Source organism: Vibrio hyugaensis, from assembly GCF_002906655.1.
Lineage (GTDB): Bacteria > Pseudomonadota > Gammaproteobacteria > Enterobacterales > Vibrionaceae > Vibrio > Vibrio hyugaensis.
The window spans coordinates 2,591,572-2,649,242 of sequence record NZ_CP025794.1; the positions used below are offsets into that span (position 1 = coordinate 2,591,572).

Below are 57,671 nucleotides of genomic sequence, written 5' to 3' on the forward strand. Positions count from 1 at the left end.
AGGTGCTGGATCATAATTTCTTTATTTACCCAAGGTACGACGATGGCTTCCCCTATTCCTCTTCTTGGACAGACAGAACCGAATAAGTAAGCATACTCAAATTGCTGTTGCTTCACCGCTCGGGGTCTTGTGCCACGCTCCGCCCATAAGCGAGTCGTGGTATTTTGTTGCCCAAATCTCGCTTCGTCTTGAAACCAGACATCGACCGCCTCAAGGCTTATGTGATCGTTTCAGTTTTGAATTTTTTTAAAATCGTCTTGGAGCTGTTGAGATTGAGAAGGGTGTTTGGAGCGTGATGTTATCCAAGAAAAGCCCATACGATTGAGCAAGTAATAGATAGAATCTGGGTGGTAATGCTTGCCAAACTCTTTGATGATGTAGGCGTGAATGTCACTACCAGTTAATCTTCCTCCAGAAGGTTCGGAAGCTCGCCTCTTAATATATTGGCTTAACTGTTCACGTTGTTTTGGGGTAAGAAACGTAGGTCTTCCTGTTCTTGGTTTTTCTTGTAAGCCTTCAAGTCCTTCCTCCAGAAAGGTCTGAACCCATTTATTTACGCTAGTGCGACTTACCTTTAAGTACTTGGCAATCTGTGTTCGAGATTGTCCTTCTTTAAAGTGTGCTAGAGCGAGTAGACGCATCTTCATCTGAATAGACTTTTGCTGGCTAGCGAGCTTTTTAAAGTTGATGTTACTGAAGCTATCCCTAGTATTCTCGAACAAGAAGTTATAAAGCTAATTAGATCATATTCTTACTTAGATTGGTATAAGTCTGTCTGGGTTGGTTCGGGGAATAAAAAAGGCAGCCAATCGGCTGCCTAGTTTTATCGATTATAAGAGAGTTTATTCTTGAGGAACTTTAGTTTCTGACTGTTCAACAAAGGCTTCGGCTTCTATCTTTTTTTTGCTTGCTTCGCTTTCTCAATCATTGGCGTTATCGTTGAGCCTTGAATAAGGATAGAGAAAACTACAACAGAGTAGGTCATCACCATGATGATCTCTTTCACATCAATCAGTTTTTCTGGGATGACTAAAATGCCTGATGGGATTGATAGTGCCATTGCTAAGGCTAGGCCCCCACGCAATCCACCCCAAGTTAGAATCTTTACTGACCATGGGTTGTACTTTCTGTAGCGTTTAAATCCAATATAAGAGATAAAGACACTTAGGTAGCGGGCAGCTAGTACTAACGGCACAGATACCGCCATCATAATCCAGTCTTCTTTATGGAATTCGAATAGCAACATCGACATACCAATCAGAAGGAATAGTACACCATTCAAGAACTCGTCGACCAACTCCCAGAAATGGTCTAGGTGATCTTCACTTTCTTTTGAGAACCCGATAAAGCGTGTCCAGTTACCAATCATGATGCCAGATACCACCATTGCAAGTGGTCCCGAAACATGGAGGTATTCTGCTAGTGCATAACCTGCTGTAGGAACGCCAATCGTTAATAACAGTTCCATGGAGTGGTCGTCTGTCGCACTAATCAGATAGTGGAACACTAATCCTAATACGAAGCCGTAAACAATACCGCCAATAGCCTCTTGAATGAATAGAAGGGTTACGCTACCAACTGTTGGTGCTTCTGTACCGAATGCGATTGTGAATAGAGTAACGAAGATAACTAGACCAAAACCATCGTTAAACAGAGACTCGCCTTCAATTTGTGTCGAAATGCGTCTTGGAGCATCCAGTTTCTTTACGATAGCCAGTACGGCAATAGGGTCGGTTGGGGAAATCAGTGCGCCAAACAGTAAGCAGTAAACAAGATCAAATTGAATACCAATAACTTGGCAGAAGCCGTAAAGAACAAAACCAATGAAGAATGTGGAGAAGAGCGTTGCACCTAAAGCGAGTACCGTGATTTCCCACTTTTGATCTTTAAGGTTAGGAAGTTTGATACCCAAACCACCGGCAAAAAGCAGGAAGCCGAGTATGCCCTTCAGAAGAAAATCTTCGAAATTTATGCTGGTGACGGTTTCTGTGGCAATCTCAGTAAGATGAAACCAATCGTTTTGACCTGCGATTAGAATGAGAAGTGAAAGGATCATCGAACCAGCGGTAATGGCGATGGTCGTTTGCATCTTTCCTATCTTGCTGTTTACAAAGGCGATAACCATTGCTGCCGCGGATAGAAAACATAAAGTATGATAGACCGACATAGAGCTCTCTATTTGTAACATTTTATGAATGGAATTCTCGGCCGATGTTGTCTAAATAGCAAACATTTTTTCGTGATTATTTTGTAACTCGAGACAATACAAAATAATTACAATTCCTATTTTAGACGTCTAGACTCCTGTTGCTTGTGTGATAGGATGGAGAAATAACAAAAGGAATGAGGCTGTACTGTGGGAAGTAATGTAAGACAACAGATTGAAGCTCAGTTAAAGCAACGTATTCTTCTGATCGATGGTGGTATGGGCACCATGATTCAGGGCTACAAACTGGAAGAGCAAGATTATCGAGGAGAACGCTTTGCCGATTGGCATTGCGATCTAAAAGGCAACAACGATTTGTTGGTGCTTAGTCAGCCTCAATTGATAAAAGAGATACACACTGCTTATTTAGAAGCAGGTGCTGATATTTTAGAGACCAATACCTTCAACGCCACGACCATCGCGATGGCGGATTATGATATGGAAGGTCTCAGTGAAGAGATTAACTTCGCGGCTGCTAAGCTTGCCCGTGAAGCCGCTGATGAATGGACGGCAAAGACTCCTGACCGTCCGCGTTATGTTGCCGGTGTACTTGGCCCAACCAACCGTACTTGTTCTATCTCTCCTGACGTAAATGACCCGGGTTATCGTAATGTTTCGTTTGATGAACTAGTTGAAGCTTATTCCGAGTCAACTCACGCCTTAATTAAAGGTGGTTCTGACCTTATTCTGATCGAGACGATCTTTGATACGTTGAATGCCAAAGCTTGTGCCTTTGCAGTTGATTCCGTCTTTGAAGAGCTGGGATTTAAACTTCCAGTTATGATTTCAGGCACGATTACGGACGCGTCTGGACGAACACTATCTGGGCAAACAACCGAAGCTTTCTATAATTCGTTACGCCATGTTAACCCTATTTCGTTTGGTTTGAACTGTGCACTTGGGCCCGACGAATTGCGCCCGTATGTAGAAGAATTATCGCGTATATCTGAATCCTTTCTCTCTACTCATCCAAATGCGGGTTTGCCGAACGCATTTGGTGAATATGACCTTTCACCTGAAGATATGGCTGAACATGTTAAAGAGTGGGCAGAGAGTGGTTTCTTAAATTTAATTGGTGGTTGTTGTGGTACGACACCAGAACACATCCGTCACATGGCAATGGCAGTTGAGGGTGTGAAGCCTCGAGAGTTGCCTGATCTTACGGTTGCTTGCCGCTTGTCAGGTCTTGAGCCACTAACGATCGAAAAAGAAACCTTGTTTATCAACGTGGGTGAGCGCACGAACGTAACTGGCTCTGCTCGTTTTAAACGCTTGATTAAAGAAGAGCTCTACGATGAGGCTCTTGAGGTAGCTCGTCAACAAGTAGAGAACGGCGCTCAGATCATCGATATCAACATGGATGAAGGTATGTTGGATGCTGAAGCCTGTATGGTTCGCTTCCTTAATCTATGTGCATCTGAGCCAGATATATCAAAAGTACCAATCATGGTTGACTCGTCTAAATGGGAGGTTATCGAAGCTGGCTTGAAGTGTATTCAAGGCAAAGGCATTGTTAACTCTATCTCTTTGAAAGAAGGGAAGGAGAAGTTTGTTGAACAAGCGAAGTTGATCCGTCGTTATGGTGCTGCCGTTATTGTGATGGCATTTGATGAACTTGGTCAGGCGGAAACACGAGAGCGTAAACTTGAAATTTGTACCAATGCGTATCGAATCCTTGTTGATGAAGTTGGCTTCCCGCCAGAAGACATTATCTTTGATCCAAACATTTTTGCTGTCGCGACAGGTATTGAAGAACACAACAATTACGCTGTGGATTTCATCGAAGCGGTGGCTGATATCAAACGCGACTTACCTCATGCGATGATCTCTGGTGGTGTCTCTAACGTTTCCTTCTCATTCCGCGGTAATAACTACGTTCGTGAAGCGATTCATGCGGTATTCCTGTACCACTGTTTTAAAAATGGCATGGACATGGGCATCGTTAACGCGGGTCAGCTAGAAATCTACGATAACGTTCCTGACAAGTTGCGTGAAGCGGTAGAAGATGTGGTTCTCAACCGTCGTGATGATTCAACTGAGCGACTACTTGATATCGCCGCCGAATACGCAGGAAAGGGTGTTGGCAAAGAAGAAGATGCTTCTGCTCTAGAGTGGCGTACTTGGCCAGTAGAAAAACGTTTAGAGCATGCGCTGGTAAAGGGCATCACTGAGTTTATTGTCGAAGATACAGAAGAGGCCCGTTTAAATGCCTCCAAGCCATTAGAAGTGATTGAAGGCCCTCTCATGGATGGCATGAACGTGGTTGGTGACTTGTTTGGGGAAGGTAAGATGTTCCTTCCGCAGGTGGTTAAGTCTGCTCGTGTAATGAAACAAGCGGTTGCCCACCTTGAGCCTTTCATTAACAAAGAAAAGCAAGCGGGCTCATCGAATGGCAAAATCTTGCTCGCGACGGTGAAAGGTGACGTTCACGATATCGGTAAGAATATCGTTGGTGTAGTTTTGCAGTGTAACAACTACGAAATCATTGACCTTGGTGTCATGGTGCCGTGCGAAAAGATCCTCAAAGTCGCGAAAGAAGAGAATGTCGATATTATTGGTTTATCAGGCCTTATCACCCCTTCTCTTGATGAAATGGTTCACGTAGCAAAAGAGATGGAGCGTCTTGATTTTGATTTGCCACTCTTGATTGGCGGTGCAACGACGTCAAAAGCGCATACTGCGGTTAAGATTGAACAAAACTACAAGAACCCAGTGGTGTATGTGAATAATGCTTCGCGAGCGGTTGGAGTATGTACATCATTGTTGTCTGATGAACTTCGTCCTGCGTTTGTGGAGAAGCTAGATGAGGATTACGTTCGTGTCCGTGATCAACACAACCGTAAAAAGCCAAGAACCAAGCCTGTCACTCTAGAAGAAGCTCGTGCCAATAAGGTTGCTATTGATTGGGACGTTTACACACCGCCAGCACCCGTTAAGCCAGGCATCCATGTTTTTGACGATTTCGATATTGCGACACTGCGTCAGTACATCGATTGGACGCCTTTCTTTATGACATGGTCTCTCGTTGGCAAGTACCCGACCATTTTTAAACACTCAGAGGTTGGCGAAGAGGCGAAGCGTTTGTTCAAAGATGCAAATGATTTGCTGGATCGCGTTGAGCGTGAAGGATTGCTTAAGGCTCGTGGTATGTGTGGTTTGTTCCCCGCGGCGAGTGTTGGCGATGATATCGAAGTCTACACAGATGAATCACGCACCGAAGTAGCGAAAGTTTTGCTCAATTTACGTCAGCAGACCGAGAAACCAAAAGGTTTCAACTACTGCCTTTCTGATTATGTTGCTCCGAAAGAGTCGGGTAAAAAAGATTGGATTGGCGCGTTTGCAGTGACTGGTGGAATCGGTGAGCGTGAACTCGCAGATGAATACAAAGCACAAGGTGATGATTACAACGCTATTATGATTCAAGCGGTTGCGGATCGTCTGGCAGAAGCATTTGCTGAGTGTCTGCATGAACGAGTACGTAAAGAAATTTGGGGCTATGCGGCAGAAGAAGCTCTCTCTAATGAAGATCTGATTCGTGAAAAGTACCAAGGTATTCGACCTGCTCCGGGTTATCCAGCATGCCCTGAACATACCGAGAAAGGACCTCTTTGGGAATTGATGAATGTTGAAGAGAATATTGGTATGTCTTTGACCTCGAGCTATGCGATGTATCCAGGTGCCTCTGTTTCTGGCTGGTACTTCTCCCACCCAGACTCACGTTATTTTGCGATCGCTCAGATCCAAGAGGATCAGATGCTAAGTTACGCTGATCGCAAGGGCTGGGATAGGATCGAGGCTGAAAAGTGGCTCGGTCCAAACATTAACGGTTAAATCGATCCACACACAAAGGAAAAGGGCTGCTACGTGCAGCCCTTTGCTTTATTCGTCCAGAGTATTTAGTCGCGATTATTGCTCGAATAACTCTGTATGCAGTTTCTGAATAGCTTGTCGTGATACAGACTCATGAACAAGAAAACATAAGTTATGTGGGCTTGCACCGTAACAAATCATACGTAAGTTGAAGTCCTCTAGTGTTCCGAAGACTTGCTTAGCGTAGCCTTTGCTCTCGCTCATGTTGTTACCAATCAGAGCGACTAAACACAGGTCGTGCTCAACTTCTACTGTACACAATTCTTCGAGCTCTTCGCGTACTGCCTGTGGTAGCTGTGGTGTACCGCCTGATGTGTCTGTTTGATCGAGAGTGAGTGACACACTGATTTCAGATGTGGTGATCAAGTCCACTGAGATTTTGTGTTTAGCTAGGATCTCGAATACTTTCGCTAAGAATCCGTAAGCATGGAACATGTTCACGCTGCGCAGAGTGACCATAGTTTGATTGCAACGAAGAGCAAGTGCTCGGAATAGCGGTGAGCTCTCTACTTGGTGTCGAATCCACGTACCACCTTTTTCTGGCTCTTTAGAAGAGCCAACGAAGACCGGAATATCGTGACGGAGTGCTGGTACCAGAGTGGAAGGGTGAAGGATCTTCGCGCCGAAGTTTGCCATCTCTGATGCTTCGCTAAAGCTGATCTCAGGAATTGGTGACGCTTTGGGTGCAATACGTGGGTCGGTAGTGTAAATGCCCGGAACGTCAGTCCAGATCTCTAGGCCTGCCGCTTTAACACCTTCAGCAATCAAAGCTGCGCTGTAGTCACTACCACCGCGACCTAATGTCGTGGTGTTGCCTTCTTCATCTGAGCCAATAAAGCCCTGTGTAATGACGACATGTTTTTGGCAAAGAGGAACCAGCTGTTCTTGCGCTAGCATTGAAATACTTTCTAGTTGTGGTTCTGCGCGGCCAAAGTTGCCATCTGTTTTTAAAATATCTCGAATATCAAAACGAGCGGCGTTGATACCTCTTTCACGCATTAACTGAGCAAGAATATGAGTCGACATCAGTTCGCCACATGCCACTAAATGATCTGTCAGTTTAGTACTTGCTTGAATAGAGGCTGCTTCCGCAAGGCTGGTAACAGTATCAAGAATTTCGTAAACCTCAGCCGCCGCTTTAGTCGCATCTTCTAACTGAGATAAGATAGATTCATGAATATCGGCTAATTTTTGTAGCACTTCTGCGCGTTGCTCTTGGTCCTGAACACCGTTTGCCAATTCGACCAAAATGTTGGTAACACCAGAACAAGCACTGCTCACGACAAGACGGGTATTTGGATTGTTTTCTATAATGGTGGCACAACGACTCATTGCCTCAAAGTTGGCAACACTGGTTCCACCGAATTTCGCTACGTTAAATGCGCTCACTGCGTTCTCCCACGACTTCCTAAAAAATTACAACGTAAATTGGTTGCCAATACATCCAATGTTTTGGTGAGGAAAGGAACAGAGCAAATAGAGAGGTATTTAGAATGTAATTTGAAAATTTACCCTCAGAAGCCCTTCATCAGACTGCGCTGATGACAGTTGATGGGACTCAACCCAAGTCAACCGATAAGCCAAATCCTGCAACTTTGACTTACCTCGGCACTACTCCCCCTGAGTGATTGGTATTGGAATTGCGGCTCCACAAATCACCTGCCTGGGCAGTGCTCCTCTTCTGCATAAAGCTCAAACATTGAACGGTTTTGTTGTCACAATGTCAACCAATATCTCCAACCAGAATGAAAGTTTTTATTAACGAATTTGTGACAGTGGTTTGACCTCTATACTTAGGGCTAATTGCCGATAGAGAAAAAATCTATTAGGGTGAAAAGTTCGATACCTGAGACAACCTTTTAAATAGAATTTTTACAACGCTCAGGATGAATGACTGCAATCAAGGAGCTGACATGCCGATCCAAAGCTTTATTCCCCCACATCGTATTTTGATGGGACCTGGCCCATCTGATATTTCACCTCAGGTTTTACAGGCGCTCAGCCGTCCAACGGTTGGCCATCTAGATCCACTTTTTATCGCGATGATGGATGAGCTAAAACAACTACTCAAATACGCCTTCCAAACTGAGAACGAATTCACTATCGCTGTTTCTGCGCCAGGCAGTGCGGGGATGGAAACGTGCTTCGTTAATCTGATTGAAAAGGGTGACAAAGTTATCGTCTGTCGCAATGGTGTTTTCGGTGAGCGCATGCGTGAAAATGTGGTTCGTGCTGGTGGTGAGGCGATTGTCGTCGATGATGAATGGGGTACACCTGTATCGATAGATAAAGTTGAAGAGGTGTTGAAAGATCATCCTGACGCCAAGATTCTTGCCTTCGTACATGCGGAAACATCGACGGGTGCGGTAAGTGATGCTCAAACGTTAGGTCAGCTAGCCAAACAATTCGGTTTGTTGTCGATTGTAGATGCGGTGACATCACTCGGTGGCGTGCCGCTTAAGGTTGATGAGTGGCAGTTGGATGCTGTTTACTCAGGAAGTCAGAAATGCTTGTCGTGTGTACCGGGGTTATCACCTGTGACGCTTTCTCCTGCTGCCATAGAGAAGATTCATGCCAGAACGACACCGGTTCAAAGCTGGTTCTTGGATCAAAGTTTAGTATTAGGTTACTGGAGTGGAGAGGGCAAACGCAGCTATCACCACACAGCACCAGTGAACAGTTTATATGCATTTCATGAGGCACTACTTATCCTGAAGAACGAAGGCTTAGAAAATGCGTGGGCACGCCATCAATTGATGCATGAGAAGCTAAAAGCAGGATTACAGAAGTTGGGTTTTGAATTTGTGGTAGAAGAAGAGTACCGCTTACCGCAACTTAACGCGATTTACGTTCCAGAGGGCGTTGATGAAGCTAAAGTGCGTCATCATCTGCTTGAAACCTACAACCTTGAGATTGGTGCGGGCTTGGGAGCGCTTGCCGGTAAAGCATGGCGAATTGGTTTGATGGGCTATGGTGCTCGACCTGAAAATGTTGCTTTGTGTTTGCGTGCTTTAGAAGAATCGCTGACTGAGTAAAATGATTCGACAACGAGATAAAGAAAAGCGAAGGTCATCCCTTCGCTTTTTTATGTTTATTGATCAGCACCAGAAGTTGGCGTTGGTGAAGCTGATACGGCTTGAGAAGGAGGTTGATAATTGACGCCACTGAAATCAACCTTAGGAAACAAGAATTGTGCCTCTGCACGGATTTGTTCTGCCTTGCTCGTATCATCCAGTCCTTGATATGCAAGGATTAGGTTGTTGTAGAACGCTGGACGAGGCTTATCTTTAATGATCTCTAACGACCAATCAATGTATGGCTGAATTAACGTTGGATCTTGTTTGTATAATCCAATGTTCAAGAAGGTGCTGTAGACATCCCAGTCAAAACGATCTTTCCAAACCACAGGGTTCGTCACCTGATTCAAGATATCTGGGTTGGTTGGACGCGTGGTCTCAAACTTGGTTAACACGTAGTTGGTATGCAAAGCACTCATCATATAAAAGCTGAATACGACTGGAATCACTAAGCTGCAAACGCGCAGTAAGCTTTTAGTTACTCGGCTAAAAGGTGCTTGGCGGTAACGGGAGACTCGTTGGTCAACCCAGTACAGCAGGATTATGAAGATTATCCAATGCACCAGTGAGTGGTAAAACGGATACTCTAGCTGTGAATGGAGAATGATAGGGATGAACAGAGCGAGCAAGGCTAGGCGAGTGCCTCGTTTTGCCTGATAGATTCTATGCAGCACTAACGCCATCGCGAGGAAGATCCCCAAGATTGGTAATAACCCGCCTTCTACTGACCAATACAAGAGTTCGTTATGTGGGTGGTCCATCGACGGTAAACCCGCAGGGTAATTCTCATTTAGAGCATGTTGGCGAGCCGTGTATAGCATGTATTCTGATTCAAACTTACCGTAACCATAACCAGTAAATGGCTTTTCAATCACCATATCGAGCGTTTGCGGGAAGGTATAAGCTCGGGGTGATTCCATGTTCACTTTTTCGCTGGCTAATCCGCTACCATCAGGAAAAGCGATCTGCATGATCACAATAGATAAGACTAAGCCAGTTGCCATTGCGACTGCCCAACGTACGAACCTTGCTTTGGTTGCGAAGCGATACATGTACGGAATGACTAATAGGATCGCGATGATTGAAGCAAGCCACCCCGTTCGAGATGCCAATGCAACAATAAGTGGTAGAGTTAGTACTGGCACGGCATAGAGCAGATAAATATCACTGAGTTTACGCGAGTATTTATAAGGCTGACGAACAAGCAGATAACTTGCGATCACTAAGCCTGTCGCGAGAAAACTCGCCATGACATTGGGTTGTTGGAAAATACCATATGGGCGGTTGGCTACCGTGTCATATCCAAATACGTTTCCCGGCTTAAGGTAAAGGTATTGGGTTAAGCCGAAAATCGCCTCTATAACAACCGCAAGCACAATAAGCCACAACAAACGTTGGCGGTGCTTGTTGCTAAAATGGAACTGCTGCAGTACCACAAAGAAAAACATGCCGCACCAAAGGCCAATCAGTTTATTGGCTGCAAGCGTACTATCTGCGTTGGGGTAGAAGATTGGCAATGTCATGATGATACAGCTAATCAACAGGCCAATCGTTAATTTGGAATAGCGTAATACACGGTTGGTCGCAAGTTGGTAGCAGCCGATCCCGAGTGCAAAGCTGAACGCCATCCAAGTGGTTGCGTTGAAAGACAATGCGAGTCCAGAGCCGCCTGGATTTGGCATAAAGAAGTGCATCGCCAGCAGAAAAAGTGCCGCTAGCGCGATGAGAAACTTGCGATTAAGAGGAACTTGAATTTTCCCTGGAGAAAGCTTAGTTCCACTGACGTGTATAGTAGCCATAGTTATTGTGTTGTTCTGAATGAAAAAAGACCAGCAGTGGCTGGTCTTTGTACTTTACCTGTTTTTTCTACTTCAACATAGGCTTAAGGAAGCGAGCTGTGTGCGAACCTTCGATCTGAGACACATCTTCCGGTGTTCCTTGCGCGATGATCTCACCGCCACCTTGGCCGCCTTCTGGTCCTAAGTCGATAATCCAGTCCGCTGTCTTGATTACGTCTAGGTTATGTTCAATCACCACTACTGTGTTTCCGTGATCGCGTAGACGATGCAGAACGGTCAGTAACTGTTGAATATCATGAAAGTGAAGGCCCGTTGTTGGCTCATCAAGAATGTACAAGGTTTTACCTGTATCACGCTTAGAGAGTTCACGTGCTAGTTTCACACGTTGTGCTTCACCACCTGATAATGTGGTTGCTGCTTGGCCTAGGCGAATGTACGACAAACCCACATCCATCAGCGTTTGCAGTTTACGAGCAATGGCAGGCACTGGATCAAAGAAGGTTCGAGCATCTTCTACTGTCATTTCCAATACTTCATCAATGGTCTTGCCTTTGTAACGCACTTCAAGTGTTTCACGGTTGTAGCGCTTACCTTTACATACATCACAAGGAACATATACGTCAGGTAGGAAATGCATTTCTACTTTGATTACGCCATCACCCTGACACGCTTCACAACGACCTCCGCGCACGTTAAAGCTAAAGCGTCCCGGCTTGTAGCCACGAGAACGCGACTCTTGTGTACCTGCAAACAGCTCACGAATCGGAGTAAAGATACCCGTATAAGTCGCAGGGTTTGAACGTGGTGTTCGACCGATTGGGCTCTGGTCGATATCGATAACTTTATCGAAGTGCTCCAGACCTTTGACCGATTTGTAGGGTGAAGGGTGCGCCGTTGTTGCACCGTTCAATTGAGTATGAGCAATCTTAAAGAAGGTATCGTTGATCAGAGTTGATTTACCTGAGCCTGATACGCCCGTAATACAACTAAACAAACCAACAGGAATCGAAAGGTCGACATTCTTAAGGTTATTACCTGTAGCGCCCTGCAACTCAACCGTTTTCTTTGGATCTCGCGGAGTACGTTCTTTTGGTATCGCAATCTCTTTTGCGCCACTTAAGTACTGACCTGTCAGAGAGTTCGGGTTAGCGATGATATCTTCCATCGTACCTTCTGCGACCACGTTACCGCCGTGCACTCCAGCGCCGGGACCAATATCAATCACGTGGTCTGCACAACGAATGGCATCTTCATCGTGTTCAACGACTAATACCGTATTGCCTAAATCTCGTAGATGGGTCAAGGTCTTCAATAGGCGTTCATTATCGCGCTGGTGGAGGCCTATTGATGGCTCATCCAGAACGTACATTACCCCCACTAAACCAGCACCAATTTGGCTCGCTAGACGAATACGTTGCGCCTCACCGCCTGAGAGGGTTTCTGCACTGCGTGACAAGTTTAGATAGTTCAAACCAACGTTAACCAAGAACTGTAGACGGTCATTGATTTCTTTCATCACTTTTTCAGCGATTTGAGCACGTTGACCTTGTAGCTTCAGTGTGTGGAAGAAATCCAACGCATCCGCAATGCTGAGTTCAACGATCTCTGGCAATGTTGTATCGGCAATAAAAACATTGCGCGCTTCAAGGCGTAAACGAGTGCCGCCACAGCTTGAGCAAGATTTGGTTGAGATGTATTTTGCGAGCTCTTCGCGTACTGAGTTTGATTCGGTATCGCGGTAACGACGCTCAAGGGTGTTTAGGATCCCTTCGAATGGATGGCGTTTAACGCGAATATCACCACGATCGTTAATGTATTTGAACTCAACTTCGGTACGCCCAGAACCTTTAAGAATGATGTCTTGGGTCTTCTTCGGTAAGGAGTTAAACGGAACGTGAAGATCAAAGCCGTAATGATCCGCCAAGGCTGTTAGCATTTGGAAGTAGTAGTAATTTTTCTGATCCCAACCTCGAATTGCCCCTTGCGCTAAGCTGAGTGAGTCATCTTGAATCACTCGACTAGGATCGAAATATTGCTGCACACCTAAACCATCACAAGTGCCACAAGCCCCCGCTGGGTTGTTGAACGAGAACAAACGAGGCTCAAGCTCTTGCATGCTGTAACCACAAAGTGGGCAGGCAAAGTTTGCTGAGAAAATTACTTCCTCACCGTCGCCATCCATTGGCGCAACAACCGCGATACCACCAGAAAGCTCTAATGTGGTTTCGAATGATTCTGCCAAACGTTGCTGCAAATCTGGACGCACTTTAAAGCGATCCACAACCACTTCAATCGTGTGTTTTTTATGTAGCTCTAGTGTCGGTGGATCGGAAAGATCACAGGTTTCACCGTCGATGCGTGCACGAATAAAACCTTGTGCTGCGAGGTTCTCTAACGTTTTAACGTGCTCACCTTTTCGCTCTTTTACGATCGGAGCAAGGAGCATCATTTTACTGCCTTCTGGTAACTCTAAAACCTTGTCGACCATTTGGCTGACGGTTTGAGCGGCAAGCGGCGTATGATGAGTCGGACAGCGAGGTTCACCAACACGAGCGTAAAGCAGGCGCAGATAGTCGTAGACTTCCGTGATGGTACCGACAGTTGAACGAGGGTTATGTGACGTCGATTTTTGCTCGATTGAGATTGCTGGAGACAAGCCTTCGATATGATCGACATCTGGCTTTTCCATAAGAGATAAAAACTGACGAGCGTAAGCGGATAATGACTCAACGTAACGTCTCTGGCCTTCCGCATACAATGTATCGAAAGCGAGAGAAGATTTACCAGAACCACTTAAACCAGTGATAACAGTCAGTTTATCGCGGGGGATCGTAAGGCTGATGTCTTTGAGGTTATGGGTGCGGGCACCGCGAACTTCTATTTTATCCATCGTTTTTGCTCTATGTATAACCAAGTGACGCAAGTATTACATAGTGTGAGAAATGTGCAAAGAGAATACTGGACAAAAAAACAGTAAGAAAAAGCCCGACATCTAGCCGAGCTTTCTAATCAATAAGTTGGGTTTGATTACGCTTCTTTCTTAGTCGCGTGTTTACCTAGCTCTGATTTTTTCTCATCTTTTAGGTAAAGGTTCTCAAAGCAGTAGTTAGTGGCTTCGATGTAGCCTTCTACGCTACCACAGTCAAAACGTTGGCCTTTGAATTTGTATGCCAGTACACAGCCCGCTTTTGCTTGTTTAAGCAGTGCGTCGGTAATTTGGATTTCACCGCCTTTACCTGGCTCTGTGTTTTCGATTAATTCGAAAATGTCTGGCGTCAGGATGTAACGACCAATGATAGCTAGGTTGCTTGGCGCAGTACCTTGTTCTGGTTTCTCAACCATGTCATCAACGCGGTAGATATCGTCTTTGATCATCTCACCAGAGATAACGCCGTATTTGTGCGTCTCTTCTGCTGGAACTTCTTGAACCGCAACAATTGAACAACGGAATTGTTTGAACAGCGCTACCATTTGAGCTAGTACGCCTTCGTCTTCGTTAACACAAAGGTCATCCGCAAGTACAACGGCAAACGGTTCATCACCAATAAGTTCACGACCAGTTAGGATAGCGTGACCAAGGCCTTTCATTTCACGTTGGCGGATGTAAGTGAAGTTAGCAGAGTCAATGATTTCACGAATGTCGACTAACAGTTCTTCTTTGTTAGTGCCGCTGATTTGGTGCTCAAGCTCATAGTTTTTATCGAAGTGATCCATGATCGAGTGTTTGCCACGACCTGTAACGATACACATGCCGTTCATACCTGCTTGAATTGCTTCTTCAACGCCATACTCAATGAGCGGCTTGTTCACTACTGGCATCATTTCTTTTGGCATGGACTTTGTTGCTGGAAGGAAGCGCGTACCATAGCCCGCTGCAGGGAACAGACATTTTTTAATCATTGGGGGAATATCCTTTCTCAATTTTTTTAATAAAGAATCTGAGCGACACTTTAACACGAGAGGTGCATATGAATCATGAATTAAGTAGGAAAAAATGTGAGACAGGAAGAGCAAAGAAGCATGAGCAACACAACAATTATTATTTATGTGTTGCTCTAATGGTTAAGACATCAGGTTTTGATCAGCCCAAGCGATGGCTTGTACGCGATTTTTAACCGACAGCTTTTTGAATATCTGATACAAGTGTGACTTGATGGTGAACTCACTGACAAACAGCTCTTCCGCCATTTGATTATTAGATGCGCCAGCTTGGAGGCAGCGTAATACTTGTAGTTCACGAATGGTCAAATCGACAGTGGCAGGCGCAGTATGTGTGTTAATGACGTTGCGATAGTAATGCAATAATTGGCTTGTTACGTTCCTTGGCAACCAATTTTGTCCGTTTACAATACCTTTTAAGCCTTCTCCAATTTGTTCAAGCGAACTGTCTTGATAGAACACTCCTTTCAACTGGCCAAATGCTAGCAATTCATCAGTCGTTAAACGCTTGGGGACATTAAACACCACGGTCTCAAAATTTTTCCATATCAGCGGGAGGTTTTTGATCGATTGAACCAGCGATTTATGTTCACTGAAATCGATCATTAAGATCTTATTGCGATGTTTGGGGTTGGCTTCCATGAGCGCGTCGGTAGAGATCACTGGAATGTCGATATCGGTGTAGTTGACCAAGTCTTCAACTTTTTTCTCCGCATGGTCTTCCATACTGATCAGAAACAGTTTTCTCGCATAAGCCGATTTTTTCACGCGCTCTTTTCTCCTTGAATTCATAACGCTGAATACGTTGGCATCAAACATAAATCAGAGCTATAGGGTTCAATAAGAAATGCGTTGAGATTCAAAGGTTCACGAAACGATGTCTGCAAAACGAATCAAAAATGCTACGCCTTGGAGTTGAAGTGAGATTTCGATTCCACAACTTTCAATGACAACCCACAATGGGATTGGGCTTTAATCAAAACATCAAAGCGTGTATTCTTATGCGCTAAAATTTTACATATATATCCAGAGTGAAACGGAGCACATCATGGCCAGCCGTGGAATTAACAAAGTTATTTTGGTGGGGAATCTAGGTAACGACCCTGAAATTCGTTACATGCCTAATGGCGGTGCAGTTGCAAACATTACGATTGCGACTTCTGAGTCATGGCGTGATAAAGCGACTGGCGAACAGCGCGAAAAAACAGAGTGGCACCGTGTTGCACTATTCGGCAAGCTGGCTGAAGTAGCAGGTGAGTACCTACGTAAAGGTTCTCAAGTTTACGTTGAAGGCCAACTTCAAACTCGTAAATGGCAAGATCAAAGTGGTCAAGACCGTTACACAACTGAAGTGGTTGTTCAGGGCTTCAACGGTGTAATGCAAATGCTAGGCGGTCGTGCTCAAGGTGGCGCTCCTATGGGTGGTCAACAGCAGCAACAGCAAGGCGGTTGGGGTCAGCCTCAACAACCAGCTCAGCAGCAGTACAACGCTCCACAGCAACAGCAGCAACCTCAACAACAGGCTCCGCAGCAACCACAGCAGCAATACAACGAGCCACCAATGGACTTCGACGACGACATTCCGTTTTGAGTAGAGTCTTCAAGATTGCATTTAAAAGGCCGCGAATTTCGCGGCTTTTTTATTTTCATTGTTTGTCTGAAGGGGCTGTAATCATTTCGAATTGTAATTCGAAGACCTTCACTCTCAAATATCGAATGATGGTTTGTTTCTTTCCGCCTCAGTCTCTCACATTCACACGAATACGATTGTTTACTGAACGCTTATCAAGTATAAATATTTCAATAAGGTATATGATGAATAGAAAAGGAATTTGGTATTCATGAGGTATACCCCAACTCTTAAGCTAAGCACGCGGCTGGTGGCTTTTGTCACTATGATCGTTATATGCGCAATGTTTATCTTGTTTGTCGGCGGCACCCTCTCTTTTAAACGACTAGGGCAAGAGTATCTCACCCATTATTTGGAAGGGATCGTTGAGGTTGTTGATAAAGAGATGGAAGATCCTGATGCCGCTTACTCGATGCAGCGCTGGATGCCGAAAATGCTTCAAGCCAGCAACATTGTCGAGATGACCCTCTCGGCGAATGATGCCGTGGTTTACCGCTTCAAAGACACCACCCATAAGATAGACAGCTCAGTGTTGTTTGAGCAAGAGTACCCACTAACTCACAACCAAGATTATGTTATCTACTTTAAAGTTATTCCTCCCTATCTAGGTTACAGCTACTCAATGCAAGCGCTTTGGTCTATCACGCTTGCTGTGATTCTGATCATCTTCTGTTTAATGCGTGGTGTTGCTTGGCTAAAAGAACAACTTGCGGGCTCTGAAATGCTTGAAGAGCGTGGTCGAATGATTTTGGCTGGTCGAGTTGAGCAATATGCGAAAGGGGATGAGCGAGAATGGCCTTACACCGCGAGTGAAGCACTCGATGTGTTGATTGAAGAGTTGCAAGATGCGCGTCAAGAGCGTAGTCGATTTGATACCTTTATTCGTACTCAGACTTTCCTCGATAAACTCACCGGAACGGCCAACCGAGTGCTGTTTGACAGTAAGTTGGAGTCAGCTTTGCTAGAAAGTGGTGCACGTGGTGCTGTGCTGCTTATTCGAATCCAAGATTGGAAACTTGTCGAAGAGGAGCAGGACAAGCAAACCTGTGATGAGTTTATTGTTGAAGTGGGGAGCTTACTTTCTAATCTAGTTCAGCGTTATCCGGACGTCGTGTTTTCACGTTACTACAATGCCGATTTTGCTCTTTTCTTACCCCATCAATCCGCAAAAGATGTGGCTAACTTAGCTTCTCAATGCATCCGCCAATTGGAAAAGCTTCATCCTCCATATCCATTAGAATTGGATAACTGGTGCCACATCGGTATTACGACTTATAAAGAAGGTGAACGTCACAGCCAAATCATTGATGAAGCGGAGACCGCTTTGCGTAGTGCCCAGTTACAGAACAATAACAACTGGAGCCGTTTCAAGAAATGGAATCATGATGAAGATGCTCGAGGAAGTGTGAGGTGGCGTACGTTATTTGATTCAGCCCTCACATCTGAAAATGTGATACTCTACGCACAATCTGCCTATCTAATAAGTGATGTGGCGCATAAAAAACCTTTGCACGACGAGTTAACATGTCGGATTCGCGATCCAGAAAACGGAATTGTGAAAGCATCTCGTTTTATTTCAGCGGTGCGACAGGTTGGTTATGAAGCACAAATGGATCGCGCAGTTGTTAATAAATTCTTAAAAGACTTTAAACACAACTTCGATAGTACTCAGTGTTATGTTCTCAACCTTAATGTGATTCCTTTCGGACATCGAGAATATTTCAAATGGTTCCGTGATGAGCTCTTACAGTTGTCACGAGAGCAAAGAAAGTGTCTCATTTTTGAGTTTGTGGAAGCACAATTTGTAAGACACTTAGACTTTATGCGACCAGTCGCTAAAATGCTGGCCGGTTTAGAATGTCACCTTATGATTGGGCAAGCAGGGCGTACTATCGTCAGCACGCATTACTTAAAAGAAGTGGACATTCGTTATCTCAAGCTACATCGCAGCTTGGTAACTAAAATCGACCAGAGACATGAGAACCAGTTGTTTGTTCGCAGTATGTTGGGTGCGGCCGCAAACAGTAAAACAAAAATAATAGCAGTGGGAATTGAGAATAAGCACGAGCTGAACACCTTAATTGAATTAGGGGTTCACGGTGGGCAAGGACGTTATTTCTCTCCAGAAGAGCAATATCTTCCTCGCTCTGAATCAATGCAACTTTCTCAATCTGAATCTCAAGTTAAGTTGGGACGACGGAATCGCTGGCGAAAAAAATAAAGATAATAATCATGGATTTTAAAGCAGTACTCGACAAGCTCAAGCGATCATCGGTCGGTGGTCGCACTTGCTTTTTGGTTGTTCAGCCAGACGCAGTTTATTTATCATCACCTCTTAAAAGCAGTCGACCATCCAAATTTGAGATCACAGAATCGAATTGGGAGCGCGCATGTGAGCAAGCGTTAAGCGTAGCTGCGAGCTCTTACGATTCTTTGGCGGTTGTACTTTCTCACAACTACTATCAGATGTATCAAATCGATAAGCCTGCTATGCCGCGAAATGAGTGGCCGGCGGCTTTACCGTTTTTGCTAAAAGAGCTGATCTCTGAACGCGCGATCGACATTATTGCCGATGCGGCTGAGCTGCCTAACTCAAATAAAGTTCAAGCTTACGTTCTGTCACGAAAGATCCTTGATAAATTGGTACTGCTAGCAAGTCGAGTTCAATTACCGCTTGAAGCGATCATTCCTGAAGATGATGTTTGGGGAGACACTTCTGGTGAACTTGGCAACTTTTTATTGCTTCAACGCAGTGCTCGTGGACACTTTCGTATCAGTGCGTTTGTCGAGCATACCATTGCATTCCACCGCTCAATTCGCAGTGTCACTCCGCCATTAACAGGCGTGCCGTCGAGCGAGTTGCAGATGGACAGTTTATCTCTTGAGCTGCAACGCTCGATTGATTATCTCTCTTCCCAGCTTCGTCACGTGCAATTGCATCAGCTGAAAGTGTGTTGTGATGATGAAGATGAAAACGAATTGGTTGAGTCGCTTAACTACCGTCTAAGCACGAAGGTTTCTGCGTTATTGCCTGAAGATCATGAACCATCTGGTCATGTATTAGCAGATACAGCTGCAACTGCAACGTCTAACACTCGCCGTGTTAACCTTTATCCAGATTTCTTAAAGCCGAAAAAGAATTTGCTGACGTTAAAAAACGTAGCGATTTCTTGGGGTGTGGCAGCCGCGGTTATTTTCCTTTCTTATGGTTATGTGACTTGGCAAAGTGATGGTGTCGAAGATGAAATTGCCATTGTAAAAAGCAAAGGCAACATCATGAAGTCTGAGCTGGATCGTTACCAAGCACAATTACGTAAGCATCAACCTGATACCAATAAACTCGCTGCCAAAGCGCGTTTGGAGCGTGAAGTAAAAGCCAAGCGTGATTCACTGAAAGCCGTTGGTAAATATGATGATTCCCAACGCACAGGTTACTCGGGCGTGATGCAATCACTCGCTAAGCTTGGCAGTAATAATATTTCTTTGTCTGAAATTCGCATCGACAACAACACGTTAGATCTAAAAGGTCTGGCAAGAACGCCAAGTTCTGTTCCCAATTGGGTCAGCCAGTTCAAGAATGAGATCAGTTTAATTGGTCGTACCTTTGATGATGTGAAGATTGGTCGTAATGACGACAATATCGTGACTTTTGAATTGAAGACGCGTGGAGGCAAAGAAGAAAAATGAACGAATTCTGGCTTTCTTTAGAAGAGCGCTTTGATGAAATGAGCGCACGCGAAAAAGTTCTGATCGCACTATGTGGATTGGTCACTGTCGTGATGCTGCTGTTTACTTTGGTATTGGAACCAAAGCTCAATGAGGTGGTGAGTAACGACAAACTCTTGGGTAACTTGAAGCAGACTAATCAAAAAACCGAAATTGACATTTTGCGTATTCAGGCCCAATTAAAAAAGGATCCTAACGCAGAGATTGATCAAGCAATTTCCCAATTACTGACGGAGAGTCAACATCTGTCGATGCAGCTTTCAGAGATCATTGAACACCTTATTACACCTTCACAGATGGCAGCTTTGCTCGAAAGTGTATTAGAGCAGCAAAGCGGAATTCATTTACTGTCGCTTCAGACATTGCCTGCGGAGCCGATAACGGAAGATAAAGAAGCGTCTCAATACTCCGGATACTACGTGCACCCAGTGCGTATGGAGTTAACAGGTGACTACTTTGCTATCGCTAACTACTTGACCAAATTAGAAAGCTTGCCAGCAAGTTACTACTGGCGCAGCTTCAGTTATAAAGTTGAAGCGTATCCAAAAGCGAAGTTGGTGTTGGAAGTGTACACATTGGGTTCTAGAGAGGAGTTTATTGGTGGTTAAGAAACTCATTACCTCACTTGTTCTTGTGGTTGCTGCAGGTTCTAGTTGGGCCAACCAAGATCCAACAGCGCCTCTTGGCTGGCAAAAACCAGCGACAGAATCGCAAGCCAAGCCGAAAGCAAAACAGTACCGCTTACCAACGCTCAACAGCATCGTATGTAAGCCGAATACTGAATGTGTCGCTATTTTGAATAACCGTATTGTCGAGCCTGGCGTGAAACTTAACGGATATCGAGTAGCCAGTATCAATAGTGAATTTGTAACTTTAAAGCGTGGTGACCGTCAGTGGAAACTAGAGCTTTTTGGTTTGAACGTAAAAAAATAATAACCAGAGCCTGATCAGATATGCGCAAATTAGTTGTAGGAATAGTGATTGCTTCCTTAATGGGGTGTTCTATGGGTCATCGTGATCCAGTAGAAGTGAAGCAAGCGCTCAACGAATCTATCAATGAAGCAAACAGTCGTGCACTTGAAGAAATCCCTTCTTCAGTGGAAGCCGACCTTATGCCAAACCTAGACAGCAGTACTTCTTCTCAACAAGGTACGTTGAAGCGTTTTCGTATCCAAGCCAATGCGGTTGAGGCGCGTAGTTTCTTCGCATCCTTGGTTAAAGGCACGGAATACAGTGTGGCGATTCATCCTGCGGTACAAGGCAATATTACCGTAAACCTTTCTGATGTTACGCTGGATGAAGTGCTTAATGTTGTTCAGAACATGTATGGCTACGATGTCGTGAAGTCTGGCAAAGTGATTCAAATTTACCCAGCAGGCATGCGCACAGTTACGATTCCTGTCGATTACCTACAGTTCAAGCGTTCTGGCCGTTCACTAACGAGCATTGTGACTGGATCGGTCACGTCGGCGGGTACATCAAATTCAGGTGGTAGCTCTGATGATTCTGACTCGTCAGATTCAAACAGCGATAACGGTGACAGCTCTACAACATCGACAGGTGGTACTCGCATTGAAACCATCACAGAAAGTGATTTTTGGCCGATGCTGCAACAAGCTGTGGCGAACCTTATCGGCTCTGGTAAAGGCCAAAGTGTTGTCGTCACCCCTCAAGCTGGTGTGATTACCGTTCGTGCCTTCCCTGACGAAATTCGTGAAGTTCGTGAATTCTTGGGTATTTCTCAAGAGCGCATGCAGCGTCAGGTGATTCTGGAAGCAAAAATCTTAGAAGTGACATTGAGTGACGGTTACCAACAGGGTATCAATTGGTCAAATATGTCAGCCTCTATTGGTAACTCGGGTAGTGTTGTCGTTGACCGAAACCCAGTGACTCTACCTTTAGATGCAATTGGTTCGCTACTCGGTGGACAAACTAACGTTACTTTCTCTGATGGTAACTTTGAAGCTGTAATGAGCTTCATGGCCACTCAAGGTGATTTGAACGTGCTTTCTAGCCCGCGCATCACTGCAGCAAACAACCAAAAGTCCGTCATTAAAGTGGGTACCGACGAGTACTTCGTTACCGAGCTGTCAAGTAATGCAGGTAATGGCGAGAACTCCAACGCGGTGCCTGAAGTTGAGCTTACACCTTTCTTCTCTGGTATCTCTCTAGATGTGACTCCGCAAATCGATAATAAAGGCAATGTGTTCCTGCACGTTCATCCGGCAGTTATTGAAGTGGAAGAAGAGATTAAGAACCTCAACCTTGGTGGCGACTTCCAAAACATCCAACTTCCACTCGCGAAAAGCTCGATTCGTGAATCTGATTCTGTGATTCGTGCAAAAGATGGTGATGTGGTTGTGATTGGTGGTTTGATGAAACAACAAAACCTAGAGCAAGTATCGAAAGTGCCTTTCCTAGGCGATGTGCCAGCACTTGGTAACTTATTCCGTAATATCAACAATGTGACGCAAAAAACAGAGTTGGTTATTTTGCTGAAGCCAACGGTTGTTGGCGTGAACACGTGGCAGAAAGAGCTAGAGCGTTCACGTGATTTACTGCAAGAGTGGTTCCCTGACGCTGAGTAATCAGCGTTAGGAAGTGTCGTTTAAACGTGGTTTTTTGATTCGACTATGTACTTGTCGCATTTTGGATTTCGAGTTCAGCCTTTTTCACTCACCCCAAATACAGAAATGTTTCTGGGGTTAGTTCCTCACTATGAGGCCATTCAAACCATTTTGGCTGCGGTCAAGATGGGGGAAGGCGTTATCAAAGTGACGGGGGAAGTCGGCACAGGTAAAACGATGGTTTGCCGTAAGCTGATAGAACAAATCGAATCTCAAGTGGAACTGGTTTATTTGCCTAATCCTGTTTTGAGTGGCGAGCAACTTCAGTTTGCTGTAGCAAGAGAACTTGGCATCGAAGATACCGATCCACTAAAAATCGTTTCACTGATTCAAGAGCATCTGATTGAGGTACACGCATCGGGCAAGAAAACCGTTTTAATTGTCGACGAGGCTCAAGCTCTTTCAACCGAGGCGTTAGAGACGTTACGTTTATTCGGCAACTTGGAAACCGAGCAAGACAAATTGATTCAATTAGTCTTATTTGGTCAGCCTGAATTGGATGAGCGTTTAGAAACGCATGAACTCAGACAGTTTCGTCAACGCATCACATTCAGCTGTCAACTTCGCCCTCTCTCTGTTGAAGAAGGGGTTGCGTACATCAATAACCGTCTAGATAAAGCCGGTAATGGTGCGCATATATTCTCAATAGAGCAGAAGAAGGCGATTTGGCGATCGTCGATGGGAATTCCTCGTTTGATTAACCAAATCAGCCATAAAGCCTTGCTTTCTGCGTTTAATGACCGTTGTACGCTTTTGAAAAATCAACACGTTTACGTTGCGATGCACGATACCTTCGATGCACGTAAACCTAAGTTTAAAACTCCCAGATTTTGGGGATGGAGCTAACCTTGAGTGCCATCAATAAAGCATTATCAGAACTTGCTGAAAAAGAATCGCCTTCAGAACTAACCAAGGCAGACATTCCGAGTATCTCGCGAAGCAAACCATGGCTTTGGCTGGTTGGCGGCTTCTCATTGAGCTTAGCCGTTGGCGGATGGGCAGTGTCTCAAGGCCCGGCGCCCGTTGAAAACATGGCGACGACTACCGTGATGTCTGTTAGTCAGGCTAATCGTCCCTCCGCTCAAGTGGTTGAAGTGAGCCATTCGCCAACAAGCAAGGTGACGCCTGAATTAGACAATGTGGTGTATGCGCAAAGAATTGAAAGACCTAAAGTAACGGTACAAGTTCCTGTGATGAAAGCGGCTCCACAAGTCGACGACTTCGAGCCCCGTAAGCAAGTCGTCAGCGCACAAGAGCAGCCTATTTTATTGGCGAGTTTGAGTGGCAATACGCAACAAACATCAACGGTGGCACAAGACAGTTCAATGCGTATTGAGCAAGTGGAATTGACGCATCAACAGTTGGCGGAGAAAGCGCTAGGCCGTGCAGATAAAGCCATGGATGCCAATGATATGAAGACGGCATTAGCAGCTTTTTCCGAAGCACTTCGTTATCAGCCAAGCAACGTGGAAGCTCGCCAAAAGTTGTCTGCTCTTTATTTTGGCAAAGGTGATACACGCAAAGCTTATGAGATCTTACAAGCTGGCATCCAGCTTGACACTGATAACCAAGGCCTGCGTCTTGCGCTCTCAAAGTTGTTAGTCAAAGCAGACCAAACAGAGGCCGCGCTCAGCCCATTAGCATACCTACCGGCTTCGCCGACTCGTGATTACCTTGCAATGCGTGCTGCATTAGCTCAAAAGCAAAAGCAAAATGAAATTGCACTAGAGAGTTATCAATTACTGACGCAACGTGAACCAGAAAATGCGCGCTGGTGGCTAGGTCTCGCAATTCAACAAGAGCGTGCTTTGGCTTTTACTCCAGCGATTGCTTCTTATCAGCAAGCATTAGGCAAAGTTGGTATTTCAAATCAATCTCAGGCATTTATTCGTGATCGTCTGAACATTTTAAAACAACTGGAGAATGCGCAATGAGAATTCAGTTGAGAAAGCGCCTTGGCGATCTATTGGTTGAAGAAGGTATTGTTTCAGAAGAACAAGTTCAGCAAGCGTTGGCGGCTCAGCACAGCACTGGGCAGAAGCTTGGTGATGTTCTGATTGATCTTGGGTTCATCAGTGAAAAGCAGATGCTCGAATTCTTATCTCAGCAACTGGGCTTGCCGTTGATCGATTTAAGCCGTGCGCCTGTTGATGCTGATGTGGTTCCGATTCTTCCTGAGGTTCACGCTCGACGACTGCGAGCCATGGTTGTTGCTCGCAATGGGGATACGTTGCGTGTTGCGATGAGTGACCCTGCGGATTTGTTTACTCAAGAGTCACTAATGAACTTGTTGGGTGAATACGATCTGGAGTTCATCATTGCTCCAGAGCGCCAACTGGTAAAAAGTTTTGACCGTTATTACCGCCGAACAAAAGAAATCGCCTCTTTTGCCGAACAGTTGCAAGCCGAGCACCAAGATGTTGAAGCTTTTGATTACGGCATTGATGAGTCGGACAGTGAAGAGGTCACCGTCGTTAAACTGGTTAACTCAATGTTTGAAGATGCTGTCCAAGTGGGTGCTTCGGATATTCACATTGAGCCAGACGACAAAGTGCTGCGTTTGCGCCAACGTGTCGATGGTGTGTTGCATGAAACGCTTCTAAACGAAGTGAACATTGCTTCAGCGTTGGTACTGCGTCTTAAATTAATGGCCCATTTGGACATCTCCGAAAAGCGTTTGCCGCAAGATGGTCGCTTTAATATCAAGGTTCGTGGTCAGTCGATCGACATTCGTATGTCGACGCTACCAACGCAATATGGCGAATCGGTGGTAATGCGTCTACTCAACCAATCTTCTGGTTTACGACAGTTAGAAGATTCCGGTTTGCCTCCTGAGTTATTGGCGCGTTTGCGTCGTCAGTTGTCTCGTCCGCACGGCATGATCCTCGTAACGGGCCCTACAGGTTCTGGTAAAACCACCACGCTTTATGGTGCATTGAGTGAATTGAACGAACCGGGTAAGAAGATCATTACCGCAGAAGACCCGGTGGAATACAGATTGCCTCGTATTACTCAGGTTCAAATCAACAGCAAAATTGACCTGACTTTCTCTCGCGTGCTGCGAACTTTCCTTCGTCAGGACCCGGATATCATTCTTATTGGTGAGATGCGTGACCAAGAGACGGTCGAAATTGGTTTGCGTGCCGCACTGACTGGTCACTTGGTATTAAGTACCTTGCACACTAACGATGCTGTTGATAGCGCTCTTCGTATGATCGACATGGGGGCGCCTGGTTACTTGGTGGCAAGCGCCGTGCGTGCGGTGGTTGCTCAGCGCCTAGTGCGCCGCGTTTGTCCGGATTGTAAAACGACAGAACAGCTTGATGGCGCTCGTCAACAATGGCTAGCGGGTCGATTCCCGAATCAAGTTGGTGCGACTTTCCATAAAGGTGTCGGTTGCCAAAACTGTAACTTAACGGGCTACCGAGGCCGAATCGGTGTGTTTGAAATGCTCGAGCTTGAACATGAAATGATGGATAAGTTACGTGCAAACGACGCAGTGGGTTTTGCTCAAGTGGCTCGACGTTCAGACAACTACAAGCCGCTGCTTGCTTCTGCAATGGAGCTCGCATTGCAAGGCTCAGTCAGCTTGGATGAAGTGATGGCTCTGGGGGAAGGCGATGCTTCCGGTAAAATCGATCCAATTCTAATGTAGGTAAGTGAATGCCAACTTTTCGTTATCAAGGCCGCACCTTAGACGGCTCATCAACCAGTGGTAAAGTCGAGGCTGTAAATTCAGAATCGGCGGCGGAAGCGTTGATGAACAAGGGTATTATTCCCTTAAACCTGCGTTTAGAAAAAGAAGGGGTAAAGAGCAAAGTTAGTTTATCCAAACTGTTTGTGCCTGCGATTCCACTTGAAGTCATTATCCTGTTTTCTCGTCAGCTCTTTAGTCTGACCAAAGCGGGCGTACCTTTGCTCCGTTCGATGCGTGGCTTGCTACAAAACTGCGAAAACAAGCAACTGAAAGAAGCGCTTGAAGATGTGGTTGCCGAGTTGAGCAATGGTCGTGGATTGTCTTCTGCGATGCAGCCGCACACCAAAGTGTTCAGTCCGTTGTTTGTGTCGATGATCAACGTGGGTGAAAACACGGGTCGCCTTGATGAAGCATTACTGCAATTAGCCAATTATTACGAGCAAGAGTTGGAAACGCGTAAGCGCATCAAAGCAGCAATGCGTTACCCAACGTTTGTGATTGTCTTTATCACCATCGCGATGTTTATTTTGAACATTCTGGTTATCCCTGAATTTGCCTCCATGTTCACTCGTTTTGGTGTGGAACTACCATTGCCTACCCGAGTGTTGATTGCGACCTCTAACTTCTTCGTTAATTACTGGGGCTTGTTGATTGCTGCCATCGTTGGTGCCTTCTTAATCTTCCGATCTTGGGTTGCAACCGCAGATGGGCGAGAGAAGTTCGATAAACTGCGTTTGAGATTACCCATTGTCGGTGACATCGTAAACCGTGCTCAGCTTTCTCGATTTTCAAGAACCTTCTCGTTGATGCTGAAATCGGGTGTGCCTCTAAACCAATCACTTGCACTGGCTGGTGAAGCTCTTGGCAACAAGTTCTTGGAAAACCGAATTCTAGAAATGAAATCTGCAATTGAAGCGGGTAGTACCATTTCTGTCACGGCAATTAACAGTAAGATTTTTACGCCTCTGGTCATCCAGATGATTGCCGTAGGTGAAGAAACGGGTCGAATTGATGAGCTACTACTGGAAGTTTCAGACTTCTATGACCGTGAAGTGGATTACGACTTAAAAACGCTGACAGCCCGAATTGAACCGTTACTTTTGGTTATTGTTGCGGGCATGGTGATGGTATTGGCACTGGGTATCTTCCTGCCGATGTGGGGGATGCTGGACATCATCAAAGGCGGCTAACGGGGTGGTTGAAAATCAAAGCCGAGCAACGCTTATTCTTGCTGGAGTAGTCGGCGTTATTGTCCTAGCTGTATTTATACAAAAGTTAAAACCGATAGAGCAAGAAGCACAAGCGACAGGGGTAAAACTTGCCAAGGTTTGGATGCAAGATAGTGTGCAACGATACCACCAAGCGTGGCTCGTTCATGGAGAGCCTAAGTTGCTGTTAATGGACGGTTTTGAGCTTAATATGACAGAAGGGGGCTTAGTGTCACCTTTCAAATCAAGCGGTGCGCTCGATTGTGACTATTGGTTGGCGGTCCATTACCCGCAACGTAAAATTATGGCGAGCGAGTTGTTAGAAATTCGTGGAGCAATTAAAAGTAATAGTTATACATGTGACTATACTTATGAAAATGGACAGAGAGTTGTTGTTATATCGAACGCTAATCGTCTGAAAATAGACGTCGAAATGTCGGCGGAGTGATTTTTTTGACACTTTAGTACTATAAATAGGAATGAAAGTCGGTATAATGCAAACATTACCATAAGCAAAAGGTTGTAATAAAAAGTAAACCACAAGGTGATTCACTTTTTATCTCGGCTTTAACTTAACAATGGCGAATCGTCATTCTGCTCAAGCGGTAGAAAAAGGGCTCAATGGATAAACATCGGTTTATCGTTGAGATGCCACACCGTTTTGACATTATCCAAAATGGTCGCATGACCGATAAAACTTTGCAGTCACTCTGCATGCTTACATAGAGAGAGTAAACAATGAAAAGACAAGGTGGTTTCACCCTTATCGAATTGGTAGTGGTAATTGTAATCCTAGGTATTCTAGCGGTAACGGCAGCACCACGTTTCCTTAACCTACAAGATGATGCTCGTAACTCAGCTCTTGAAGGCCTAAAAGGCGCGATGGCTGGTGCTGCCGGTATTACATATGGTAAATCTGCTATTGCGGGTACAGAGAGCCAAGATACATCAAACCTAGATCTAGGTAATGGTAATTCAATTTCTGCTGCATTTGGTTACCCTGTTGCAACTGAGGCTGCTTTAGAAGCTGTTGTTGATGGTTTAGCTAATGATTGGGATGTACTCACATCTGCAGCAGGAACTTCAATTACTTACGGCTTCGATGGTTATACTGATAACTGTGTAATTTACACACAAGCTGAAGATGCAAATACTCCTGCAATTGTTGACACAACCACAACTTGTGGCAACTAATTTTTACTAAAGGCCAGCTAGTCTGGCCTTTATCTTTTTATTTTGATGAATCTCGGAATAGTTCATATGCGTAAATCATCGGGTCTTAGTGCAATAGAATTTTTGGTTGTGCTGATTATCTTAGGTGTCGTCGGTTATGTGGTATTACCAAGATTTATCAGCTTTGAACCAGAAACTTACGAAGCCAAGTGGGAGCAAACTAAGCAAACCGCTGAGCACGTTTCTGAGACGCTAAGCAACAAAGAAACTTACGATCGAATTGAAGAAGAATTGGAGCGTTCAAAAGGAGAAAAATAACCCGTTGGCGGTTATTTGTACACTTGCTCACAGTTCGAATTTAAAACTTATAAACCTATCATTATTCTCATAATTTCATCGTATACTTACTTCGCTTGTCCTAAGCCTAAGGTTGGGTTATGAAAATTCGCAGCTCTACATTAGGGTTTACATTAATGGAGCTGATCCTAGTGATCGTCCTCCTTTCCATTCTTTCTCTCTACGCTGCTAGCCGATTTATGGGCAAAGGCAGTGTTTCCGCGTTTGCCCTTCAAGAGCAGGCTATATCTGTAATTCGCCAAGTACAGGTGAATCGCATGCAATCGAATATCACCATTCCAAATAAACCTTATCCAGAACGATGTTTTCCAAGTAGCTACAACTCAGGGGAGGACTCTAGCTACACCAACTTTTGTCTATCAATTACGAGTTCTTGTATTGGTTCCTCTGCATCGTGCGCTTTATTAGGTAATGAGCGTGATAGTCGGAGTGATGTGGTTATTGATAAATCGGCTCAATTTTCCATTATTGACGGTACTTCTAGTCCTATCGAGTTTGATTTATTAGGCAATCCATTGAATGTCGCTTCCGGTGGTGTGTCTATTCTCATCCGTGATGTAAACGGTCAAAGTCAATGTCGAGTGCTGATAAACTCTCAAGGTTATGTCTCTGAGGGTTCATGCTCATGAGAAAGCAATTCGGTATGACCTTAGCTGAAATGATCATTGCTATTGTCCTAATGGGCATTGCAATGGTGGCGTTTACTTCCTTCCTAGTCCCTCAGATTCGCGACTCCGCAATGCCACACTACCAAACCCGAGCAACCGCACTTGGACAAAGCTTTATGTCGCAAATACTAGCGCGTGGCTTTGACCAAAACAGCGACTTTGATGGTGGTTTACTACGTTGTGGAGAGAGTTCACTTGGAGCGCCAAATTGTACTACCAGCCTTGGGCCTGACTCTGATGAGTCTATTCCTGAAAACTTCAACGATGTAGATGATTACATCGGTTGTTGGAGTACACCAACGACGGTTAGTCAATGCCAAGGGACAAACCGTGGCAATATCTCAGATATCTTGGGCACAAGTAGTGAAGACAAGTACCGTAACTTTCGAGTTGAAGTTGGCGTGGCATATGACGATCTGACTGCTACACCACCGATAGGAATCACTAACTATAAAAAAGTCACGGTTACGATTTTTGCTAGTAATGCTCAACCTCTGACACTAACTGCAATAAGAGGTAACTACTGATGAAAGTTCGTGGTTTTACCTTAATAGAGATGATCGTCACCATCGTGATTGGCAGCTTTATCATGCTAGGAATTGCAGGTTATGTACAGTTAGGTATGAAAGGCTACGCGGACACGATTGACCGACAGCGCATGCAAACTCAAGCGCAGTTTGTATTAGAGAAAATGTCTCGTGAAATTCGCCATGCAGTACCGAACAGCTTTCATGTGCCAACGGGTGCTTCGAATTGCTTGGAATTTGTGCCGATTGAATATTCAGGCTTTTATACGCTGACGAATAATGACTTGGAGTTTTTGCTAGGCAATGACTCTACGTTGAATCCTATCCCTGCTAATCGTTGGATGGTGATTAACCCGAGCCGATATGAAGATTTGCAATCTACATCTCCGCAGAGTTTAGCTGTTGGTGGTTTAGCGAAAACAGGCGATGTGTTTGTTGTGAGTGGGGCCGCAGGTACGATTGGTGGTACTTCCATTTCCAGCCGTCATTACATCTATCAAAATAACTCAGAAGTCCGTTACTGTTTCGATAACAGCCGCGTTATTCGAAATAACGTGACAGTAGCAGACAGCGTGGATACCTCAGCGAGTGACATGCATTACCTAGAGCCAACGCTACAACGCGGAGGTATCGTGCATATCAACTTAGAGTTCACTCAAAACGGGGAGCGTAGTGTTTACCAACAAGACGTGCAGGTGCTCAATGTTCCGTAAAAATGCTCAACAAGGCAATGTCCTGATCGTCGTTTTGTTCGTCATCATTGTAATGGGCTACCTGGCTGCGTCGCTGATGAAGGTGAGTTGGTCCAACCAAAGCACACTTACACGTGAATTTTTAGGAACGAAAGCTTGGTTCATTGCGCAATCTGCTAATGAGTGGGCACTAACTGAGCTTTACCCTTTAAACGATACGGAACCTGATGTAGCCGATCTCTGTGCTAATACCGTGAGTGGCGCTACACCAAATGTAACGGAAGGCACTGGTTGTCAACTTAGAGCGATGACATGTTCAAACATAGGTACCTTCAATGCAGGTGCCTCTGAAGCTGAATCTCTATTTCGTGTGCAAGCCACAGCAGTTTGTGGCACTGGGGTTACACAAGTACAGCGACAACAAGAGATTTGGGTTAGGGAGTAAAAAATAATGAAAAAAATAATAACGCTACTGCTTGCTAAAGTACTTTTACTTTCTTCTTCTGCGAGTTTTGCTGCTGTAAATAACAACCCTCAATTTGAGTTCGGCACTATCCCTGCTGAAGATTGTCAGGTTGTGAATAATGAACGAGGTATCACTTGTGATATCAAGTTCCAGAACACTTATGATGAAGAGCCGTTGGTCTTCGTTATGTCGACTATTGATGCCTCAATGTCGAACTTTTCTCAAAAGAAAACGGAATATCCGTCAGATTTACGAGTCTGGTCAAAGTCTACGACTCAAGCGACCGTCAAACAACTGTTTCCATCTCATAGTGCTGCATGTAAACGTTTGAGGTACAACTCAAGCAAGAAAAAGTGGCAATGTACCAACAATAACAACCAAGGTGAGCCAGTCACTTTCATTGACGTTCCAATGGAAGATATTGACTACTTAGTTATTGAGCCTGGTGTCATCAAGTTTGATGGTGATGCCATGATTGTTGCGGGTAAGGTTAGCTCTAATCTTACTTACTCGAATATTGGTGGTTCAACGTATCGAAGCAAAGATGTTAAGTTTCGCAATTTTGGTTTGAATACATTATTTGCTTCCGCTCCAGGTGTTTTGGTTCAACTTCAAACCAAAAACAACTACAAGGATAATCAACCACTGTGGTTAAGCTCTATTGCTTTGAACCCAACAACACAAGGTTTTTCACTAATTCTAGACCGCTCTGAGGTGACTACGAATGCTGAATTGAAATATTCGGAAGAAGTTGGCTTTGTTGCAGGTTTGGGGCAGGGCTTTGTTAATGGCCGTAAATTTTGGTTAGGTGATGGTTCAACAAGAAACACTCTGGGTGATTTGGATGACAATGTAATAAAACCGATCACAGAGGGTTGTTTACAAGTCAGTGATTTCCCTGTTTCTGGATTCAAATCGGCCCCGGTATTACTCGCTTCTAAGCGAACGCGTAATGGTAATAACGGTGGTTGGTTACGTCGTTGTTCTGTTACTAAGAATGGTGTTGCGCTGATCAATGAAGAAGATATGCAGAGAGACTCGGAGCGTGGTCACGTGGTAGAGCCTTTTTCGTATTTCCTTTTTGACAAACCGCCTGTTGATGGTGTGTGTGAGCTATTTCCCTCTCCTGCTCAAACGTGGGACTCGAACAGCAACGCTAAGCTAGAGATGAGTAATACCGCTAAAATTTCTGGTGCACAACTGAGTAACGGTAAACGCTATGTTGGTTTTCAACCAGCAGATATTACGATGCATAATCAAGCCAATTGTGACGGACAATCTTGTCTTGGTGACTCCGGGTTGAGAGTGCAAAAGCAAGAACTCGAAAGCTTCCGTTCTCCTGATGACCCTAATCTTGTCAATGTAAATATTTGGCAAGATGAGCGAGAGTTTAGCAATAATGAAGTCATTGGTAGCTTGAGCGTGGGGAAAGGTAAAGTGACTTTTAAAACAGGCACTTATTGGATTGGAAGTATTAATCTCAATAATGCAGGTGTGATAGAAATTCCTGATGGAGAGAAAGTTACCATTCACACGAAAAGCCTATCGATAAGCAATAATGATAGCCGCTTTGGTGAGATCGACGGCGCAGAATTGGTTGTCCTAGTTCATGGTTCAAGTAGTGGGCAGGTTGTGTTAAGCCAAAACGCAGTGTTTACAGGGTTGTTGTACAGCGAGAAAGATGTGTATCTAAGCAACTCTACGGTTGTAAATGGTGCAATTACTGCAGGACGCATTCAGATGAGCAACAGTGCGCAAATTATTGCCACAGACAACCACTGTTTTACACCTTCAGATGATTATGAAGTGACACTCTCTCCTGCTACGCAATATGCACTGATGTGTGGCACAGAACAGCCTAACTTTGAAATACAAACAAAGAATGATGGTTATGCAGAGAGCACAGGTGTCACCGTTCAGGTTTATCCTGATGCCGATAAATTCTCTGTAGATGTCGTAGATAGTACTGGTTCTGGTCATTACCCTAACTTCACGACAAGTAGTGTGTCCTCGAAACTCGGTAAGTTGAAGCTGCAAGTTACCGTCACAGATCAAAATGGTATTGAGCTCGATGACGAATATACATTAAAGGTGACGGTGGATAATGACCCATCAAAAGCGCAGACATCAACCTTCAAGTTTGTGCCATTCAAATTTGATGTTGATGATCAAACGATTGTCGCTGGTAAAAACTATCAGATTGATACGAGAGTATTAGCTTGTAGCGATGGTCAGCAAACTGTAGTGAAAAGTTACACGGGCTCACCAAGTGTTCAGTTAGAAATTGAAACACCAGCTGATGGTCGGAGTGACCAAAGCTTACTGACTTATGCGCCAAAGTTTACGAGTTCAGAGCAGGGAACATCATCGGATGATACCTTTAAGCTGATGGAGTCGGGCTTATACACCGTTAAACTTGAGGATGCGAATTTTACTTGTGACCCTCAGTATTCTGATGAGTGTCCAATAGCTTCGGATGAAGATAAGGATGCTCAGAAGTCCGTGACGGCTCTGAACGGTTCATTCAGTGTTAAGTCGCGACCATGGAAAGTAGCATCATGTAATATAGTCGCTAAAAATGGTGGGAAACCAAACCCAGCGACTCAAGCTACTGGGGACGGCTTTATTGCTGCCGCAGAGAGCTTTAATGTGACTTACAAGCCTATTGTTCATAGTGACTCACGTGGCAATGCCAACAATGCTTGTGATTACCCACTCACACAAAACTATTTCTCGGATGCAAATACGACTGCACCTCTCGATGTTGAATTTTCTGTTTTGTATCCATCTGGTGGTGATCTTGCCAACCTGGATCCAAGTAATGGTTCAAATTTAGACTTTAGTTCTGAAGAGGCTAAAACGGGTAAAACCGTGGAATATGTATGGGATGAGGTTGGTTCTTTAAGCCTTAAAACCAAAGCAACGTATTTAGGTATGGGTCTGAGCGAATATGAAACAACGGTTGGTCGCTTCTATCCGAAATACTTCCAGGTTGTTGGTAGTGATTGGAACTACCCTGAGGATCAAATTTTTGCTTATATGAACCAGCCTTTTGATGGTGTTGAGTTCAGCGTAGAAGCTTTGAATGCAAATAAAGCGGCGATCAAGAACTATGCGAGCTTTGCAACGAAAGCGGAATTTAATCTAGATGATATTGACCGTTACTCAGCTCGATTCGATGCGCCTGATTTTGGTTCTGGGGCATGGGTGAATCAATCGGAACGAAGTCTAGGTTCATTCTCAATTACTAACAATGGGCAGTGTGTTGGTAGTGCGTGTTGGAATAAAGATCTCGGAGGTACTTACCCTGACGGTCCATTTAACTCCGTAATTGGGACTGCTACTTCAGAGATTGGTTTGGTGTACACCAATAATGCTGATCCTGTGGAATACATTATTGATGATGAAAAAGGAACCAATTCACGTTTAGTGGAACAGCCCGACATCCGTTTTGGTCGTGTTGACTTAGATGATGTCGGTGGCAACCAAGGAGCAACGCTTCGAATACCTTTGAGAGTCGAATACTGGAATGGCAGTCGTTTTATTGCTAATCCTGATGACAGCCAAACTAAAGTGTTGGGAGAAACTGAAGACGATTCTCAGGTGCATATTTGGCCTGCAGATAACACTGCTAAAGTTGTTTCTCTAGGCGCTGGTGGCCTAGTTGATTCAGGCTATTCTCTCTCAGTTACAGCGACAGAGGCTGAATCTTACCGCCAGCAAACCCGCGTGTGGTTAGAACTTGATGGTGCTTTAAATGCGCTACCTTGGCTTAAATACGATTGGGATAACGATGATATCGAAGAAAACCCATCATCGGTCGTCACGTTTGGTATTCACCGTGGTAATGATCGCGTGATTTACCGTGGAGAACCGGGCTTAACCGGACAGTAACAAGTTAGGTTTTTTGCGTTAAGTAAGGAAACTGCAAGAAATTGAGGCTTTCTGCTCATGTTTGTGTACCAATGCCTTGCTGTGACAGCGAGGCATTGGTACATTTAGGACAATTTTTGTCTTCTAAAATTTTTGCAGGATGAGCGAAGAATATGTTTAAAAAACTTCGTGGCATGTTTTCTAACGACCTATCTATCGATTTAGGTACTGCCAACACTCTAATTTACGTAAAAGGACAGGGCATCGTTCTAGATGAACCTTCTGTAGTTGCTATTCGTCAAGATCGTGTAGGTTCTGCAAAAAGCGTTGCTGCTGTAGGCCATGCGGCAAAACAGATGCTTGGTCGTACACCGGGTAACATCTCAGCTATTCGCCCAATGAAAGACGGCGTTATCGCTGACTTCTACGTAACAGAAAAAATGCTTCAGCACTTCATCAAGCAAGTGCATGACAACAGCATTCTAAAACCAAGCCCACGTGTACTTGTATGTGTGCCTTGTGGTTCGACTCAAGTTGAGCGCCGTGCGATTCGTGAATCTGCACTAGGTGCTGGCGCGCGTGAAGTTTACCTAATTGACGAGCCAATGGCGGCGGCAATTGGTGCTGGCCTACGTGTTTCTGAGCCAACAGGCTCAATGGTGGTCGATATTGGTGGTGGTACAACAGAAGTTGCCGTTATCTCACTAAACGGTGTGGTTTACTCTTCTTCTGTACGTATCGGTGGTGACCGCTTTGATGAAGCTGTGATCAACTACGTGCGTCGTAACTACGGCAGTTTGATCGGTGAAGCAACGGCTGAAAAGATCAAACACGAAATCGGTTCGGCTTACCCAGGTGATGAAGTTCAAGAGATCGAAGTTCGTGGTCGTAACCTTGCAGAAGGTGTGCCACGCAGCTTTAGCCTAAACTCAAACGAGATCCTAGAAGCGCTTCAAGAGCCGCTATCAGGCATCGTATCAGCAGTGATGGTTGCACTAGAACAGTGCCCACCTGAGCTGGCGTCTGATATCTCTGAAAACGGTATGGTTCTGACTGGTGGTGGTGCACTACTAAAAGACCTAGATCGTCTACTAATGGAAGAAACTGGTATTCCAGTTGTTATCGCTGAAGACCCACTAACGTGTGTGGCTCGTGGCGGTGGTAAAGCACTAGAAATGATCGACATGCATGGCGGCGATCTCTTCTCTGAAGAATAAAGTGTGTGGTGAAGCTCAACATGAGCTTCACCTTCATTTCTGCTCTCTGTAATTTCAATCTGCTCCATACCTAGAATCGTCTCAAGTCGAATTCTCAGGTTGCCAAGTAAGGCTCTATATTCATGGTAGCAATCAGGTTAAAAACAAGATGAAACCGATTTTTGGCAGAGGACCATCTCTGCAATTGCGTCTGTTTTTTGCTGTCATCGTGTCGGCGAGCTTAATGCTGGCTGATAACCGTCTAGATACGTTTTCCAACGTCCGATATTTATTGAACAGTATGGTTGCGCCTATTCAGTACGCGGCCAATATGCCTCGTAGCATGTTTGATGGAATGTTCGAGCGTTTTAATACCCGTCAGGCATTGATTGAAGGCAATCGCAATTTGAAGCGAGAAGTGCTTCGCCTGAAGAGCGAGCTTATCTTGCTCGATCAATACAAAGAAGAAAACCAACGCTTACGTAAACTGCTTGGCTCTTCATTCGTCCGTGACGAGAAGAAAGTCGTGACAGAGGTCATGGCTGTTGATACATCGCCATACCGCCACCAAGTGGTGATCGATAAAGGTCGTATTGATGGTGTTTACGTCGGTCAGCCTGTTATCAATGAGAAAGGTATTGTTGGTCAGGTGACGTTTGTTGCAGCGCACAACGCACGTGTTCTTCTCCTCACTGATGCGAAAAACGCAATTCCAGTTCAAGTGATTCGTAACGATATTCGAGTCATTGCATCAGGTAATGGTGAGGTTGATGAGATCCAATTGGAGCACATCCCAACCAGTACCGATATTCAAGTGGGTGATCTGCTGGTGACATCGGGTCTTGGTGGTATTTATCCAGAAGGCTACCCTGTCGCAACTGTTACGAATGTCGATCACGATACTCGCCAAGAATTCGCATCAATCAAAGCGGAACCTGTGGTTGAGTTTGATCGCCTGCGCTACTTGCTATTGATTTGGCCGAATGAAGACCGCCAACACAAAGTACTGCAGTCGAATGTAGAAGAAGGTTCAGAACAAGAGGTAACCGATGGCCAATAGTGTATTTAGAAGCCGAATGGTCATCGGCGTTAGCTTCTTCGTCGCGCTAGTCCTGCAAACCATTCCGTGGCCAGGTGTTTTGGATCTACTGCGTCCATCATGGCTGTTCCTCGTTACCTGTTACTGGGTGCTGGCATTGCCACACCGTGTCAATGTTGGTACCGCTCTGGTTTTAGGTTTGCTTTGGGATATTTTGATTGGTTCGACGCTTGGGATCCGAGGGATGATGATGTCGATCATTATCTACCTAGTGGCGCTCAATTTCTTGGTAATCCGTAACATGGCATTGTGGCAACAATCTATTTTGATTGCCTTTTTTACCGTGCTACTGGAACTTCTCATCTTCTGTGGGGAATATTTGAACCAGGACGTAGTATTTAATCCGTTATCTCTGTGGACTGCGGCAATAAACTGTATACTTTGGCCATGGATGTTTTTACTGATGCGACGCGTCCGTCGCGCATGGCACGTAAGGTAACGTTGTGAAAAAGGGCTTATCCCTCGTTCTCGCATCGGGTTCTCCGAGAAGAAAAGAGCTGCTTGCTCAGTTAGGTTATGATTTTGATATTGTGCTTCCTGATATAGAGGAAGCCAAACAAGATCACGAGCAAGCACAAGACTACGTTTTGCGACTCTCTCTGGAAAAAGCTCAAGCAGGCTTAGCGATAGCTAAGCCTGATTCCGTTATATTGGGCTCTGATACCGTAGTGGTATGCGATAACCAAGTACTAGAAAAACCAAAAAGTTTTGAAGATTCAAAACGTATGCTCAGTAATTTATCGGGTCGTCAGCATCAAGTGATGACCGCTGTGAGCGTCGTATCATCAGAACAACAACACTCAGTGGTCGTTATCACTGACGTGTGGTTCAAACCACTGACTCATGAAGAAATAGAACGATACTGGCAGTCAGGTGAACCATGCGATAAAGCTGGAAGTTATGGTATTCAAGGACTCGGAGGGCGTTTCGTCACCCGAATCGAAGGCAGTTATCACGCCGTAGTAGGCTTACCTTTGTTCGAAACCGATCAGCTAATTCAAGAATTTTTATAATTGTTTTGAGGTGTGCACATGAGTGCAGAATTGCTGCTAAACGTGACCCCGAGTGAAACTCGCGTGGCCATGATTGAAGGTGGAGTACTACAAGAAGTTCATATAGAGCGAGAATCACGCCGTGGCATTGTTGGCAATATTTACAAAGGCAAAGTAAGCCGTGTATTGCCAGGCATGCAAGCGGCGTTTGTCGATATTGGTCTGGATAAAGCGGCATTTTTGCACGCGTCAGACATCGTTCCTCACACGGAATGTGTCGCAGAGAACGAAAAACAACAATTCCAAGTACGTGATATTTCTGAGTTGGTTCGCCAAGGCCAGGATATCGTTGTGCAAGTGGTGAAAGATCCACTTGGTACCAAAGGCGCACGTCTGACAACTGACATCACCCTTCCTTCTCGTTACCTTGTCTTTATGCCGGGAGCGAGCCACGTTGGTGTGTCTCAGCGTATTGAAAGTGAAACAGAGCGTGAGCGTTTGAAGAAAGTGGTTAATCACTACTGTGATGAGCACGGTGGCTTTATCATTCGTACTGCGGCAGAAGGTGCCGATGAGAAAGAGCTTTCTCAAGATGCGGCATTTTTGAAGCGTTTATGGCAGAAAGTCATGGAGCGTCGTTCTAAGTACAAAACCCGTTCTACCTTGTACGGTGAGCTAGGTTTAGCGCAGCGCATCTTGCGTGATTTTGTTGGCACTGAGCTTGACAAAATCATGGTCGACTCTCGCCTTGAATACGAGAACCTGAAAGAGTTTACGTCTGAATATGTGCCAGAGTTGACTGATAAGCTTGAGCTGTATGAAGGTGATAAGCCAATCTTCGATATGTACGACACAGAGAACGAAATCCAACGCTCTCTGGAACGCAAAGTTGAGCTTAAATCTGGCGGCTACCTGATCATCGATCAAACCGAAGCTATGACTACTGTCGACATCAATACTGGCGCGTTTGTTGGTCGTCGCAATCTAGAAGAAACCATCTTCAATACGAACGTTGAAGCGACACAAGCAATCGCACGTCAACTTCGTCTGCGCAACCTTGGTGGTATCATCATTATCGACTTTATCGATATGGCATCGGATGAACACCGTAAGCGTGTACTTACCTCTTTAGAAGGTGCTCTGTCAAAAGACCGTGTGAAAACTAACATCAATGGCTTTACTCAGCTAGGGTTAGTAGAGATGACGCGTAAGCGTACGCGTGAAAGTATTGAACATATCTTGTGTTCTAGCTGTCCTACTTGTGAAGGTCGTGGCAGCGTGAAGACTGTCGAAACCGTGTGTTACGAGATTCTGCGTGAAATCACCCGAGTGAACCGCGCTTATGATGCGGACAACTTTGTTGTGTATGCATCGCCATTTGTCGCGGAAACGCTGTTGGGCGATGAGTCCCATGCGCTCGCTGAACTCGAAGTATTTATTGGTAAGCAAGTTCGTATTCAAGCTGAACACCTGTACATTCAGGAGCAGTTTGACGTCGTGATGATGTAATTGGAAAATTTGTGAATTCTGGTTTTAACCGTTTCGGGCGCTTCTGCGCGTGGAGCTTGGTTACTCTGTTGGTTCTTTTAGCCATACTAGTAACTACCCTGCGCGTAGCATTGCCACAACTTAACCACTTCCAAGATGAGATCAAAACCTGGGTCAAGCAAGGCACAGGTTTTGACTTTTCTATCACCAGCGTTGCTGGTTCTTGGCGTAATAGCCACCCCTCGATTTCGTTGCAAGGTTTAGAGGCGAATTTGCCGAATAACCAAGACGCACGTTTTGCCGTTGATGAAATTCATATCGAATTTGATTTGATCCAATCGATTTTCAAGTTTCGACCTGTGGTCGCAGATTTGACAATCGACGACTTGGCTTTAGATATTCGTACCGTCGATCTTCTGTCCAAATCAGAAGGCAAAGAACCGCAAGCGAATGCCAGTAAAAATGAAAGCAAATTGATCGACCAACTCGATTCATTGCTGTTACGTCAATTTGAAGATTTTACCATTACGGACTCGCGCATTTGGTACAAATCGGTCTCTGGCGAAACGCGCCGCTTAGACATAGAGCAGCTTCGTTGGAGTAACGATGGCAAGCACCATTTAGCAGAAGGAACCGTAAGCATTGCGGATGCGAGTTTGAATGCTTTGTTAGTGCGTGCCAACTTCAAAGATCATGGTTCACTACGCGATGTTTCAGGTGAATTCTATGTGAGTGCACAAGACCTTTCTGTCACACCTTGGTTAACCACTTACATGCGTGATGAATCAGGTGTGGAATCGGGCAAGGTGAGCCTGAATACATGGCTCACTCTAAAACACAGCCAGCCGAATTATGCCTATGTTGAATTGCAGCCATCTGAGCTGGTTTGGAATGAAAATGGCCGTCATGACTTATTGCTTGAATCAGGCATTTTTAAGCTTTCCCCAGACAAAGATGGTTGGAAAGTAAATGGTCACTCACTGCAAATCCGCACTGATGACCGACCTTGGCCAGAGTTAGACGTCGCGTTTGATTGGCAGCCGGATGGTTGGTTACTTAATCTGTCTCAACTTGATATTGAAGCATTGACGCCATTAATCAAGTTAGCGCCAGAGTCGGAATCAACGAGTGAATTGCTTAACAAACTCGCACCCAAAGGACGAGTGGAAGACATTCGTCTTTCAATGAGCGGTGGGCTTGATACCCTGCGCTACTCTGCCGATCTAGACCAATTAGGCTTAACCCAATGGGAGTTATTGCCGGGCTTTAACCACGTGCAAGGTACTGTAGCTGGTGACTTAAATCAGGCGAAAGCCAAAGTTACCGTGATTGATGATGTTTTCCCATACGGTGATGTTTTCCAAGCGCCACTGAATATCAAACAAGGTCAGGTGGACATTATTTGGCAGCAAGACGAGAGCGGCTGGCGTTTGTGGTCAGATAAAGTGACTGCAGCGACACCTGACTTACAGGTACTTGGCGCGTTCCGTCTTGATTTCCCGAAAGAGCAAAGCCCATTCCTATCGTTTTATGCCGAAGCTGACCTCTACAACGCGGGTGAAACTTGGCGTTATCTGCCAACTCTTGCGCTTGGGCAAGACCTGACCGACTACCTATCTACCGCAATTCAAGGTGGTAAGGTCAATACTGCAAAACTGCTTTGGTATGGTGAGCTTGGTGATTTTCCATACAAAGAACACAACGGTATGTTCCAAGCTTGGGTTGGATTGAAGAATGCGAAATTCAGTTTTGACACGGCGTGGCCAACCATCACCAATCTACAGTTAGATTTGCTGTTCGAAAACGATGCAATGTATTTGGACTCGAAGTCTGCGACGTTAAATGGTGTCAAAGCTAAGCGAATTACAGGACGTATTCCGGAGCTCGCTGAAGGCGGTCACATCGAAATCGAAGCCAAGGCTAGTGCGCCGGGCAATGAAGTTCGTGATTACATGATGGCAACCCCTCTCGTCGATTCAGTTGGTGCGGCTTTGACGGCATTGCAAGTGAGTGGTCCTGTTTATTCAGAGTTCCAACTCAATATCCCATTTGACTCCGAGAAAGACGCGCGTGCTTGGGGTTACGCCGATCTTAAAAACAACCGTGTTGATATTGATGCGCCGCCGATGACGTTAGAAAACGCGACGGGCCGTATCAAGTTTGATAACGACGTTGTGACCACTTCTGGCTTGTCGGCCGAACTGTTGAAACAGCCTATTTCACTTGATTTTCGTGGTGAGAATGCCGAACAAGGCTACAACGTGACCATCAACACCCTAGGTGATTGGGAAGTCGGCCCACTTAAGCCTTATCTTGGTGAGCGCTGGTTGAGCCTCGTTTCTGGTCATGCGCCTTGGCAAATGGACATCGACTTACAACTCAATGACGTAGGCTTTACGTATCAGGTAGACGTTTTGGCGCAACTTAGTCAGCTTGTGAGTGATTACCCTTACCCGTTAGCGAAAAAGCGTGGAGAAAGAGGGCAAGCCAAACTACAAGCATCGGGCAACCAAGAAAGTATCTCTGCTCGTTTAGAAATACCAAATGCGAAATACCAAACTGAAATTGATATTTCAGGAGATGTGCCGGAACTGACGGCAACGCATCTGGTTTTAGGTAATGGTGGTTTTAAAATTAGCCCAGTCGTTGGCCACAATGCCTCGATTCGTTTGGATGATCTGAGCTTAGATCGTTGGGCTGATCTTATGCACGTGCCGCAAAGTAAAACTCAATCTGTACTATCGAGCATGAAAACGCCAACCATTCCACTGCCGACGCGTATTAACATGGATGTGCAGAACTTAGAGCTTGGTGGAATTGAGTTCCATGATGTGGATTTGAATGCACGTAAAAAGAACTCGAGTTGGCAATTAGAAGTAGACAGCCAAGAGGTGAAGGGCAAAGCAAATTACCTCAAACCTTCTGACTTATCTGTCTCTTTAGATCATTTGCATTTGTATATTCCTGGCTTTGATGAGATGACCAAAGAACGCAGTTCTCTGTTTGCCAGTGAAGATCAAGCCGCGCCGCTTATCTCAAACTTTGACCGAAAATTTCACGCTGAGATGCCAAACTTAACCTTGAACATTGATGATTTCTGGCTGCAGGGCTACAAGGTCGGCAAGGTAAATGTGGACGTCGAGCGTGCTAATAACCGCCTCGAATGGAAAAATGTTAACTTCAGTAGTGGCCAGAGCCGCGTTGATATGAGTGGTTGGTGGGAACTGAATAAAGAGCGCAGTCATTCAAACTTAACTATGAAAGTCAAAGGCGAAAACAACAGTGACTTAATGGAGCGTTTTGGTATTACTTCCGGCATCCAACAAGCACCGTTTGAGATCAATGCCAAAGTTGATTGGGATGGCGCGCCGTGGTCAATGAAGACACAGAGTTTACAAGGTGACGTGTCTACTGAATTTGGCAAAGGCGTGATCACTGAAGTCAGCGGCGCGGCGCGATTGCTTGGTCTCTTCAGTCTTGATTCCATCATTCGTAAGATGCAGCTCGACTTTACTGACGTATTCGATAAAGGGATGGCATTCAACTCAATCACGGGGACAGGCAAGATCCAAGATGGCGTGTTTATCACCAACGATATCGTGATGGATGCATTAGCTGGAGAGATGAAGATTCGCGGTATTGCTGACATGAACACGCGCTTGGTAGATGCGGAAGTGAACTTCACACCAGACATCACTTCGGGTATTCCAATGCTGACCGCCTTTGCAGTAGCACCTCAAACCGCGTTGTACGTACTGGCGATTTCGACCGTTATCTCTCCTGTGGTAGAAGTCTTCACGCAGGTAAACTACGAAGTGAAAGGTCCTCTGGATTCACCTACCGTAAAAGAGATTTCACGCAGTAAAGGTGAATACAAGTTGCCAGAAAAACTGCGTGAGCAAGCGAAGTAATTACGCGGTCAGTCTTCTGACGAACAAGGAATTGAATACATGGAACGTGTTGGCATCATTCAAATGACATCGGGTCCAGATATCGAGGAGAATCTGGATTTCATTGCCAAGCAATGTGCATTGGCAGCTGAGCAAGGTGTGAAGCTGGTTGTGACACCAGAAAACGCTACGCAGTTTGCCAATCGAGAGGCGTATCACCAGAATGCAGAAACTTTGGGTGACGGTCCTATTCAGCGGTGTTTATCTGAGATCGCACAACGCAATCAATTAACTCTAATAGTCGGCAGCATGCCGATTCGCACTGAACAAGGTGTGACTACCACGACATTGGTTTTCTCACCGCAAGGCGAGTGCATTGCTCACTACGATAAGCTGCATATGTTTGATGTGGATGTCGCTGACGGGCACGGCAGTTATCGCGAGTCGGATACTTTTACCGCTGGCAATCGCATCGTGACGGCAGAGACCAATATTGGTACGGTAGGCTTAAGTATTTGCTACGACGTACGCTTTCCTGAATTGTTTAAAGCGCTACGCTTAGCAGGAGCGCAAGTTATTGTGGTACCCGCTGCGTTTACCGCGGTGACGGGGCAAGCGCATTGGGAAGTACTGCTAAGAGCGCGAGCGATTGAAACCCAATGTTGGGTTCTTGCCTGCGGTCAAACGGGGACGCATCCATGTGGTCGTCAAACCTGGGGGCACTCTATGGTGATTGACCTTTGGGGGCGCGTTCACCAACAATTGAATGACCAAGTAGGATTGCTGGTGGCCGAGATAGATTTGTCACACAACCAGCAAGTAAGGCAGAATATGCCGCTGACTCAACACAGTCGCTTTCAAAATGAATTGAAACGGAAATAAAAGAGCTAACTATGAGCATAAACCAAATAGAACAGGCACTCCTTGCCCCAAACGGTCTGACAGAGCAAGACATCGCTGACACACTAGCGAGCATTGCGACGCGCCAGATCGATTATGCGGACATTTACTTTCAGTCCAGCTGGCACGAGTCTCTGGTTCTAGAAGACAGCATCATTAAAGATGGCTCTTTCAATATTGACTGTGGTGTCGGTGTACGAGCAGTCACAGGCGAGAAAACCGGTTTCGCCTATTCAGACCAAATTCAACTAGACGGTTTGAAGCAAAGTGCGATTGCCGCGCGTGGTATTGCGCAGCAAGGCCAAAATGGCAAAGTGCACGCATTCAAACGTTCTGATAACCAAGCTTACTACGATGCGGTAAACCCATTAGCAAGCTGGGAAAAGCAACAAAAAACCGAACTGTTGTTGTCTCTAGATGCGTACATTCGTACCAAAGAGCCAATGATCAAAGAAGTGTCGATCAGCATCAGTGGTGTCCATGAGCAAATGTTGGTTGCTGCAACCGACGGTACTTACGCTGGTGACATTCGCCCGCTTGTTCGTCTTTCAATCAGTGTTCTTGCTGAAAAAGGCGATCGTCGTGAACGCGGCAGTGCTGGTGGTGGTGGTCGCTTCGGTTACGACTTCTTTCTGTCTGAAACGAATGGCGTGAAACAAGCCTTCCAATTCGCTGATGAAGCGATTCGTATGGCGCTAGTGAATCTAGAAGCAGAAGCGGCACCTGCAGGCATGATGCCTGTGGTACTTGGTTCTGGCTGGCCGGGCGTATTGCTGCACGAAGCGGTAGGTCACGGTTTAGAAGGTGACTTCAACCGCAAAGAGTCATCAGTGTTCTCTGGCAAGATGGGTGAGCAAGTGACGTCTCCACTTTGTACTATCGTGGATGATGGTACGTTGAAAGACCTACGCGGATCATTGAACGTCGATGATGAAGGTGTAAACGGTCAGTACAACACGCTTATCGAAAATGGTGTGCTAAAAGGCTACATGCAAGACAAGCTAAACGCACGTCTAATGGGTGTAAACCCAACAGGTAACGGTCGCCGTGAGTCTTATGCGCATCTACCAATGCCACGTATGACTAACACTTACATGCTACCGGGTGAGCACACACCAGAAGAGATCATCTCTACGGTGAAGAAAGGTCTGTACGCACCAAACTTCGGTGGCGGTCAGGTGGATATCACTTCTGGTAAGTTCGTGTTCTCTGCATCGGAAGCGTACTTGATTGAAGATGGTAAAATCACTCGCCCAGTGAAAGGCGCAACGCTCATCGGTTCCGGTATTGAAGCGATGCAGCAAGTCTCTATGGTTGGTAACGACCTAAGCATCGACAGAGGTGTTGGTGTGTGTGGTAAGGCGGGTCAAAGTGTGCCGGTTGGCGTTGGTCAGCCTACATTGAAGCTTGATTCCATCACCGTTGGTGGCACTGAATAAACTTCATCTGAAGCAGAATTAAAAAGAGCGCTCATTGAGCGCTCTTTTGGTTTTAGGGGGAGATGATTCGCTATAGGTTCTCTTCCGCAAACTCTGCTAAGCGACTTCGCACCACACCATTTAGGTGGATATTGGCGCTGCCTTCAAAGTTCTTGAAACGTTCAACCATATACGTCAAACCAGACGTCACTGGGGTTAGGTAGTGAGAGTCAATCTGTGCCAAGTTACCGGAACACACAATCTTAGTGCCTTCACCACAACGGGTGATGATGGTTTTGATTTGTGAAGCGGTTAAGTTCTGACACTCATCGAGCAGGACAAAGGCGTTCTGGATAGAGCGGCCACGCATAAAGTTAATCGACTTAAACTGAATGTTGGCTTTATCACAGATGTACTTCATCGAACCTTCGGTGCAATGATCGTTCTTGTGCAGCGCTTCCAAGGTATCGGTCACCGCTGCTAACCAAGGCATCATTTTCTCTTCTTCCGAGCCCGGTAAGAAACCAATCGACTCGCCAATATCTGGCGTGTTACGCGTCACGATGATCTTATCGAACATGCCTTTTTCAATGGTTTGTTCCAATGCAGCTGCCATGGCGAGCAGTGTCTTACCACTACCGGCGGCACCGGTCAGAATAACCAAATCAATATCTGGATCGAGCAGGGCATCCATCGCCATGCCTTGATAGATATTTTTCGGTGTAATGTCCCAAGCGCGGCGATGCATCATGCGTTCACGGCTGAGGTCGAGCAAGGTGAGCTTATCTTCATTGATGGTTTCTACTCGACCTACAAAATCACTCTCTTCATCAATCACGTATTGATTAATAAAGGTCGGGTCGAACGGTTCGCGGCTGAGTTTATGGAACGTTTTTCCACCCAGCGTGTAGCTTTCCACCTCATCCACACCACTCCAAAATTCGCCTTCACGTTGTTGAAAGCCTTTGGTGAGGTATTGGATATCATCAATCAGCTGATCCGTACGATAGTCTTCAACGAAACGTACGCCAGCACCTTTGGCTCGCAAACGCATGTTGATGTCTTTGGTTACGAGCACAACTTCGCGTGGTGCGCGTTTGTTTTGCAGATAAAGCACCGCATTGAGTATGCGGTTATCACCGGCTTTGTCGGCGAAGGCTTTGACGGTTTCCTGCAATTCGAAGTCCGCCAAAATAGAGATGGTGCCTTGGCTTGGGTTGTCTTTAGAAACGGGAATGCCTTCTGAAATTTCATCAGGCGTGGCTTCTCTAAATAAATCCTCCAAAGCGCGAATCGCAACGCGTGCATCTCGTGCAACATCACGTTTGCTGTCTTTGATTCGATCGAGTTCTTCCAACACAGTCATAGGGATGACGACATCGTGTTCTTGGAAAGAGAAGATGGCGAAGGGTTCATGAAGAAGAATGTTGGTATCGAGTACAAATAGTTTCCGATCGGTATCGCCCATAGCGTCTCCTTGCCGCAGCGCGGCTTTGCTGGCTAGTAGTTAAGAAGGAACAGACTTCCTAACTCTGATTGCTTGCAATAGAGGTTGTCGGGCAATGTCGGTTAGTGCGCAACCGAGTAGCAAGACAACTTACTGCAAACCCGTGTTGATCCTAATCGTGTACTTAATGCGCTCAAATCATGCACGATGACTCTAAGCGCCCCTCAATAGAAGTATACGTAATATTTACTTCTTACAACTTAATAATTGTCATGAGTTTTTTACAATTTGATTGCATTCCTAATTCAGGAAAAAAAGTTTGTCCTCTGGGCGGTTTCGACGTGACCTAAATCACAGCTTCAAGTAAGATTAGCGACCTTTTTCTGCGTATAGGCTACGTCCGATTTATCATGTGCAGCTGGCTTAAAAATGCACAGCACAAAGTGGCATGACAAGCACGATTGGCATAGCAGAAGCCAGAATCAGATCTAAACTAATATCCATGCCCATCGGGATGGGTAGAGACCAACAAGAAACAACAACGAGGTAGTCAATTCATGACATTTGCTTTGGGGCAGCGCTGGATTAGCGATACGGAAAGCGATTTAGGTTTAGGTACCGTAGTGGCAATGGATGCTCGTACTGTGACATTGATGTTTGCAGCATCAGAGGAAAACCGAGTTTACGCACGTAACGATGCACCAGTTACCCGAGTAACGTTCAACGTCGGTGATGTCATCGATTGCCAAGAAGGTTGGTCATTAAAAGTTGAAGAAGTACTGGAAGATGAAGGTTTATACACCTATTTCGGTACTCGTGAAGACACGCAAGAAACGGCGATCGTGTTGCGTGAAATCTTCCTAAGCAACCACATTCGTTTTAACAAACCGCAAGACAAGTTGTACGCAGGTCAAATCGACCGCATGGACAACTTTGTACTTCGCTACCGTGCGCTACAAAACCAATTTGAACAACACAAGAGCCCAATGCGTGGTCTGTGTGGCATGCGTGCAGGTTTGATTCCTCACCAGCTGTACATTGCACACGAAGTCGGTCGCCGTCACGCGCCTCGCGTATTGCTAGCGGATGAAGTGGGTCTTGGTAAAACCATCGAAGCGGGCATGATCATCCACCAACAAGTACTGGCGGGTCGTGCCGAGCGTATTCTTATCGTGGTACCAGAGACACTGCAACACCAGTGGCTCGTTGAGATGATGCGTCGTTTCAACCTGCACTTCTCTATCTTCGATGAAGAACGTTGTATTGAAGCTTTTGCAGAAGCAGAAAACCCATTTGATACGCAGCAATACGTACTGTGTTCACTGGATTTCCTACGTAAGAGCCGTAAGCGTTTTGAACAAGCGCTAGAAGGTGAGTGGGATCTATTGGTTGTCGATGAGGCGCACCATCTAGAGTGGAGCCAAGACAAACCAAGCCGCGAATACCAAGTGGTAGAAGGCTTGGCAGAACGCACAGCGGGTGTGTTACTGCTTACCGCAACGCCAGAGCAGCTAGGTCGTGAGAGCCATTTCGCTCGTCTACGTCTTCTAGATCCAGATCGTTTCTACGATTATGAAGCGTTTGTTGAAGAAGAAGAGCAATATGCACCTGTTGCGGATGCTATCACGTCGCTATTCTCTGGTGAGAAACTGCCAGACGAAGCGAAAAACCAAATTACAGAACTGCTTTCTGAGCAGGACGTTGAGCCGCTATTCCGTATTATCGAAAGCGACAGTGATGAAGAAGCGAAAGCGTCAGCACGCCAAGAACTGATCGACAACCTGATGGACCGTCACGGAACAGGTCGAGTGCTGTTCCGTAACACACGTGCTGCAATCAAAGGTTTCCCGAAGCGCAACGTGCATCTCATGCCAATGGATATTCCGCAGCAGTACACCACGTCAATGCGTGTATCAGGCATGATCGGTGGCAAGATGACACCAGAAGCGCGCGCGGTGAAGAACCTTTACCCAGAAGAAATCTTCCAAGAATTTGAAGGCGAAGATTCAAGCTGGTGGCAGTTCGACTCACGAGTGAACTGGTTACTTGAAAAAGTAAAAGAGAAGCGCAGCGATAAAGTATTGGTTATCGCTTCTCGTGCAAGCACTGCACTGCAACTTGAGCAAGCATTGCGTGAGCGTGAAGGTATTCGTGCAACCGTATTCCACGAAGGCATGTCGATTCTTGAGCGTGATAAAGCAGCGGCTTACTTCGCACAAGAAGAAGGTGGCGCGCAGGTTCTTATCTGTAGCGAAATCGGCTCAGAAGGTCGTAACTTCCAGTTTGCTAACCAGCTTGTGATGTTCGATTTGCCATTCAACCCAGACTTGTTAGAGCAACGTATTGGCCGTCTGGACCGTATCGGTCAGAAGCGTGATATCGACATCCACGTACCTTACCTAAAAGGTACTTCACAAGCGATCCTTGCGCGTTGGTTCGATGAAGGTCTGAACGCGTTTGCTGAAACGTGTCCAACAGGTCGCGCGGTTTACGATAAGTACTCTGATGCACTGATTGAAATGCTGGCATCTGGTGATGTTTCAAGCCTTGATGAAGTGATTGAAGAATCAGCGAAGATGAACAAAGAGCTGAAATCACAACTTGAGCAAGGTCGTGACCGCCTGCTAGAAATGCACTCAAACGGCGGCGATAAAGCGCAGCAAATCGTTGAGAAAATCGCATCGACGGATGGCGATACAAACCTAGTGACATTCGCGTTGTCTCTGTTCGATACCATCGGTCTGAACCAAGACGACAAGGGTGAAAACGCACTGATTGTAACTCCATCTGAGCACATGATGGTGCCAAGCTACCCAGGTTTGCCATACGAAGGCGCGACAATCACGTTTGACCGCGATACCGCGCTGTCTCGCGAAGACATGCACTTCATCAGTTGGGAACACCCAATGATTCAAGGCGGTATCGATCTGCTGATGAGCGAAGGTGTGGGTACGTCAGCGGTTTCTTTGCTGAAGAACAAAGCGCTACCAGTGGGCACTATCTTGCTTGAGTTGGTTTACGCGGTGGATGCGCAAGCACCAAAACGCAGCGGTATTACGCGTTTCCTACCGAAGACGCCAATCCGCATGATGATGGACGGTCGTGGTAATGATCTGTCTTCTCAGGTTGAGTTTGAAGGTTTCAACCGTCAGCTTAGCCCAGTAAACCGTCACCTAGGCAGCAAGCTAGTGACATCAGTACAGAAAGACATCCACAGCCTCATCGAAGCGGGTGACGCATTGGTTGAGCAGAAAGTGGAAGAGATTCGCAAGCAAGCACAGCAAGACATGCAACAAAGCTTGAATGCAGAGCTTGAGCGCCTACAAGCACTGAAAGCTGTTAACCCGAACATCCGTGACGAAGAAATTGAAGCGATTGAAGAACAAATCAAAGAGCTAACAGGTTATATCAACCAAGCTCAGGTTCAGCTAGATTCGCTACGTTTAATTGTCGTCAGCCACAACTAATCAGCGTCCATACAAACGAAAAAAGGTCTTCAATTGAAGACCTTTTTCTTTATCTGAGCTTTTATCTCATAAGCTCAGTTGATTGCTCACAGCTGATTACATCAACCACTTCCACCAAATGAATAGCGCTAAGAAGCCGAATAAGTAAATCAAACCAGCAATCGACAACCACTTCAATTTACGACCCAGCGCCAATGGCTTAGGCAAGTCGGTTTTACTCACTAGAATATAGTTTAAAAGCGCGAAGAATGGCGTCGTCATAAACGCCAATACCATGGCAAAGTTCAACATCGGTAATAGTGCTGAAGCCCAGAAAACAACGATACCTAAAGCACATAGAGAAACAATAAGCATGATGGCCGACGTCGCTTTTGGATCGGTTTCTGGTTGTGAACGCAGCAACCGTTGAGAGTCTGAAATCACACGCGAGTAGCCGTCAATTACCGTAATGGTGCTGCCGAAGATACAAAAGAACGCAATCACAGCAATCAGGTAACGTGACCATTCACCAATGGTTGAGGCGTACAAGCCAACAAGCTGATGGGAGAAGCCTACGCCGGAGCTCTTAAGCTCAATACCTGAACCGTGCAGCATCAACGCACCTAGTGATACAAACACCAAAGCCAATACCGCAGTACCAATGTAGCCGACGTTGAAATCAAACAGGGCAGATTTTGCCGTAACTTCTTGTTGGCTAGTTTGGCGCTTTAGCCACGCAGACGTTAAACAAGAGATCTCGATTGGAGCAGGCATCCAGCCCATGGTCACAACGATAAAGCCGATGGCAGCAATTGACCACGGAGAAGGGGATTCAAAGTTCGCAACAGGCTCTACAGGGTTTCCAAACGCTATCGCAACCGCAAGTAGCGTCGCTATCGTTAAGACCGTCATAATGACTTTTGAAAGTGTATCCAGTGCTTTGTAGTGGCCGACGAATAAAATCACTAAACATGTTACCAAAACAATGACACTGAGTGATGCCATCGACAAAGAAAATGGAATGAAATAGCCCAACAAGCTCGCACTGAACATCAACAGTGCTGCTGTGTTGATGACCGCAGAAACGGAACTGAGGAATAAGAACAACCACAAGTATGGGCGACCAAGTTTGGCATAGCCTTCAACCAACGTTTTACCAGTGCCCATGGTGTACTGCACGCCTGCTCGGAAGAATGGGTATTTAAAAAGGTTTACCAGCAGGATGAGCGCCGCAAGTTGCCAGCCGTAGATAGCCCCAGCTTTGGTGGATGCAACAAGGTGAGAACCACCGACGGCGGCAGAGGCCATGAGAATACCAGGGCCAAGAGAGCGGAAGAATTGCGAGACTTTGGATTGGGGTTGATCGGATACTGCGGATTCCATTTATTATTGTCCTTTTTGTGTCAACTAGTGCTTATAAATAACATTACCGCTCAGCTTGTCAATTTATATTTACGAAGTGATTTTTTTAATTTTTCTCTTCGTTATTGACTTGGTTGTTTTTGTTATTTCTAAAAGTTATATCGATGGTAAAAAGAGGCAGGATTTAAGCGATTTTTCTGCATGCATCTTTGCATCTCTTGGGTATAATCAGCGCGTTTTTATTCTGTAGAGATCCTGCCCATGGCAATGCTTGAGTACAATCCACCAACCGACCCTTGGATTGATGTCGTTTTTGAAGATGAGCAAATTTTGGCGGTAAACAAGCCATCTGGTTTGCTTTCTGTGCCGGGGCGTCTTGCTGAGCATCACGACAGCATGTGGAGTCGCTTAACCGAGCAATATCCAGACATTCAAGTCGTGCATCGTTTAGATATGTGCACTTCTGGCTTAATGGTTCTTGCTAAAAACAAGCGTGCAGAAAGTGCGTTAAAAAAACAGTTTCAATACCGATTGACGCATAAAATCTACTACGCACGTGTTTGGGGCCATATTGAACAAGAAGAGGGCGAGATCGATCTGCCTTTGATTTGTGATTGGCCGAATCGTCCTCTGCAGAAAGTATGCTTTGAAGATGGCAAACCCTCTAGGACGATCTTCCAAGTAGCGAAGCGAGAAGAACACCCTGATGGTTCAAAGACGACGATTGTGCGTTTATTGCCGATTACAGGCCGCTCACACCAATTGCGTGTTCATATGCAAGCGTTAGGTCACCCAATTGTGGGTGATGAGTTCTACGCAACAGAAGAAGCAAAAGCCTTCTCTGAACGTCTAGAGTTGCACGCCGCAGAGCTGAGCTTTTATCACCCGAAAACCGATTGGTTGCGCAGTATTTTTGTTCCTTGTGATTTTTACCTAGAAGCGGAAGAGATGATCTTTGACTATTTCAACCCAGCGCGTAAATTACCAGATTACAAAACACTGCCACGTCCATAAATTCATCTTTAGGCAGTGAACAAGGAGTTGTTATGTCACTGCCTAAAGTGGTCTTCCTCGACCGAGCGACCATCCCAGCCCAAATTCAAATACCTCGTCCAAGCTTTGCCCATGATTGGGTGGAATACGATCTGACTTCTTCTGAGCAAGTTGTTGAGCGTCTTGCTGATGCGGATATCGTGATCAGCAACAAGGTGGTGCTCGACCAATCTGTTCTCATTCAACTTCCTCACCTCAAGATGATTGCCGTCGCGGCAACGGGCTTTAATAACGTCGATGTAAACTATTGCGCCGAGCACAACATCGCGGTTACCAACGTGCGTGGCTATGCGACCCGCTCTGTGCCAGAACACGTTATCGCGATGCTGTTTGCTTTGCGTCGTAACTTGTTTGGTTATCACCAAGATATCGCTGCTGGCGAATGGCAGCGCAACAAGCAGTTCTGTTTCTTTACGCATCCGATTGGAGATGTTGCAAGCAGCACCTTAGGTGTGCTTGGCAGCGGCGCATTAGGTCAAGCAACGGCACAATTGGCAAAAGCATTGGGTATGAATGTGTTGTTTGCAGAACGTAAAGGTGTAACAGAGTGCCGAGAAGGCTATGTTTCTTTTACCGAGATGTTGGATCAAGCGGACGCCATCACGCTACATTGTCCATTGAATGATGAGACACATAATTTGATTGGTGAAGCGGAACTTAAGCAGATGAAGCCAACGTCTATTTTGATTAATACCGGACGTGGCGGCTTGGTGGATGAGCAAGCTTTGGTCGATGGGTTAAAGCAAGGTGAGATTGCTGGGGCTGGGTTTGATGTCTTTACCCAAGAACCCGCTGATGAAAGCAACCCGTTGATTGCGAATATGCATTTGCCTAACTTGCTACTAACGCCGCATGTTGCGTGGGGAAGTGATTCTTCGATACAGCGTTTAGCTGAGATTTTAATTGAGAATATTAACGCGTTTGATCGTGGTGAGAACCTCAATCGTCTAGCGTAATACTAGAAAATAGGCATAAAAAAAGCAGACACAAAGGTCTGCTTTTTGCGTTCTTAAGCATTGAATTAGATTTCTTCTTCGTTCAAGGCTTTTAGAATTTGGAAAATTTCACGGTAAGATTTTGCTGGTTTACCGGCCTTCTTCTCTTTCGCTGCTTGGCGAGCAAGTTGGCGTAGACGTTGACGGTCTGCTTCTGGATAAAGCTCCATAACGTCATCAATTGCTTTGTCGCCCTCTTCGACTACACGATCACGCAGCGCTTCAAGCTTGTGTAGTGCCGCTGTTGCTTGCGAGTGTTTGTTGCGAACTTTGTCTAGTGCCGCTTGGATTGGCTCTGGATCTTCGTAACGCATTAACTTACCGATACGTTGCAGTTGACGACGGCGTGCTTCGTTTTTAAAGCGCTGCGCATCAGCAATTGCTTCGCGTAGGTCTTCGCTCAATGGAAACTTTTCGAGAGCTGCTGGCTTAAGGCCGACAAGCTCTTCGCCAAGCTTTTGCAGCTCTTCCATGTCGCGCTTCATCTCGGATTTACTTACCCAGATGATCTCTTCTTCTGGTTCCCATGGCGCTTTTTGATTCTTACGTGCCATTTCAGTTGCCTGTGTTTTGATTAATATTATGACTATTTTAACAAGAATCGTGGGGAGAAAGCGAAATTCTTGTTATTCTATTGTACATCGAATACATGATGTGAAAGACAATGGATATTAAACAGCAGGTTGCTGAGCAACGTACCGAGCTAGAACAAGCCGTTTCACGTGCACTAGAAATCGCTGCGGCGAAGTCTGATGCCGCTGAAGTCGCAATTACCAAGAGCACGGGTTTGAGTGTTTCCACTCGCATGGGTGACGTGGAAAACGTTGAATTCAACAGCGACGGCGCACTGGGTATTACCGTTTACCGTGGCCAACGTAAAGGCAGTGCTTCCACATCCGATTTGAGCGAAGCGGCTATCGAGCAAACGGTGTTAGCAGCATTAGACATCGCTCAATACACATCAGAAGATCCATTCGCGGGCCCAGCTCCGAAAGAATATATGGTGAAAGAGGTGCCTGATTTAGACCTTTTCCACCCAGACGCACCCGATCCAGATTACGCAGCACAAGTTGCGATTGCCGCTGAAAAAGAAGCACTTAACTACAGCGATGCGATTAAGCAAAGCGATGGTGCGAGCTATGACAGTCATTACGGCGTCAAAGTGTACGGTAACAGCCATGGCTTGTTGGCAAGCTACGCGTCAAGTCGCCACAGCACCAGCTGTTGTGTGATTGGTGTAGGCAAAAATGGTGAGATGGAGCGTGACTACAGCTACACCGTTGCTCGCCATCGTGACGACCTTTGGGCTCCTGAAGTGGTTGGCCGCAGTGCCGCAGAAAAAACCATCAGTCGCTTAGACGCTCAAAAGCTGAAAACGGGTAAGTACCCAGTCATGTTTGCTGCGGACGTAGCGACAGGTTTGATTGGCCATCTAGTGATGGCAATCAGCGGTGGTAACCTGTACCGTAAATCCTCTTTCTTACTTGATCACCTCGGCAAGCAAGTACTTCCAGAATGGTTCAATATTTCAGAGCGCCCACATGTCTTACGTGGCCTAGCTTCTAGTCCATTTGATAGTGAAGGTGTGTACACGCAAGATCGTGAAATCATCACCGATGGTGTACTCGCGACTTACCTGCTAACGAGTTATGCGGCTCGTAAAATGAAAATGGACCCAACTGGCCATGCTGGTGGTATCCACAACTGGTACGTGAAGTCGACGGGACAAAGTTTCGAGCAAATGCTGAGAGAGCTTGGCACAGGTTTACTAGTAACTGAAACCATGGGCCAAGGCGTGAACGTCGTGACAGGTGATTACTCTCGTGGTGCTGCTGGCTTCTGGGTAGAAAATGGTGAAATCCAATACCCAGTATCAGAAATTACCATTGCGGGTAACCTAAAAGACATGTTCAACCAAATTGTTGCCGTGGGTAGCGATGTGGAAACGCGTTCTCAAATCCAAACCGGCTCTATCTTGCTTGATACCATGAAGGTGGCGGGCGAATAATATCACCCCGCTAACCGCTAGATGCAAAAAAGCCTGATGTACTCATCAGGCTTTTTTATTGCTTGTTCATGGCAGTTTATGACATGAGATTAAATCAGCAGGGTCGCGAGGCCTAAGAAGACTGACAAACCAATCACGTCAGTGACCGTGGTCAGTGCCATACCGCCAGCCAGGGCTGGGTCGATGTTCATTTTCTTGAGTAGAATAGGGATGGTTACGCCGGCAACACCTGCTACAAAAAGGTTGGTCAACATGGCCGCAGAGATGATACCGCCAAGCATCCAGTTTCCTTTCCAAGCAACCACGATACCGCCGATGATCAGCGCCCACATGATGCCGTTAAGTAAACCGATAGCTGCTTCCTTCAGCAATAGTTCTCGTTTGTTTGAATCACCAATATGACCAAGTGCTAAACCGCGGATCACCAGAGCGACCGTTTGGTTACCCGCAACGCCACCCATCGATGGAACAATGGTCATCAAGACGGCGATAGCCGCCATTTGCTCTAGTGTTGCTTCAAACATGTTGGATACTGAGGCCGCCGCTAGTGCTGCAAGGACATTGGCACCGAGCCAAATACTGCGTTTACGAGCGGATTTTACGACAGGTGCGAAGGTGTCTTCATCGTCATCCATGCCCGCCATACTCATCATTGAGTGTTCGGCATCTTCACGGATAACATCGACCACGTCATCGATGGTGATACGACCAACCAGATGTTGGTTTTCATCAACCACAGGTGCAGATACCCAGTTACGACGTTCAAATAGACTAGCAACATCAGAGTCACTGGTATCTACGGTAATTGCATCGTCGGCATCTTCCATCACTGCACTGACTTT

At 45.7% G+C, this 57,671-nt stretch carries 42 protein-coding genes, 1 pseudogene and 1 riboswitch (2 of these 44 only partly in view); of the genes and pseudogenes, 32 read left to right on the plus strand and 11 right to left on the minus strand.

What is annotated here, in order from left to right:
• Both C1S74_RS12820 and C1S74_RS12825 read right to left on the minus strand, forming a co-directional pair.
• A pseudogene (locus C1S74_RS12820) lies at nt 1-647 on the minus strand (IS630 family transposase) (it extends 313 nt beyond the left edge of the window).
• 245 nt (nt 648-892) lie between these two features.
• The gene (locus tag C1S74_RS12825) at nt 893-2,167 is read right to left on the minus strand and encodes a cation:proton antiporter (RefSeq protein ID WP_082039054.1); all 1,275 of its coding nucleotides are present in this window, start codon (nt 2,165-2,167) and stop codon (nt 893-895) included.
• Nucleotides 2,168-2,356: 189 nt separating this feature from the next.
• Between C1S74_RS12825 and metH the strand changes: the two genes are divergently transcribed.
• Nucleotides 2,357-6,037 (plus strand): methionine synthase, encoded by a 3,681-nt coding sequence (metH, locus tag C1S74_RS12830; RefSeq protein ID WP_045400475.1) that lies wholly within the window; start codon nt 2,357-2,359, stop codon nt 6,035-6,037.
• A 75-nt stretch (nt 6,038-6,112) separates the two neighbouring features.
• Here metH and lysC read toward each other — a convergent pair whose 3' ends face one another.
• On the minus strand, nt 6,113-7,465 hold the full coding sequence (lysC, locus tag C1S74_RS12835) for a lysine-sensitive aspartokinase 3 (RefSeq protein WP_045400477.1): 1,353 nt from the start codon (nt 7,463-7,465) through the stop codon (nt 6,113-6,115).
• A gap of 121 nt (nt 7,466-7,586) precedes the next feature.
• Nucleotides 7,587-7,765, minus strand: a riboswitch (Lysine riboswitch).
• A 224-nt stretch (nt 7,766-7,989) separates the two neighbouring features.
• On the opposite strand from lysC, the gene C1S74_RS12845 reads away from it, so the two are divergent.
• Entirely contained in the window at nt 7,990-9,111 is a 1,122-nt protein-coding gene (locus C1S74_RS12845; protein ID WP_045400479.1) for a pyridoxal-phosphate-dependent aminotransferase family protein, read from the plus strand.
• Nucleotides 9,112-9,167: 56 nt separating this feature from the next.
• Here C1S74_RS12845 and C1S74_RS12850 read toward each other — a convergent pair whose 3' ends face one another.
• The 4 genes from C1S74_RS12850 to C1S74_RS12865 form a co-directional block, all read right to left on the minus strand.
• On the minus strand, nt 9,168-10,952 hold the full coding sequence (locus C1S74_RS12850; protein WP_045400480.1) for a PglL family O-oligosaccharyltransferase: 1,785 nt from the start codon (nt 10,950-10,952) through the stop codon (nt 9,168-9,170).
• A gap of 67 nt (nt 10,953-11,019) precedes the next feature.
• The gene (gene uvrA / locus C1S74_RS12855) at nt 11,020-13,842 is read right to left on the minus strand and encodes an excinuclease ABC subunit UvrA (protein WP_045400481.1); all 2,823 of its coding nucleotides are present in this window, start codon (nt 13,840-13,842) and stop codon (nt 11,020-11,022) included.
• 137 nt (nt 13,843-13,979) lie between these two features.
• On the minus strand, nt 13,980-14,852 hold the full coding sequence (gene galU, locus C1S74_RS12860; RefSeq protein WP_045400482.1) for a UTP--glucose-1-phosphate uridylyltransferase GalU: 873 nt from the start codon (nt 14,850-14,852) through the stop codon (nt 13,980-13,982).
• Between the two features lie 162 nt (nt 14,853-15,014).
• A complete protein-coding gene (locus tag C1S74_RS12865; protein ID WP_045400483.1) occupies nt 15,015-15,659 on the minus strand; it encodes a LuxR C-terminal-related transcriptional regulator in 645 nt (214 codons plus the stop codon).
• 280 nt (nt 15,660-15,939) lie between these two features.
• On the opposite strand from C1S74_RS12865, the gene C1S74_RS12870 reads away from it, so the two are divergent.
• From C1S74_RS12870 to tldD, 26 genes are all read left to right on the plus strand, one after another.
• Nucleotides 15,940-16,482, plus strand: a complete 543-nt coding sequence (locus C1S74_RS12870; RefSeq protein ID WP_038864580.1) for a single-stranded DNA-binding protein — start codon at nt 15,940-15,942, stop codon at nt 16,480-16,482.
• A gap of 250 nt (nt 16,483-16,732) precedes the next feature.
• Nucleotides 16,733-18,742 carry an RNase E specificity factor CsrD gene (gene csrD, locus C1S74_RS12875; protein WP_045400486.1) on the plus strand — a complete coding sequence of 670 codons (2,010 nt, stop codon included), beginning with the start codon at nt 16,733-16,735 and terminating at the stop codon, nt 18,740-18,742.
• Nucleotides 18,743-18,753: 11 nt separating this feature from the next.
• Nucleotides 18,754-20,208 (plus strand): PilN domain-containing protein, encoded by a 1,455-nt coding sequence (locus C1S74_RS12880; protein ID WP_045400487.1) that lies wholly within the window; start codon nt 18,754-18,756, stop codon nt 20,206-20,208.
• Nucleotides 20,205-20,855 carry a type II secretion system protein GspM gene (gspM, locus tag C1S74_RS12885; protein ID WP_045400489.1) on the plus strand — a complete coding sequence of 217 codons (651 nt, stop codon included), beginning with the start codon at nt 20,205-20,207 and terminating at the stop codon, nt 20,853-20,855. The genes C1S74_RS12880 and gspM overlap by 4 nt, the downstream gene beginning before the upstream one ends.
• A complete protein-coding gene (locus C1S74_RS12890) occupies nt 20,848-21,180 on the plus strand; it encodes a hypothetical protein (protein WP_045400491.1) in 333 nt (110 codons plus the stop codon). The genes gspM and C1S74_RS12890 overlap by 8 nt, the downstream gene beginning before the upstream one ends.
• 20 nt (nt 21,181-21,200) lie before the next feature.
• The gene (gene mshL / locus C1S74_RS12895) at nt 21,201-22,835 is read left to right on the plus strand and encodes a pilus (MSHA type) biogenesis protein MshL (protein WP_045400492.1); all 1,635 of its coding nucleotides are present in this window, start codon (nt 21,201-21,203) and stop codon (nt 22,833-22,835) included.
• A gap of 45 nt (nt 22,836-22,880) precedes the next feature.
• Nucleotides 22,881-23,720 (plus strand): ExeA family protein, encoded by an 840-nt coding sequence (locus C1S74_RS12900; protein WP_045400494.1) that lies wholly within the window; start codon nt 22,881-22,883, stop codon nt 23,718-23,720.
• Entirely contained in the window at nt 23,711-24,808 is a 1,098-nt protein-coding gene (locus C1S74_RS12905) for a tetratricopeptide repeat protein (RefSeq protein WP_045400496.1), read from the plus strand. Before C1S74_RS12900 ends, C1S74_RS12905 begins: the two co-directional genes overlap by 10 nt.
• Nucleotides 24,805-26,529 (plus strand): MSHA fimbrial ATPase MshE, encoded by a 1,725-nt coding sequence (mshE, locus tag C1S74_RS12910; RefSeq protein WP_045400498.1) that lies wholly within the window; start codon nt 24,805-24,807, stop codon nt 26,527-26,529. Before C1S74_RS12905 ends, mshE begins: the two co-directional genes overlap by 4 nt.
• Nucleotides 26,530-26,537: 8 nt before the next feature.
• Nucleotides 26,538-27,761, plus strand: a complete 1,224-nt coding sequence (locus tag C1S74_RS12915) for a type II secretion system F family protein (RefSeq protein ID WP_038879730.1) — start codon at nt 26,538-26,540, stop codon at nt 27,759-27,761.
• A gap of 4 nt (nt 27,762-27,765) precedes the next feature.
• Nucleotides 27,766-28,227, plus strand: a complete 462-nt coding sequence (locus tag C1S74_RS12920; protein ID WP_045400500.1) for a hypothetical protein — start codon at nt 27,766-27,768, stop codon at nt 28,225-28,227.
• A 290-nt stretch (nt 28,228-28,517) separates the two neighbouring features.
• A complete protein-coding gene (locus C1S74_RS26975) occupies nt 28,518-28,973 on the plus strand; it encodes a prepilin-type N-terminal cleavage/methylation domain-containing protein (RefSeq protein ID WP_045400502.1) in 456 nt (151 codons plus the stop codon).
• Between the two features lie 66 nt (nt 28,974-29,039).
• Complete coding sequence (locus C1S74_RS12930; protein ID WP_045400503.1) at nt 29,040-29,270, plus strand: type II secretion system protein; 231 nt, start codon at nt 29,040-29,042, stop codon at nt 29,268-29,270.
• Nucleotides 29,271-29,389: 119 nt separating this feature from the next.
• Nucleotides 29,390-29,938, plus strand: coding sequence for a type II secretion system protein (locus C1S74_RS12935; RefSeq protein ID WP_045400505.1), 549 nt, complete (start codon nt 29,390-29,392; stop codon nt 29,936-29,938).
• On the plus strand, nt 29,935-30,504 hold the full coding sequence (locus C1S74_RS12940) for a type IV pilus modification PilV family protein (RefSeq protein WP_045400569.1): 570 nt from the start codon (nt 29,935-29,937) through the stop codon (nt 30,502-30,504). Before C1S74_RS12935 ends, C1S74_RS12940 begins: the two co-directional genes overlap by 4 nt.
• Nucleotides 30,504-31,217, plus strand: a complete 714-nt coding sequence (locus C1S74_RS12945) for a PilW family protein (RefSeq protein ID WP_045400506.1) — start codon at nt 30,504-30,506, stop codon at nt 31,215-31,217. Before C1S74_RS12940 ends, C1S74_RS12945 begins: the two co-directional genes overlap by 1 nt.
• Entirely contained in the window at nt 31,207-31,641 is a 435-nt protein-coding gene (locus C1S74_RS12950; RefSeq protein WP_045400508.1) for a hypothetical protein, read from the plus strand. The genes C1S74_RS12945 and C1S74_RS12950 overlap by 11 nt, the downstream gene beginning before the upstream one ends.
• Before the next feature lie 6 nt (nt 31,642-31,647).
• Nucleotides 31,648-35,556, plus strand: coding sequence for a DUF6701 domain-containing protein (locus C1S74_RS12955; protein ID WP_045400510.1), 3,909 nt, complete (start codon nt 31,648-31,650; stop codon nt 35,554-35,556).
• A 152-nt stretch (nt 35,557-35,708) separates the two neighbouring features.
• Nucleotides 35,709-36,752 carry a rod shape-determining protein gene (locus C1S74_RS12960; protein ID WP_005381144.1) on the plus strand — a complete coding sequence of 348 codons (1,044 nt, stop codon included), beginning with the start codon at nt 35,709-35,711 and terminating at the stop codon, nt 36,750-36,752.
• Between the two features lie 148 nt (nt 36,753-36,900).
• Entirely contained in the window at nt 36,901-37,791 is an 891-nt protein-coding gene (gene mreC / locus C1S74_RS12965) for a rod shape-determining protein MreC (protein WP_038864553.1), read from the plus strand.
• Entirely contained in the window at nt 37,781-38,269 is a 489-nt protein-coding gene (gene mreD / locus C1S74_RS12970; protein WP_038864551.1) for a rod shape-determining protein MreD, read from the plus strand. The genes mreC and mreD overlap by 11 nt, the downstream gene beginning before the upstream one ends.
• Nucleotides 38,270-38,273: 4 nt before the next feature.
• Nucleotides 38,274-38,843, plus strand: coding sequence for a Maf family protein (locus C1S74_RS12975; RefSeq protein WP_045400513.1), 570 nt, complete (start codon nt 38,274-38,276; stop codon nt 38,841-38,843).
• A gap of 18 nt (nt 38,844-38,861) precedes the next feature.
• Nucleotides 38,862-40,331 carry a ribonuclease G gene (gene rng, locus C1S74_RS12980; protein ID WP_039975690.1) on the plus strand — a complete coding sequence of 490 codons (1,470 nt, stop codon included), beginning with the start codon at nt 38,862-38,864 and terminating at the stop codon, nt 40,329-40,331.
• Nucleotides 40,332-40,342: 11 nt separating this feature from the next.
• Nucleotides 40,343-44,221 carry a YhdP family protein gene (locus C1S74_RS12985; RefSeq protein WP_045400515.1) on the plus strand — a complete coding sequence of 1,293 codons (3,879 nt, stop codon included), beginning with the start codon at nt 40,343-40,345 and terminating at the stop codon, nt 44,219-44,221.
• 39 nt (nt 44,222-44,260) lie between these two features.
• Nucleotides 44,261-45,082 (plus strand): carbon-nitrogen hydrolase family protein, encoded by an 822-nt coding sequence (locus tag C1S74_RS12990; protein ID WP_045400517.1) that lies wholly within the window; start codon nt 44,261-44,263, stop codon nt 45,080-45,082.
• An 11-nt stretch (nt 45,083-45,093) separates the two neighbouring features.
• Nucleotides 45,094-46,539, plus strand: coding sequence for a metalloprotease TldD (gene tldD, locus C1S74_RS12995; protein ID WP_005438159.1), 1,446 nt, complete (start codon nt 45,094-45,096; stop codon nt 46,537-46,539).
• 70 nt (nt 46,540-46,609) lie between these two features.
• On the opposite strand, the gene C1S74_RS13000 is transcribed toward tldD, so the two are convergent.
• Nucleotides 46,610-47,986, minus strand: a complete 1,377-nt coding sequence (locus C1S74_RS13000) for a PhoH family protein (protein WP_045400520.1) — start codon at nt 47,984-47,986, stop codon at nt 46,610-46,612.
• A 536-nt stretch (nt 47,987-48,522) separates the two neighbouring features.
• Between C1S74_RS13000 and rapA the strand changes: the two genes are divergently transcribed.
• On the plus strand, nt 48,523-51,432 hold the full coding sequence (gene rapA, locus C1S74_RS13005; RefSeq protein WP_038864536.1) for an RNA polymerase-associated protein RapA: 2,910 nt from the start codon (nt 48,523-48,525) through the stop codon (nt 51,430-51,432).
• A 96-nt stretch (nt 51,433-51,528) separates the two neighbouring features.
• On the opposite strand, the gene C1S74_RS13010 is transcribed toward rapA, so the two are convergent.
• Nucleotides 51,529-52,794, minus strand: a complete 1,266-nt coding sequence (locus C1S74_RS13010; protein WP_045400523.1) for an NRAMP family divalent metal transporter — start codon at nt 52,792-52,794, stop codon at nt 51,529-51,531.
• A 240-nt stretch (nt 52,795-53,034) separates the two neighbouring features.
• Between C1S74_RS13010 and rluA the strand changes: the two genes are divergently transcribed.
• Complete coding sequence (gene rluA / locus C1S74_RS13015) at nt 53,035-53,787, plus strand: bifunctional tRNA pseudouridine(32) synthase/23S rRNA pseudouridine(746) synthase RluA (RefSeq protein ID WP_045400525.1); 753 nt, start codon at nt 53,035-53,037, stop codon at nt 53,785-53,787.
• 32 nt (nt 53,788-53,819) lie between these two features.
• On the plus strand, nt 53,820-54,782 hold the full coding sequence (locus C1S74_RS13020) for a D-2-hydroxyacid dehydrogenase (protein WP_045400527.1): 963 nt from the start codon (nt 53,820-53,822) through the stop codon (nt 54,780-54,782).
• Nucleotides 54,783-54,847: 65 nt separating this feature from the next.
• Here C1S74_RS13020 and yjgA read toward each other — a convergent pair whose 3' ends face one another.
• Nucleotides 54,848-55,375, minus strand: a complete 528-nt coding sequence (gene yjgA / locus C1S74_RS13025) for a ribosome biogenesis factor YjgA (protein WP_038864526.1) — start codon at nt 55,373-55,375, stop codon at nt 54,848-54,850.
• A 110-nt stretch (nt 55,376-55,485) separates the two neighbouring features.
• On the opposite strand from yjgA, the gene pmbA reads away from it, so the two are divergent.
• Nucleotides 55,486-56,829 (plus strand): metalloprotease PmbA, encoded by a 1,344-nt coding sequence (gene pmbA / locus C1S74_RS13030; RefSeq protein WP_045400529.1) that lies wholly within the window; start codon nt 55,486-55,488, stop codon nt 56,827-56,829.
• An 89-nt stretch (nt 56,830-56,918) separates the two neighbouring features.
• Here the strand turns inward: pmbA and mgtE are convergent, their stop codons facing one another.
• Nucleotides 56,919-57,671: the 3' portion of a magnesium transporter gene (gene mgtE, locus C1S74_RS13035; protein ID WP_038864521.1), read on the minus strand. It continues 603 nt past the right edge of the window; 753 of the gene's 1,356 nt are visible here — the last part of the coding sequence; its start codon lies beyond the right edge, outside the window — the gene reads right to left on this strand; its stop codon occupies nt 56,919-56,921.

Bases quoted from the DNA above. Each gene is read 5' to 3' on its own strand.
- mreD (WP_038864551.1), top strand. From the start codon at position 37,781: ATGGCCAATAGTGTATTTAGAAGCCGAATGGTCATCGGCGTTAGCTTC.
- C1S74_RS12850 (WP_045400480.1), bottom strand. From the start codon at position 10,952: ATGGCTACTATACACGTCAGTGGAACTAAGCTTTCTCCAGGGAAAATT.
- C1S74_RS13020 (WP_045400527.1), top strand. From the start codon at position 53,820: ATGTCACTGCCTAAAGTGGTCTTCCTCGACCGAGCGACCATCCCAGCC.
- yjgA (WP_038864526.1), bottom strand. From the start codon at position 55,375: ATGGCACGTAAGAATCAAAAAGCGCCATGGGAACCAGAAGAAGAGATC.
- C1S74_RS12825 (WP_082039054.1), bottom strand. From the start codon at position 2,167: ATGTCGGTCTATCATACTTTATGTTTTCTATCCGCGGCAGCAATGGTT.
- C1S74_RS12990 (WP_045400517.1), top strand. From the start codon at position 44,261: ATGGAACGTGTTGGCATCATTCAAATGACATCGGGTCCAGATATCGAG.
- gspM (WP_045400489.1), top strand. From the start codon at position 20,205: ATGAACGAATTCTGGCTTTCTTTAGAAGAGCGCTTTGATGAAATGAGC.
- C1S74_RS12945 (WP_045400506.1), top strand. From the start codon at position 30,504: ATGAAAGTTCGTGGTTTTACCTTAATAGAGATGATCGTCACCATCGTG.
- C1S74_RS12960 (WP_005381144.1), top strand. From the start codon at position 35,709: ATGTTTAAAAAACTTCGTGGCATGTTTTCTAACGACCTATCTATCGAT.
- C1S74_RS26975 (WP_045400502.1), top strand. From the start codon at position 28,518: ATGAAAAGACAAGGTGGTTTCACCCTTATCGAATTGGTAGTGGTAATT.
- C1S74_RS13010 (WP_045400523.1), bottom strand. From the start codon at position 52,794: ATGGAATCCGCAGTATCCGATCAACCCCAATCCAAAGTCTCGCAATTC.
- pmbA (WP_045400529.1), top strand. From the start codon at position 55,486: ATGGATATTAAACAGCAGGTTGCTGAGCAACGTACCGAGCTAGAACAA.
- mshE (WP_045400498.1), top strand. From the start codon at position 24,805: ATGAGAATTCAGTTGAGAAAGCGCCTTGGCGATCTATTGGTTGAAGAA.
- C1S74_RS12900 (WP_045400494.1), top strand. From the start codon at position 22,881: ATGTACTTGTCGCATTTTGGATTTCGAGTTCAGCCTTTTTCACTCACC.
- uvrA (WP_045400481.1), bottom strand. From the start codon at position 13,842: ATGGATAAAATAGAAGTTCGCGGTGCCCGCACCCATAACCTCAAAGAC.
- mreC (WP_038864553.1), top strand. From the start codon at position 36,901: ATGAAACCGATTTTTGGCAGAGGACCATCTCTGCAATTGCGTCTGTTT.
- mshL (WP_045400492.1), top strand. From the start codon at position 21,201: ATGCGCAAATTAGTTGTAGGAATAGTGATTGCTTCCTTAATGGGGTGT.
- tldD (WP_005438159.1), top strand. From the start codon at position 45,094: ATGAGCATAAACCAAATAGAACAGGCACTCCTTGCCCCAAACGGTCTG.
- rapA (WP_038864536.1), top strand. From the start codon at position 48,523: ATGACATTTGCTTTGGGGCAGCGCTGGATTAGCGATACGGAAAGCGAT.
- C1S74_RS12915 (WP_038879730.1), top strand. From the start codon at position 26,538: ATGCCAACTTTTCGTTATCAAGGCCGCACCTTAGACGGCTCATCAACC.
- C1S74_RS12940 (WP_045400569.1), top strand. From the start codon at position 29,935: ATGAGAAAGCAATTCGGTATGACCTTAGCTGAAATGATCATTGCTATT.
- C1S74_RS12870 (WP_038864580.1), top strand. From the start codon at position 15,940: ATGGCCAGCCGTGGAATTAACAAAGTTATTTTGGTGGGGAATCTAGGT.
- C1S74_RS12930 (WP_045400503.1), top strand. From the start codon at position 29,040: ATGCGTAAATCATCGGGTCTTAGTGCAATAGAATTTTTGGTTGTGCTG.
- C1S74_RS13000 (WP_045400520.1), bottom strand. From the start codon at position 47,986: ATGGGCGATACCGATCGGAAACTATTTGTACTCGATACCAACATTCTT.
- csrD (WP_045400486.1), top strand. From the start codon at position 16,733: ATGAGGTATACCCCAACTCTTAAGCTAAGCACGCGGCTGGTGGCTTTT.
- rng (WP_039975690.1), top strand. From the start codon at position 38,862: ATGAGTGCAGAATTGCTGCTAAACGTGACCCCGAGTGAAACTCGCGTG.
- C1S74_RS12905 (WP_045400496.1), top strand. From the start codon at position 23,711: ATGGAGCTAACCTTGAGTGCCATCAATAAAGCATTATCAGAACTTGCT.
- C1S74_RS12845 (WP_045400479.1), top strand. From the start codon at position 7,990: ATGCCGATCCAAAGCTTTATTCCCCCACATCGTATTTTGATGGGACCT.
- rluA (WP_045400525.1), top strand. From the start codon at position 53,035: ATGGCAATGCTTGAGTACAATCCACCAACCGACCCTTGGATTGATGTC.
- galU (WP_045400482.1), bottom strand. From the start codon at position 14,852: ATGATTAAAAAATGTCTGTTCCCTGCAGCGGGCTATGGTACGCGCTTC.
- C1S74_RS12935 (WP_045400505.1), top strand. From the start codon at position 29,390: ATGAAAATTCGCAGCTCTACATTAGGGTTTACATTAATGGAGCTGATC.
- C1S74_RS12880 (WP_045400487.1), top strand. From the start codon at position 18,754: ATGGATTTTAAAGCAGTACTCGACAAGCTCAAGCGATCATCGGTCGGT.
- C1S74_RS12950 (WP_045400508.1), top strand. From the start codon at position 31,207: ATGTTCCGTAAAAATGCTCAACAAGGCAATGTCCTGATCGTCGTTTTG.
- C1S74_RS12955 (WP_045400510.1), top strand. From the start codon at position 31,648: ATGAAAAAAATAATAACGCTACTGCTTGCTAAAGTACTTTTACTTTCT.